Below are 56,713 nucleotides of genomic sequence, written 5' to 3'. Positions count from 1 at the left end.
CGATCATCCGGCAGGCCGCGGTGAAGGCGCAGTCTATGGCGATCTTCGAAAAGACATTTGTCGTGACATCCGCGCTGAACATCCTGACGCTTGGCGTGGCCGGCTTCGCCATTCTGACCAGCTTGCTTACGCTCTGGACCCAGCGGCTGCCTCAGATCGCTCCGGTCTGGGCAATGGGGCTGACGCTGTCGCATTTGTCCAAACTGGAACTGGCGCGGAGCATGGTTCTGGCTTTCCTTACCGCCTGCCTCGCCTTGCCGCTGGGTCTGGCACTGGCTTGGATTCTGCTGGCCGTCATCAATGTCGAGGCGTTTGGATGGCGGCTACCCATGCACCTTTTCCCGTCGTCATGGGTGCAGCTCATGCTGTGGACACTTGTGGCCGCCGCCCTTGCCGCGGCGCTGCCTGCCTGGCGGCTTCGGCGGATGCCGCCGGCCGATCTGCTGAGGGTCTTTGCCAATGAACGCTAAACTACTCGTGTGCGCGCTGTTCTGGCCCCTTGCGGCAATGGCGCAGGGGTTTGCCGGTTTGGGCGGTTCAGCCGACGGGTTTGACGTACCACAACCAGAGTACCAGTTCGAATTCCCCGCCGACCACGGCCCGCATCCATCCTATCGGATCGAATGGTGGTACCTGACGGCCAACCTGACCGGAGAGGACGGTCGGGACTACGGCATACAGTGGACTCTGTTTCGCTCTGCCTTGAAGCCATTTGAAACCGCCGGCTGGCAAAGCCCACAGATCTGGATGGGCCATGCCGCGCTGACAACTCCGGAACGCCACTTTTTTGCCGAGCGCCTGTCTCGTGGTGGAATTGGTCAGGCTGGTGTCACAGCCTACCCGTTCGAAGCATGGATCGACGAATGGCGCATGGCAGGACCAACGCTCCAGACCCTGACCCTGACTGCAAACGGAGCCGATTTCGGGTACGACCTGAACCTGTCTGCTTCGGGGCCGCTGGTTTTTCATGGTGAGAATGGGTTTTCCGTGAAATCCGCGGATGGGCAGGCCGGCTACTATTATTCGCAGCCGGGCTACGCCGTCCAGGGCACGCTGCATCTGCCCGACGGCGATGTAGCGGTCACCGGGAACGGATGGCAGGACCGAGAGTGGTCTTCGCAGCCTTTGGCCGCCGATCAGTCAGGGTGGGACTGGTTCTCACTCAATTTCGAGGACGGCGACAAGTTGATGGCGTTTCGCCTGCGCGGCGGACGTGGGGACTATACCTCGGCCACCTGGATCAACGCGGATGGTTCCAGCCGCAGCCTGCCGAACGGGTCAGTAACCTTCACACCACTGGAAACCAGCCGGGTGGCGGAGCGCGATGTTCCGACGGATTGGCGCGTGACCATCCCGGGCGAGGATGTGGACATTCGCGTCCAGGCCCAGAATACCCAAGCCTGGATGGGGACGCGCTTTCAGTATTGGGAGGGTCCGGTCACCGTGTCAGGCAGCCATAAGGGGCGCGGCTACCTTGAGATGACCGGGTATTAGCGGGACTTAGCGGACCACGTAGACCGAAACGTTCGAGTGGCGCACCACTCGCGCCGCGTTCGGCCCCAGCAGGTAGTCCTTGAAATCCGGCTTGTGTGCGCCAATCACGATCAGATCGCTGCCGGCGCTTTCGGCGGTCTTCAGGATCTCCTGATAGGCCGTGCCGGTTGCAACGACATGGCGGATCGTGGCGTTGCGCTCCGACCCGACCGCATCGACACACAGCTCAACCAGCTTGTCATGCGCTTCGTGCTGCGCCTTGTCGTGGAAGTCGGGCCGGAAAAAGCCGGACACCCAGCTTTCACCGAAATCCGGCAGTACGGTCACCACGTCCAGCTGCGCCCCGTCAAGATCGGCCAGTTTCGCGGCAATTTTCAGGACAGGAGCATCGATATTGCCGTTGCTGATATCAACGGCGCACAGGACGGATTTTGTCATGCGGGCACCTCTTGTCTGGCGGCACGGCCGCGTTGCAGGAAGGCGATCAACCCCAGCAGCAGCATGGCCGGGATATAGATCAACTGTTTGGGCGGCTGGCTGACCGGAAGATCGGCGGATGCGATACGCACCGGCTCGTCCGCGTAATAGTCGAAATTGGCCAGGTCATCGGCGATGGGCGAGCCGAACATAGGTTCGTCCATCTTCACCAGGCCATCTTCCTCGATCAGCAAAAAGCCCATGGCATCAACACGCGCCGCACCATCGGGTTCGGCCCCCACCGTGACGACGACCGTCGTCTCGGTCATGTTGCCGGTGTCGAAATCCGGACCACTGACCACCACCCGCACGTCGGTGCCGGGTTCAGCCTCACCAATGGCCTGCACGAATCCGGCCGGCTCGACCTCGAGGTGCGAGGGCGAGATGCGATCCATGAAATAGTCCGGCCGGAACAGCGCGAAGGCGATCGCAATCAGCGCAACGCTTTCGTAGATGCGGCTGTGGGTCAGGAAGTAGCCCATCGTTCCGGCCGTGAACACGAGGATCGCAATCGTGGCGAATATGGCCACTATGATCCCCTCAACCCAAGTGACATCGATCAGCAGCAGGTCGGTGTTGAAGATGAACACGAAAGGCAGCGCCACGGTACGCAGGCTGTAGAAGAACGCAGTAAAGCCGGTCTTGATCGCGTCACCGCCCGATACGGCGGCCGCAGCAAAGCTGGCCAGACCCACAGGAGGCGTCACGTCGGCCATGATGCCGAAGTAGAACACGAACAGGTGCACCGCGATCAGCGGCACGATCAGGCCGCTTTGCGCGCCCAGTTCGACCACAACGCCCGCCATCAGCGAGCTGACGACGATATAGTTTGCCGTGGTCGGCAGACCCATGCCCAGGATCAGGCTGAGCAGCCCGACCATCACCAGCATCAGGATCAGATTGCCGCCGGACAGGAACTCGACCAGATCGGCCATCACCTGCCCCACACCGGTCAGGGTCACGGTACCGACGATAACGCCGGCCGTGGCCGTGGCCAGCGCAATGCCGATCATGTTGCGCGCGCCGTCGATCAGGCCCTGCCACAGATCGGCAACCCCATCGACAAAGGAGTTTGCCAGATCGCTTTGACCCCGGAAAATCGCCTTGAGCGGTTTCTGCGTCAGCAGGATCACGAACAGCAGCGCGGTTGCCCAGAAGGCCGACAGACCCGGCGACTTCTGTTCGATCATCAGGAAGTAGACCAGAACGATGATCGGCAGCAGGTAATGCAGGCCGGCCTTGTAGATCTCGGAGATCACCGGCAGCTTCACTTCGGTCGCGTTCGGGTCATCGGGCTCAAGGTCGGGAACCTGAGCCGCCAGGTACAGCAGAGCAACATAGACGGCGCACACCGCCAGGCTCAGGATCAGACCAGCGCTGGACGGCGCCCAGCTTGTGACGGCATCCACTGGGAACTGCGAACCATAGCAGAGCCCCGCGAACACCAGGAAGAACATCAGCATCCCCACGACCGTACGCGCCAGATGCACGTCGCGGTCGCCCAGAGTGGGCATGTTCCGCTTCACGGCCTCGAGATGGACGATGTAGACCAGCGCAATGTAGGAAATCGCCGCCGGAAGGAAGGCGTGGGTGATGACCTCGACATACGAGATGCCCACGTACTCCACCATCAGGAAGGCGGCGGCGCCCATCACGGGCGGCATGATCTGGCCGTTGACCGAACTTGCAACCTCGACCGAGCCGGCCTGCTCGCTGGTAAAGCCTACGCGCTTCATCAGCGGGATGGTGAAGGTGCCGGTGGTGACGACGTTGGCGATGGACGAGCCCGAAATCAGGCCGGTTGCGGCCGAACCGACAACGGCGGCCTTGGCCGGACCGCCGCGCAGGTGACCCAGCGCGCCGAAGGCCATCTTAATGAAGTAATTCCCTGCCCCGGCCTTATCCAGCAAAGCGCCGAACAGAACGAAGAGGAACACGAATTTCGTCGAAACACCCAAGGCGATGCCGAACACACCCTCGGACGTGATCCACATGTGGCTCATCGCCTTTTTCAAGCTGGCGCCTTTCCAGCGGATCACCTCGGGCACCCACTCGGACGAGCCGAAGAACACATAGGCCAGGAAGATCGTCGCAATGATCGCCATGGCGGGGCCAAGCGCGCGCCGCGCGGCTTCGAACAGCAGGATCAAGCCACCGAGGGCGATCCACTTGTCGACATCATCCGCCAGACCGCCCGCATTGACGATCTTGTCATAGAAGAAATAGCCGTAAAGGGCGACACCGGCCCCCAGTACACCCATGATCCAATCCTGGATCGGAATGTAGTTTCGCGGACTGGATTTAAGCGCTGGATAAGCCGCGAAGGCCAGGAACATCGCGAAGGCCAAATGAAACTGACGCGCGTTGTTCACAACGCTGCCGGGCAGCACATAGTTGGCAATCGGTGACGCCAGAACGACTTGAAAGATCGACCAGATCGCGGCCACGATCGCCAGGAACAAGCCGACATTGCCAGCCGGGTCCCGCGCCCCCGCATCCGAGGATGCGACCAGTTCCTGTAGTTCTTCTTCGGATAACGGACGATTGCCCTGTTGATCAGCGCTCATCAAATGTCTCCCCGTCCAACGGCCGGTTTCCGGCGCAGTTTTGGTATTACCGGCCTCTCACCGGTGAAAACGAGGCGCGAACAGCGCCTCGTTTCTGGACTTGAAGGTGGATTACTGGATCCAGCCTTTTTCTTTGTAGTACTTCTCGGCGCCCGGATGCAGCGGAGCCGACAGACCGTCCTTGATCATTTCCTCAGGCTTGAGGTTGGCGAAGGCCGGGTGCAGCTTTTTGAAGTCGTCGAAGTTCTCGAAGACCGAGCTGACAACCGCGTACACCGCATCGTCAGACACGTTTGCCGAAGTCACGAAGGTCGCGCCCACACCGAAGGTCTGGGTGTCAGCGTCCGAACCGCGATACATGCCGCCGGGGATGGTGGCCGTACGGTAGAACGAGTTGTCGGCAACCAGCTTGTCAACGGCTTCGCCGCTGACGTTCACCAGAACCGAGTCGCACGCAGTGGTGGCTTCCTGGATCGAACCGGACGGGTGGCCGACGGTGTAGACCATCGCATCGATCTGGTTGTCACACAGCGCAGCCGACTGTTCGGCGGCCTTCAGCTCGGTTGCCAGTTCGAAGTCATCCGTGGTCCAACCCAGGGCTTCCATCAGAACTTCCATAGTGCCGCGCTGACCCGAACCGGGGTTGCCGATGTTGACGCGCTTGCCCTTCAGGTCTTCGAAGTTCTTGATGCCGGAATCGGCACGGGCCACCACCGTAAACGGCTCGGGGTGGACAGAGAATACGGCGCGCAGCTCTTCGAACGGGCCGTTTTCCTCGAATTTCGACGTGCCGTTGTAAGCATGGTACTGCCAGTCGGACTGGGCCACACCGAATTCCAGCTCGCCTTCGCGAATGGTGTTGATGTTGTAGACCGATCCACCCGTCGATTCGACCGAGCAACGCACGCCATGTTCTTTGCGGCCCTTGTTCACCAGACGGCAGATCGCGCCACCGGTGGGATAGTACACGCCGGTCACACCGCCGGTGCCGATGGTGATGAATTCTTCGGCATAAGCCGCCGGAGCCATGAGGGCAGCGGTCACGACCGCGCCGAGGCTGAGCTTGCTTTTCTTGATCATTTAGGAACTCCCAAGATTCTTATTGTGGACGGAAGACAGGCCAAAGGCCCCTTGTCCGGGGGACGAGCCATTATGACAATCCGCATGAGCAGGCAACGGATGAGCTCAAATTTTCCCGAATTCTCCCAACAGTCACGATGGTTTGTTGCCCGTACCGCTGTTGTCAAGCGTTATGCGCCCGACCCCGGCGCCGGGACGCACATATGACGTAGAACCCGAAAATTTCCCCGGCTTGACCCCGCAACTATGGGTGTCGCACCGTGTTGACCGGTCCGCGGCGCGTCAAGTATGATCTATCAGGTCGCTGAGTTCGAAGATTTTTTGTTTTCTGACAATCGGTTATTTGTTTTTTCCTGTTCGTGTGAGTTCACAGCGTGATTGGTTATTCTTCTTTGCAAAGCAAATCGTCATCAATCAGCGAGTTCCGCTGGCATTTGTTTCTGGCGCTGGTCTTTACGGTCGCCGCCGGAGAGATGTTTTTCGACACATATCGCGTCGTTTACTTCGGCGCGGTCTCTTTCGACGACTATTCCCACTACCTGCTGTATCTTCTGGATGAAGAGCGTGGCCGCGTTCCCCCTTCGCCGCATGTTTACCGCATAGGCTCGGTCATACTTGCGCTGCCGTTCTACAATCTGCCGTTCGTGTCACTGTCTACCGGGTCAGGAGAAGTCTTTCTTCCTGACAGCGTTGCCGACGCCAAGGCTCTGGCCGCGATGTGTGCCGCCAACGTCTTCTACCTGGTCCTGACGGCGCTTCTGGTTTACGCCTATTTGCTGCGGCGTGTTGGAACCACTGCGCAATGGGCATTCATCGGCGCCGCGTCAGTTCTGTTTCTGGGGCAGTTTCTGGCGCTGGAAGGCAATGACGGCATATCGGTCTTTCCATTGACGGTGGCCCTTTTGTTGGCTGCCGAGAAGAAATGGAAGTGGTTTGTTCTTACCGTGTTTCTTGGCGCGTTCATCAATGAAAAGATCATCATCGTGACGCTGCTGATCTTTGGTCTGCGCGCATTGGTAATGATGTCCTTGCGCAGCGACGAGGCCAGGGTCACGGCCGCCCTGTTCTGCCTGTTCGTTGGATTTCTGGTTGTCATTACCGCATTTCCGTTTCCCGGCGTGAACGACAATCAGAGACAGGTTGGGCAATTCATCACCAGCGCGCTGTCCACGCTGAAAGGCAGCACAAGTGTCAAAGGACTGTATCTGAATGTCTGGCCGTTGTTGGTTCTGACCGCCTGCTGGTGGATTGCCGTAACCGGTCAGGCTGCAAATCAGGTCCTGCGCCGGACGGACGTTTTGGCGCTGCTGGCGTTTTTCTCGCTCATCGCCATGTTGAACGTACAGTTCAATATCGGTCGTCTGGTCACGTATTTCATGCCGTTTTTTGTCGTGGGCTGCATTCAGGCCCTCGCAGCCAGCGACAGCCAGCGCGCGACTACGCCCAGAGACGGTAATGGGTGACCGGTTCACCCGGCAACGCGAGGTCAGATGCTGAGCTTCTTGAACACCGGCTCGGGGATGTTTCGGATGATCGCCATGATCAATTGCCAAATCGGCTTGACGTAGATTACGTTCCGACCGCGCTCGACCGCCCGGGCCGTTGCGGCTGCAACCTCGGACGGCTGCGCGGTCAGACGCTCGGGCAAGTCCATTCCTTCGGTCATCTGCGTGTCGACGAACCCCGGAAGAACCGTCACGACATGCACACCTTTCTTGGCGAGCCGGTTGCGCAACCCTGACAGAAATGCGGTCAGGCCGGCCTTGGCTGATCCGTATACATAGTTGGTCGCCCGGCCCCGATCACCAGCCACGGAACTGACACCCACGATCGTGCCCGATCCGCGCTCTTCGAACCGGTTGGCAAAGGCTCCGAGGATCTGAGCCGGCCCTTCGAAGTTGCTGCGCATCACCAGAGAAGCCGCGGCGGCGTCCCTTTCGTTCTCGGCCTGCTCGCCCATGTACCCGACAACGCAAACGACGATGCCCGGCAATTCAGGCAACGCATCGATGAACCCATCGAAGCTGTTGGCTTCCAGAACGTCGAACTCGTGCAAGGTTGCCCCTATACCATAGCGCAGTTCGATATCGGCCTTGTCGGCCTCGAGCGTCTCAGCATTCCGGGCGGCCAGCTGGACCGGGTGCCCCCGCTCGGCAAACTCATGAGCGATGGCCTTGCCGATATCCGACCGGGCACCAAGAACGAGAACGGGTTCCATTGTCATATTTCAAGCCTTTCTGACTGGGCCGAGCGGAACCGGTCCCGCCAACCATTGACGTTGCGCGCCTCGCGGAATCGGGTCACGCGATCGTCTGATCTGTTCAAAGTATTGGCCGACATCCTGCTGTCTTTGGCCAGGTAGAACCGTCCACCATGTTCCAGAGTTATCCGATCCAGCTTGTCCATGAGAATGAGAGTTTTGTCGGAAATCGGGAAATCTAGCGCCAGCGTGTATCCCTCCATGGGGAAGGAAAACGGACTGTCCTGCGGGCCGAACCGTTTCAGCACGGACAAAAACGAACCCATGCCCTTGCCAGCGATGGCTTGCAAAAGCTCGGTCAGGCCGGCGCGTGAACGATGTATAGGCAACGCGCATTGAAACTGGGCAAAGCCGCTGCGACCGTAGATACGGTTCCATCCCAATATGGCGTCCAGCGGATAAAAGAACGTATCCCAGTTCACCAGCTTGGTGTCGCCGTTTCGAACTCCCATCCAGTAGTAACCGGCGTTGAATGCCCGAACCGTATGGCGATTCAAGGCAAACGACGGCAGATCCATCGGAACGGATTTTTTGCGCTTGGTCGGGCAGATCAGGGGTTGCCGGGCATACCGCCCCGGCAGGTCCGAGACCGCAGCGTGTTCTCCCAGCATCACCAGAGACCGCCCCAGGTTTCGGCCTGTGGACAAGCAGTCGATCCACGCGACCGAGTATGTTGCATCCTGTGCGGCCTCGAATGCATTCATCGCATCCTGAAGGCTGGGTGCGGCTATGGTCTTTTGCTTGATCCAACCTGACTCGACCGGCTGCAATCGAACCGCCGCCCGCACGATGATCCCGGTAAGGCCCATGCCGCCCAAGGTGTGATCGAACAATGCGCTGTTCGACGCGCGGCTGCATCGGGTGATCTCCCCGTCATCGCCCATGACCTCAACCCATTCGACGCAATGGCGGAAACTACCGACACGGTGGTGGTTCTTGCCATGAACATCTGCGGCGATGGCACCGCCGATCGTGACGAATTTGGTGCCCGGTGTAACGATCGGAAACCAACCCCGAGGCAGAAACGCTGCGATCACGTCGCCCAGCAGAACCCCCGCCTCGGCAACCAGCACTCCGGTCTGGTTGTCGAAGGAGACCATCCTGTTCAGATGCCGGGTGTGTACGGTTGTCGTGAGGCCAATTGCGCTGTCCCCATAGGCGCGCCCATTGCCGCGCGCGATCACATCGGGTCCCTCCCGCACGACCGATCGAAGGCTTTCGACGCTGCGCGGCGCGATCACTCTGGTCTCAAGAACGGGGTACCTACCCCAGCCGGAAAGCCTCATGCCCGCGCCTCCGCCGCGCCGGTGTTGAATACGAAGCGCTTATCCAGATGGTACTTGATCACGTAACCCACCGTCAGCCCGATAACCGCGCCAACCTCGCGCATTAGATCGGTTTTCCAAACCACCCAAAAGGCCGTCTCGGTGCCCCAAAAAATTGCGGTGGTGACCACACCCATCGCCGTATACAGCGAAAATTTCTGACCGTGGGCCTTCAGTCCCGTCTGCCGGTCATAGAAAATCCAGTGCTTGTCGAGGGTATATTTGACCACAAGCCCGACAAGTGTACCCGCAAACACTGCAGCCGCGAAGTACCAGCCACCCTCGCCAAGCGACAGGACTGCGCGCTGCGCAGCGAGGTTCAAGGTCATCGCCACGATGGCAAAGGCGGAATAGCGCAGAATCAACCCCTGAACCGTCACAGCATTGACCCCGCGACAACGAACAGCAGAATTATGGCAAAGCAAAGCAGGCTGACAGGGTCCTTGGCCGCGTAGATCACGGGATCATCGTGCATGTTGCCACGATGCGTAATCATGACGGTCCGGGTGATCCAGAACAGCAGGACCGCACACACGCCCCATAGGGCTTGCGGGTAGGAGTAGAGCTGCACCACCGCCGGCGAGCTGACGTAAAGTGCCATCACCAAAACGGCGACATAACCCGCGCTGACGGCGATCATGGAGATAATCGGAAGGTCATCCACGTGATAGCCGCGCCCGGTTGCCGACAATTTACCGCGCGCCGCATAGTCCACCAACTCGGCCTGCCTTTTGACCGCCGCAAGCGACAGGAACAGAAACATCGAAAATGCAAGGAGCCAGACTGAAAGCTCCAACCCTGTTGCCGCTCCACCCGCCACGATCCGGGTCGTGTAAAGGCCGGCCAAGACACAGATGTCGATGACCAACTGGCGCTTTAGATACAATGAATACCCGGTCGTCAGCACATAATACGCCACCATCACCAGGAAAAAATCCAGCCCGACCATGGCTGCAATGACCGAGCCTGAAATCAGCAGACCGGCAGCCATCCACGTTCCGGACGAAATCGGAATGCTGCCCGAAGCAAACGGCCGCGCGCGTTTGCGCGGATGCGCCCGATCTGCTGCAAGGTCCAGCAAGTCATTCAGGACATAGACACTGGATGCGATCAGGCTGAACGATATGAAAGCCAGCAACGACAACCAAAACACCTGCCCCGTCAGTTGATGGGCCGCCAGCATCGGCAAAAAGACCAGAAGGTTCTTCATCCATTGATGCGGACGCAACGCCTTGAGATAGGCCTTGGCGGTCACTTCGTGTGTGTGCAGATGCTCGACCTTGGGTGCGACCGCTTCCGCTTGTTTCGCCAGTCCCGGCCCCGCGTTCACGGAAACCGCCAGATTGGCCCTTCGCCACACCGCAAGGTCGGCGTGGGAATCGCCCATATAGGCGTATCCGCCCGGACCAAAGCGTTCGTCCAGAAACTCGGCTTTGTTTTCACCTTTCAGGTTCAGCGACCCGTCGGAGCCATAAACCTCGTCGAAAATACCCAGATGGGCTCCGATGCTTTGGGCAATGCCCTCATCCGAGGCCGTCACAAGAGCGGTCTTGCCGCCATCAGCGCGCCATTTCTCGACGTATTCCACCACCTTGGGATCATAGGGCAACGAGGTGACGTCAATTTCGGCCTCTTCGGCCAGGTAACGTTTCAATGAAGCGCGTCCACCCAACAGAGCCGCGGCGGAGTGAAACGGGCTGCGCCAGTTCCGTCCGAAAGCCGACCAAAAGCTTTCGTACAGCATGTCACTCTTCAAAAGAGTGCCATCCAGATCTACCACAAGGATTTTGCACATAAATCAACCAACTATAATCATTACCCGGGACGGGGAACTATGAGGTCCGTTATTGCAAAGCTCAAAAGGCATGGCAACTGCACAGCCGTGCCAGCCAACCCTTCTCGTCATAGCCTGCTTCGATATCACGTCAGTGCCTGTCACGGCTCTTTGTTTCACCAATTTCTATGGCCAAATGATGGCGTCACGGCCTGTCCCGGTGACGCTGTACCATAATCGCGTTCTTTCAAGTGTTTGACGGCTCTGCACCCAAAGCGGCCGTATTCATATTGCGCGAGCTTGAAGGATCACGTCACTCTGGAATGCGCCCACTTCAGCGCCCAGACACGCGCGGATACGCTGCCAGAGACACCGTGCAGCGGAGACACAGACGACCCTTGGCGTAGCTATAGTTGACGATCTGGAAACTCTACCGCCGCGCCCGATATTGCATCGAAGACGGTCCGGATCCCACTGTTCCGTGTACAGTTTCGTCGCACCAATTCGAGGCCGGATGCCCGTGCCGCAGTCAGCCGCACACGCGACAATTGACAGAGCAAATGCCCTGAACACTATAGCAAAACGGTTGCGGTGGTGGTGCCCAAGGAGAGACTCGAACTCTCACGCCCGTGAAGGCGGGGGATTTTGAATCCCCTGCGTCTACCATTCCGCCACTTGGGCCACGCGCATTGAATTACCGCCCATCTCGCCGAAGGTCCAGAGGCAAAAATCGGTCAATCGACGATCAGCCCGGGACAGATCGGTTGACGCCCCGTCGGACGCGTGGTTTGCCTCGTCATGACAAAGCTTGGGAACACGCGCTGATGCTGCAATCGCTTTATGATCGGACGATCCGACTGGCCGACCACCCGCACGCCCTGTGGGTGTTGGCATTTGTGGCATTCATCGAAAGCTCGGTCTTTCCGATTCCACCCGACGTGCTGATGATCCCTATGATTCTGGCCCGCCCATCGCGGGCATGGCTGATTGCCACCGTCGCGCTGGTGTTCTCGGTCCTGGGCGGGCTTTTGGGATACGCAATCGGCGCGTTCTTCTACGACAGCATCGGACAACCCATCCTCGAAGCGATGGGCAAGGGTCACGCGATGCAGGAATTCAACCAACGGTTCAACGATTTCGGGTTCTGGGCCGTTCTGACCGCCGGTGTCACGCCTTTCCCGTACAAAGTCATCACGATCATGTCCGGTTGGACAGGAATGCCGCTGGGAACTTTCATCGCCACTTCGATTCTTGCCCGCGCTTTGCGGTTCTACATCGTCGCCGGGTTGCTTTGGGGCTTTGGCGAGCCTATCCGAGACTTCATCGAAAAGCGGCTCGGGCTGATGTTCACATTGTTCATCATTCTTCTGATCGGCGGATTTCTGGTGGTGAAATACATATGACGCGGAAACGGACACTCATTTTGCTGGCCGCGGGTGGGTCCGCCGCATTACTTCTTGCGGCTTGGGGGTTCCAGTATCTGGGCGGCATGGCCCCGTGTAAATTGTGCATCTGGCAACGCTACCCGCATGGTGCGGCTGTGCTGCTCGGCGTGCTGGCTTTTGCATTTCCGGGCGTTCGACTGCTGCCCCTCCTCGGCGCAGCCGCTGCCGCCGCCACGTCCGGCATCGGCGTCTATCACGCCGGGGTCGAGCGCGGCCTGTGGGAAGGTCCGTCCAGTTGCACATCGGGCAGTATCAGCGGCCTGTCCGCCGAGGAGCTGATGGAGCAGATCATGGCCGCCCCGTTGGTACGGTGCGATGATATCCCGTGGGAAATGTTCGGGCTGTCCATGGCTGGGTGGAACGCACTGCTGTCCGCAGGTCTGGTTCTGGTGTGGCTGGCCGCCTGGCGCGCGCGCTGACCCTACTGTGCGTCCAGTTCCGCGTCCCAGTACAGAAAGTCGATCCAGCTTTCGTGCAGGTGGTTCGGCGGAAATTTCCGTCCGATATTCTGCAGCATACTGGCGTCAGGCTGCCGAGGCGGCTTGCGCAGGCTCATCCCCGCCTGACGCAGCGATTTCGACCCCTTGCGCAGATTGCACGGGCTGCAGGCGGCCACCACGTTCTGCCAACTTGTGACACCCCCTGCTGCACGCGGCACGACATGGTCGAAAGTCAGTTCGCCCCGGCTGCCGCAGTACTGGCAGCGGAATTCATCCCTCAGAAATAAATTAAAGCGCGTGAAGGCCACGCGCTTTCTGGGTTTCACATAGTCTTTCAGGACAACCACCGACGGTATTCGGATCACCGTACTCGGGCTGCGGACCACTTCGTCATACTCGGCGACGATATCGACCCGGTCCAGCCAGGCGGCCTTTATCGCCTCCTGCCAGGGCCACAGCGACAGCGGATAGTAGGAAAGCGGGCGATAATCGGCGTTCAAAACCAATGCCGGATGGTGCTTGAGGGCACCTGGCTCCCTGACAAATTCGGTCCTGAAATCTCCGTCCATGGCTGAATCGCTCCTCGCTCTCGGCTGCCTGTATGGGACACCAGAGCGGGGAGCACCCGCCCCGGTCTTAACTTAACTATATATCGTGTTAAAACTCTGACAAGTCCTGTTTTTCCACAACATCTCGGTAACGGACTATTCTGAATCCGTAACAATCACGTGACAGTTATCCACAGCTTGCGCAGGTCCGGAACTGAGAGTATGGCGGAGCTCATGTCATGGTTCATCCGCTTCAACAAACCCTTTGACGTGCTGCCGCAGTTCACCGACCGGCAAAATGCCGACTCGCCCCGCAGCACCCTGTCGGATTTCATCGACCTGCCGGGGGTCTATCCGGCCGGGCGGCTGGACCGTGACAGCGAGGGGCTGATGCTGTTGACCGACAATGGGCGGCTGCAATCCCAGATCTCGGATCCCAAGCACAAAATGCCCAAAACCTATTGGGTCCAGGTCGAGGGCATCCCGGATGCGGCTGCCATTCGGGCCCTGCGCGACGGGGTCGAGTTGAATGACGGCATGACCCGCCCAGCCAAGGCGCGGCTGATCGACGAACCCGAGGGTCTGTGGCCACGCACGCCCCCAATCCGCGAACGCAAGACGGTGTCGGATTGCTGGCTGGAACTGACCCTGCGCGAGGGGCGCAACCGGCAGGTGCGCCGCATGACGGCCGCCGTGGGCCACCCCACCCTGCGCCTGATCCGCGCCCAGATCGGAGACTGGACACTGGACGATCTCGCACCCGGCAGTTGGGACAGCTTGCCGATGCCCGTTCTGGAAACCGCCCCCCAACGCAAGCGGGACCGGCGACCGCGGCGGTGACTTTTTCGGCGATTTCCGCTATCATATCTTCATGAAAGTAGCAGCCGGAATCCCGTCGCCTTCGGGCATTCTCGAGGCCGCGCTGTATGTCGATGATCTGGACGCCGCCGAACGGTTCTATGGCGAGGTTCTGGGCTTGGAACGCATTCAGCGCGTCAAAGGTCGGCATGTGTTCTTTCGGGTCGGCGCCTCGGTGTTGCTGTTGTTCAACCCGGACCAGACGGAACAGCCCACGACCAACCCTAACCTGCCGGTGCCGCCGCATGGCGCACGCGGTCCGGGGCATGTGTGCCTGATCCTGACGCGCGACCAGATCGCGTCGATGCGCAAGCATCTGCTGAACTGGAACGTCCCGGTCGAGGCCGAGTTTGACTGGCCCAACGGGGCACGATCGCTCTATGTGCGCGACCCGGCCGGAAATTCGGTGGAGTTTGCCGAGGGTCACCTGTGGGGGTGACCCTGCCGCGTCACAGGCTCAGCTTGTCGCGCATGAAGGCCAAGGCGACGCCCAGCCCGTCGGGCGCGATACCGTGGCCGGTGCCCTTCATGACATGAGCAAAGACCTCCTTGAAGCCTGCGCGCTGCAGGGCCTCGGCGGCCTCGGGCAGCGATTGCGGCGGCACTACGTCATCGGCATCTCCATGAACCAGCAGTACAGGCATCCGGCTGACCACCTCGTCGGCCAGCAGGTCCGGCTCCAGCAGGCGGCCGGAAAACGCGATCACGCCGGCCACCGGATCTTCGCGGCGCGGAGCCACGTGCAGGCTCATCATGCTGCCCTGGGAAAAGCCGAACAGCACCACCTGCTCGGGCAGCACGTCCTCGTCCACCATCAGGGCATCGAGAAAGGCGTTGAAATCCTCGACCGCCATTTCCATGCCGCGCCGAGCCTCTTCCTCGGACGAGCCGTCGATCCACGGGATCGGAAACCACTGATACCCGTTGGGCATGCCGGGGATCTGCTCGGGCGCGTCGGGGGCCACGAACAGCGTGTCGGGCAGGTGTTCGCCCAGAACGTCCGCAAGCCCCAGCAGATCGGCCCCGTTGGCGCCATAGCCGTGCACGAACACCACGACCGAGCGCGTGTCGCCCGAAACCGGCTCTTTGCGGAGCGCGTTCAAAACCCGTGTCATCTGATCCCTTCCCTATCCTTGGCCACGCGGTAATAGGCCCACAGAACCCGGGCTGCAACCGACCGCCACGGCGACCACGCCTTGGCCATTTGCCGCAGCGCCTTGTCGGTCGGCCGATCCGGCAGGCCGTACAGCATCCGTGCGGCCTCCTGCAGGGCCAGATCGCCGGGCGCGATCACATCCGCCCGCCCCAGCGAGAACATGGCATAGATCTCGGCCGTCCAGACCCCGATGCCCGGCACTTGCGTCAGGGTCGCAATGACCACGTCATCGGGTGCCTGGCGCAGGGCCTTGTAGTCGATCCGCGCATCGGCCAGCGCACGGGCATAGCGGATCTTCTGGCGGCTCAGCCCCACGGCGCGCAGCTCATCATCGGTGGCCCATTTGATCTTGCGCGGCCAGGTCAGGCCGGCCTGCTGCATCCGCCCCCAGATCGCGTTGGCCGAGGCTACGCTGACCTGCTGGCTGACGATGGCGCTGAGCAGTTGCGCGAAGCCGTCGGGCCGGCGGCGCAGGGGCAGCGGGCGGGTCAGTTCGATCGCGTGCGCCATGCGCGGACAGGCGTCAGACAGCCACTCGGCCCCTTCCGCAACGCATTCTGGTGTCTCGATAATTCGACCAACGGTCATGGCTGCTCCGGGTGGCGGTTCGGGGCGCAGGTTAGGCTGCTTTGTCGCATATGCAACCCGCTTGTATGTCCGCCGGTTCGCCGATACCCATTTGCGCATGACGATGACCAGCACTGCCCCCGACGATACCCGCGCCAAGCGCAACGTTGCCGTTCTGGTGGCGGCGCAGGCGATTCTGGGCGCACAGATGCCGATGATCTTCATCGTCGGCGGATTGGCGGGCCAGTCGCTGGCCAGCAACGCCTGCCTCGCCACGCTGCCGATTTCGCTGATCGTTCTGGGGTCGATGCTGGCGGCCACGCCGGTCTCGGCCATCATGCAGCGCTGGGGCCGCCGCGCCGGGTTCCTCGTCGGCGCAACCGCCGGAGCGGTGGGCGGCGCCGTAGGAGCCTATGGCCTGTACCTAGGGTCGTTCCCCGTCTTTCTTGTCGGCAGCCTGCTGACCGGCATCTACATGAGCGCACATGGCTTCTATCGCTTTGCCGCCGCCGATACCGCGTCGGACGCATTCCGGCCCAAGGCGATCTCTTACGTCATGGCTGGCGGTTTGGCTGCGGCCATCATCGGGCCGCAGATCGTCAAACTGACCTCGCAGGCCTATGTCATTCCGTTTCTGGGCACCTATTTCGCGGTGATCGCGGTGAACGTCATCGGTTCGGTCCTGTTCCTGTTTCTGGACATACCGACACCCGACCGCCCATCGCAGGATGCACCCAAAGGCCGGTCGCGGCTCGAACTGCTTAAAACCCCGCGCATCGCCGTGGCCATCATCTGTGCCATGGTCTCATACGCGCTGATGAACCTTGTGATGACTTCGACGCCGCTGGCCGTTGTCGGCTGTGGCTTCTCCGAAGGTGATGCGGCGGATGTGGTCACCAGCCACGTTTTGGCGATGTACGTTCCCAGTTTCTTCACCGGCCATCTGATCGCCCGGTTCGGGGCCGAGAAGATGGTTGCCATCGGGTTGGCGATTTTGGGCGGCGCGGGTGTCGTCGCGCTGCAGGGCGTTGAGATCGGGAACTTCTTTCTGGCCCTCGTGCTGCTTGGCATCGGCTGGAACTTCGGCTTCATCGGTGCCACCAGCATGCTGGCGGCCGAGCACGATGTGCATGAACGCGGCCGCGTGCAGGGCCTGAACGACCTGCTGGTGTTCGGAGGCGTGACGATTGCGTCGCTGGCCTCGGGCGGATTGATGAACTGTTCTGGCGGGTCCCCGGTCGAGGGATGGACCGCCGTCAACCTGGCGATGGTGCCGTTGCTGACTTTGGCGGGCGGCGCGCTGCTGTGGCTGGTGCTCAGACCCCGCGAGGCCAAACTCTCCTGATCACCACCGACCGGTGGTCGCGGTCCAGATCAGTGACACGCGCCGTCGGATCTCGCCCACGTTCAGCGCACCAGCAGCGACCCGACCGGGCTCAGCCAGCACATGACGCAGGACGCGGTCTGCCTGCCAGCCGCCATAAAGCGCAGGGCGCGCCTGATCCGAAACATCGGCGCGACGCGCCCGGGCCGCGGCCATCCGGTCCAGCGCGCGCTCGGCCAATTGGCGCACCCCGTCCGGTGTCCCATCCAACAGGGGGACGCGCCCGCGGGCTTCAAGCTCGGGGATGGCGCGAAACCAGTTCGCCACACCGACCGCATAGCCAAAGTCGCGCAGGACCGTTTCGTCGGCGGCACCCAGGGCTTGCGCCGAGGCGACCATCAGCGAGCCCGCGCTGTGGGTCAGGTATGCCTCGAAGTGTTCCTTATCCTCGAACGGATCCCGGTAGATATCCCAACGCCTTACGGCCACATATTCATCCAGAATCGCCGCCAGATGCGGGGACAGGACGCGCGACAGGGGCGTGACCACCTCGTGCCGCCGCACCGTGGGTCCTTCAGCGATCTCCTGCAGCGCGTCGCGCCACCATTGCAGGCGCATTTCCGCGATCATCGGCTCTTGGGTGACCCACGGCGCGCGGGCGACCTCGATATTCATCGCATAGATGGGAAATAGCACAGCCCGCGCCTGAACCGGCGCCGCCATCGCGGCCATGAACCGATCAGGGTCGGCCCGGTGGACCAGCGCCGCGCAGGCCTTGACGTCGTCGTCGAAGGGCACGCTCACTCGGCCACCACCGATTGCGGGCTGCAATCGCGCACCAGCTTCCACTGGATCGCTTCCAGCAGCGCCTCGAACGAGGCATCGACGATGTTCGCGCTGACCCCAACCGTGGACCAACGCCGCCCCTGCCCGTCTTCGCTGTCAATGATGACGCGGGTCACCGCCTCGGTCCCGCCTTGGGTGATGCGCACCTTGAAGTCCACCAGGTGCATATCGTCCAGGATGGGCGAGTACTGCCCCAGATCCTTGGCCAGCGCCTTGGCCAGCGCGTTCACCGGGCCACGGTCGCCGCCGCTCTCGTCCATCGACTCACTGACCGACAACTTCTTCTCACCGTCCACCTTCACCACGACGACCGCCTCGGACAGGCTGACCATCTGGTTGTACTTGTTCTTGCGCCGCTCGACCGTGACCTTGTAGCGCTTGACCTCGAAGAATTGCGGCAGCTGGCCCAGTTCATCGCGGGCCAACAGCTCGAAACTGGCCTGCGCTGTGTCATAGGAATACCCCTCGGCCTCGCGCGCCTTGATCCGTTCCAGGATGCGCCCCAACGCCGGGTCGCCCGGCTCCACCTGCAACCCGGCCTCGGTCAGGCGTTTGCGCAGGTTCGACTGGCCGGCCTGGTTCGACATCGGAATGATCCGCGCATTGCCCACGGTGGCCGGATCGACATGTTCATAGGTCGAAGGGTCCTTGAGGATCGCACTGGCATGCAGCCCCGCCTTGTGCGCAAAGGCCGACGCCCCGACATAGGCCGCCTGTTTGCTGGGCACCCGGTTCAGGATGTCGTCCAGCATGCGGCTGATGCGGGTCAGACCGGTCAGCGCATCGCGGCTGACCCCGATCTCGAAGGCCGAGGCATAGGGTTCCTTCAACAGAAGCGTCGGGATCAGGGCGGTCAGGTTGGCGTTGCCGCACCGCTCACCCAGCCCGTTCAATGTGCCTTGGATCTGGCGTGCGCCGGCATCCACGGCCGCCAGAGAACAGGCCACGGCATTTTCGGTGTCGTTGTGGGTGTGGATGCCCAGCCGGTCGCCGGGAAAACCCGCCGCGATCAGCTCGGACACGATCCGCCCCACTTCGGCCGGCAGCGCGCCGCCATTGGTGTCGCACAACACCACCCAACGGGCACCGGCCTCCAGCGCAGCCTGGCAGACCCGCATGGCATAGGCGGGGTTGTCCTTGTAGCCGTCAAAGAAATGCTCGGCGTCGAACAACGCCTCGCGCCCCTGCGCCACGATATGCGCGACCGAGGCGCGGACGTTCTCGACATTTTCCTCCAGCGAGATCCCCAGCGCGTCGGTCACGTGATAGTCATGCGACTTTCCGACCAGACAAACCGCCCGCGTGCCGGCGTTCATGACGGCGGCCAGCACGTCGTCATTCTCGGCCGAGCGCCCGGCCCGCTTGGTCATGCCAAAGGCGGTCAGGCAGGCGCGCGTCTTGGGCGCGGCGTCAAAAAACGCGCTGTCGGTGGGGTTCGCGCCGGGCCAGCCGCCTTCGATATAGTCCACCCCCAAAGCATCCAGCGCCTGCGCGATCTGGACCTTTTCGGCGGTCGAGAACTGAACGCCCTGCGTCTGCTGCCCGTCGCGCAGCGTGGTGTCATAGAGGTACAGGCGCTCTTTGGTCATTCCACGCCCTCCAGCCTGCTGGCATCAAAGCCAGCGCCGGGCACCAGTTCGACCCCGTCCTTGCTCATCCGCACTTCCAGACCAGCCGCCAGATAAGCGGCCTTCAACCGATCCACTTCCGAGAAATCCTTGGTCTGCATCGCCTCGGCCCGAACACGGGCCAGCCGGTCGGCATGGGCCGACAGATCCACGTCGTCGGTTTCGGCCCAGGCCCCCATGTCAGGCTCCAACAGGCCCAGGACCCGCGCACTGGCCAGCAAGGTCGCGGCGTCGCCGTCCGAGGCCAGACGATGCAGCTCGGCCAGGGCGCCCGCGGTGTTGAGGTCATCGGCAAGCGCCTCGATCACCTCGGGCGCCGCGCTGGGTGCGGGCTCGATGCCCGCAGTCAGCGCCCGCCACTTGCGCAACGTGGCCTCGGCCTCGCGCGCCTTCTTCTCGGTCCAGTCCATCGGCTTGCGATAGTGGGTCTGCAGGAAGACGAACCGGATCACCTCGCCCGGCACGCCCTGATCCAGCAGGTCATGCACGGTGAAGAAATTGCCCAGTGATTTGGACATCTTCTTGCCTTCGACCTGCAGCATCTCGTTATGCAGCCAATAGCGCGCAAATTCGCCGTGCGGATGGGCGCATTTGCTCTGGGCAATCTCGTTTTCGTGGTGCGGGAACATCAGGTCATTGCCGCCGCCATGGATGTCGAAACTCTCGCCCAGCAACTCATAGCTCATGGCCGAGCATTCGATGTGCCAGCCCGGACGCCCCCGGCCCCAGGGCGACTCCCAACCGGGCAGTTCATCGTCCGAAGGCTTCCACAGCACGAAATCCATCGGGTTCTTCTTATAGGGCGCCACCTCGACCCGCGCGCCTGCGATCATGTCGTCGACCGAACGGCCTGACAGCTTGCCATACTCGTCGCGCCAGCTGTCCACCGCGAACAGAACATGCCCCTCGGCCTCATAGGCGTGCCCCTTGGCGATCAGGTCCTCGATCATGGCGATCATCTGGTCGATATACCGCGTGGCCCGCGGCATCTGGTCGGGCTCCAGCGCCCCCAGCGCGCCCATGTCATGCAGGTACCAGCCGATCGTCTCGTCCGACCGCTTCTGCACCAGTTGCTCGAGCGTACCTTCAGCTCCGGCCTGCTTGCGCGCCAGGGCCGTCGCGTTGATCTTGTCATCGACGTCGGTGAAGTTGCGCACATAGGTCACATGCTCGGGCCCGTAGACGTGACGCAGCAGACGGTACAGCACGTCAAACACCACCACGGGCCGTGCATTGCCCAGATGCGCCCGGTCATACACGGTGGGACCACAGACATACATCCGCACGTTGTCGGGATCGATCGGAACGAAATCTTCCTTCGTCCGGGTCCGCGTGTTGTGCAGTTTGATCGTCGTCATGCGTCTGGCTCCTGGATACAGCAATAGCGTGCGCGTTGACGCGGGCTTAGCAACTTGTCTCAGGGAAGAAAACGAAAGAAACCGGCCCGCGTGAAAGTTCAGCAGGGAATGCAGCAGATAATGATGCAGGTCTTCCGGTTCATGGCCCATCGCATAACACGCCCGGTCCCGCGCGCCAAGACTTCTATTGCCGGCGGGGGAAGCTGATTGACAAATCATCGCGGCTCTGACCCATTCGGCGGACTTGCTGCAACGGAGGCGCGCCATGAAACTTTCGCACCGCATCACGCATCTGACCGGAGGCGGTTCGGACGGGTGGGACGTGTTCTATCGCGCGCGCCGCATGATTGCCGAAGGCCAAGCCGTGACCGAACTGACCATCGGCGAGCATGACATCCGCACCCACCCCTCGATCCTGGCCGAGATGGACCGGTCGGCCCGCGCGGGCCATACCGGATACGCCATGGTGCCGGGCACGGATCTGCTGCGCGATACCGTAGCCGCGCGGGTGCAGACCCGCACGGGCGTTCCCACCACGCGCCACAACGTGCTGATCACCCCGGGCGGACAAGCCGCACTGTTCGCCGCGCATATGACAGCGTGCGACCCGGGCGATGTGGGTCTCTATCTCGATCCATTCTACGCGACCTATCCCGGCACGATCCGAGGGGCGGGCGCGATCGCGCGCGCGGTTCAGACCCGGGCCGAGGACGCCTTTCAACCCGACGCGGCCCGGATCGCGGAACGGGCCGAGGGTGCCGCATCATTGCTGATCAACACGCCGAACAACCCGACCGGGGTCGTTTATTCCCGCGAGACCCTGACCGAGATCGCCGATCTGTGCCGCGAACGCGACATCTGGCTGATTTCGGACGAGGTCTATGACACGCAGGTCTGGGACGGCGCACACCTGTCGCCCCGCGCCCTGCCCGGTATGGCCGACCGCACCCTGGTCGTGGGCTCGATGTCGAAATCCCACGCCATGACCGGGTCGCGCTGTGGCTGGATCGTTGGCCCCGAAGAGGCCATCGAACATCTGATCAACCTTGCCACGCACACCACCTACGGGGTTCCGGGATTCATTCAGGACGCTGCCAGCTTTGCGCTGACCGCCGGGGACGAACTGGAGGAAGAGGTCGCGGCCCCCTTCCGCCGCCGCCGCGCCCTGGCGATGCAGGTTCTGGCCCGACAGAACACGGTGGGCCTGATCCCGGCTCAAGGCGCGATGTATCTGATGCTGGACATCCGCGCGACGGGGCAAAGCGGCGAAGACTTCGCCAATGCGCTGCTGGACACCCACGCCATCGCGGTCATGCCCGGAGAAAGCTTCGGCCAAGCCGCCGCTGGACATGTGCGCGTGGCCATGACCATTGACGATGACCGGTTCGCCGCCGCCCTTCAGACCCTATGCGATTTCGCCGCCCGGTTGGCGAGCCAGACGGCGGCCGAGTGACCGAGACGGGTTTTGTTCAGAACCGGAAGGTCGTGCGCAGATTGAAGGTGTTGGTATCCAGATCGCCGCGCGACCGCGTGACATCGTTGAAATTCTGCCGCAAGGCTTCGCCACTGATGATCAGGCGGTCGCCCAGAGGGTAGGCTACGCCGATCCCGTAGACGGCCGCCGTGTCGCTGTCGCCCGAAGTATTCGCCCGCGCGGCACCCACCACGACGTAGCCCAAAGCGCGCCCGAACTCATACCCGCCGCGCAGTTTCACGCGGGATACGCTGTCCAAACTGCCCTCCGAAGCGCCCAGGTCGAGGTTCAGCCGGTCATATTCCAACTCACCCCCGACGACGAAGCTGCCCAGATCCAGATCGTATCCGATATTCGCGCCGATGCTGCCCGAGTTGCCCCCACTGCCGCCGGGGCCGTCCGCGTCGGTATATCCGAAGGTGAACCCGGCATAAGGCCCGGTCCAATCCTCGGCCAACGCCACCTGCGCCGCTGGAATCAGCAGGACCGACAGCAAGGCGCGGATCAGTTTCATGCAGACCTCCGGTTTTCGTTCAGCACCCTTTGCGATTGCAACAGATGCGGTAATGTGCACCTCAATTAAACATGTGCTTTGGTGCCGTCAGATCAATTCAAGTCACGCAAATCTTAACAATAAGTAATGGAAGCATAACATATTTCGCCCTTTGCATGAGGATTTCCTGCGGCGTTCATCGAAGTTCCAAATTTTCGGGGCCAAAAGCGACATCGGTCGCAAACAGGACAGATTGCTTGCGCGGACCCTGACACCATTCGTCACAGGAGTTGAGGACCACATGCCAAACGATATCTGGAAGATCTGCCTGATCAGCCGCACCATCGGTGCCGATCGGGGGCGTGCGGCACGAGGACGGCCGTGACGGGTTGAAGCTTCCCCCTTTTGACCTGACTTTCAATTTGGAATCCTCACCATGAACGACCACTCCCGCTCAACGTCCCGCAGTGGCGGCCGCGCCGCCCGACGGGCCGCCCGTGCCGCGGCCCTGCCCGAACATCTACGCCCCGTCCGCCCGGGGCTTGAGGGCGGCACCTACAAACCGCTCAGCCAACAGGACATGGAGCGTATTCACTCCGCCGCTCTCGATGCGCTCGAAACCATCGGTCTGGCCGACGCGCCACCCAGCGGGATCGATTACCTGGTCAATGCCGGCTGTACGCTGGGCGATGACGGACGCATCCGTTTTCCCCGGGCGCTGGTCGAGGACACGATCGCCCGCGCCAACCGGTCGGTAACGCTGTACAGCCGCGACGGCAAAACCGATCTCGAACTGTCCGGCGGACGCGTTCATTATGGAACCGCCGGTGCAGCCGTCAGCATGGTCGACGCCCAAGGCCGCAACTACCGCGACTCAACCGTGCAGGACTTGCACGATGCCGCGCGGATTTGCGAACAACTGGACAATATCCATTTCGTGCAGCGCCCCATGGTCTGCCGTGACATCACCGACAACCGCGAGATGGACCTGAACACGATTTATGCTTGTTGTTCTGGGACTTACAAGCATGTCGGAACATCCTTCACAGACCCCAGCTATGTAGCTCCGGCCATGGAAATGCTGCATATGATCGCTGGCGGCGAGGATAAATGGCGTGAACGGCCCTTCGTCTCGAACTCGAACTGCTTTGTCGTGCCTCCGATGAAATTCGCGACCGAGAGCTGCCAGGTGATGGAAGAATGCATCAAGGCGGGGATGCCGGTCCTGTTGCTATCCGCTGGGATGGCGGGTGCCACGGCCCCGTCAACGGTGGCCGGTGCGATTGTCCAGGCTACGGCGGAATGCCTGGCAGGTCTGGTTTATGTAAACGCCGTAAGCCCAGGCGCCCCGGCGGTTTTTGGCACTTGGCCTTTTGGCCTTGATCTCAGGACCGGTGCAATGAGCGTCGGATCTGGCGAGCAGGCCCTGTTGACGGCAGGTTGCGCCCAGATGCACAAATTCTACGACCTGCCCGGCGGCGCTGCAGCCGGTGCTTCGGACTCCAAACTGCCCGACATGCAAGCCGGATGGGAGCAGATGTGTTCCAACGTCATGGCCGGGCTGTCCGGCCTGAACATGGTCTACGAAGCAGCCGGCATGCACGCTTCGCTGCTGGGTTTCTGCTTTGAAAGCCTGATCCTTGGTGACGATCTGATCGGTCAGGCCCTGCGATGCGTTCGTGGGATCGAGGTCACGGACGAAACGCTGGCGCTGGACCAGATCGCGTCGGTCTGTCTCGGTGGTCCGGGTCACTACCTGGGAACCGACGCAACACTCAGCCGGATGCAGGCCGACTATGTCTATCCGGCGCTTGGCGACCGGACCTCGCCCAAGGAATGGGCCGAGCTGGGCAAGCCGGACCTGGTCGAAAAGGCAACCGCGCGCAAAGAGGAGATCCTTGGCGCTCCGTCCCCGGCGCGTTTCGATCCGGCGCTGGATGCGGAACTCAGAAGCAGGTTCAACATTCACTTACCCGCATAACCAATTGAAAAGCAGCCCAGATCACTCTGGGCTGCCTCGTACTTCAAGCTGTTAACCGTTGCTGGGCGGCAGCAGACCGGCTTCTTGCGCGGCTGCGATTTCGGCCTCATCCAGAGCGCCGTCACCATTCGCGTCCAAAAGCGAGAACGCATCGGCATCCATGTCGGGCACAACGGCCTGAACCTCTTCGATGGTCAGAACGCCGTCGCCATTTGCGTCAGCCGAGCTCTGCGCGAATGCAAGCGCAGGGAACCCGAGGGCAACTGCGGCCAGAACGGCCAGTTTCTGAGAGTTCATTGTCAGTCTCCTGATAGGGGGTTTGTGGTAGTCTGTCCGGACAGGCACACAAAACACCTGCTCAGCCGCACTGTCATCGGCCGCAAAGATTTTCCAGCAATTCGCGCCAATCCCTGCCCGTTTGGGCCATTTGGAGTCGCAAGCTTTCGCTGTGCCAAGCCGCCCGCTGGCGCATCGGCACAACTTCCCTCATCCGTACCCCCGTTCCCGGCAATCTGCCGCTCAGCCCGACCGAGTCGAAAAAAGAAAGGGGGCCGAAGCCCCCCTGTCAGTTTTGCTGTCCAGGCTCAATTCGTTGACCGCCCGGTATTTTTTTGCCTGCGGCCTGGACTGCACATGGGACGAGCGCACCCGCCCCGTGAGAGAGTGGGAAGGACCGATATTCCGCCCCACCCTGTTCCCGGCCAGCACGGGCATGCCGGCCGAGTGGACCAGGGCGACCTAGGGTAAGTCTCAACGCCCTGATCCGTATTCGTCGGGACCGGAAGTCCGGGGGGAAATCCAGGTCCCTACACCCCGCCTGGCGGGGCGTTTGCCTTAGCTACACCCGCTGGTTGCCCCGCAGGTGTTGCATTTCATGCAGGTGCCGTTGCGCACCAGCGTGTAGTTTCCGCATTCGCCACAAGGATCACCCTCGTATCCCTGCATTTTGGCTTTGGTCCGGGCATCCATCCCGGTAGCCGTTTCGGTGACGACGGTGGTTTCGCTCTTGGTTTCAAAGGTCACGGCCGCCTCGGACAGTCCGGTCGCTTCGCCGGCGGCGCCGTTGAACATCATCAGGTCCTGCGGCAAACGCTTGCGCAAATAACCGGTCGAGCTGATCTGTTTCAGAACCTCCAAGGATTTCGAAGCCGCGCTGTCGCTGATCTCCGAGACGTTCGATACACCCTCTTCTTCGCCACGACCCAAGTCGTCGAATGTTGCGCCCTCGGGTTTCACATGCGCCAGGTCGGTGCGATCGAGGTACGACACGGCCAGTTCGCGGAAGATGTAGTCGAGGATCGACGTCGCGTTTTTGATCGAGTCGTTGCCCTGAACCATCCCGGCCGGTTCGAACTTGGTGAAGGTGAAGGCATCGACAAACTCTTCCAGCGGCACGCCATATTGCAGACCGACCGAGACGGCGATGGCGAAGTTGTTCATCATCGCACGGAAGCCAGCGCCTTCCTTGTGCATGTCGATGAAGATCTCTCCCAACTGCCCGTCTTCGAATTCGCCGGTGCGCAGATAGACCTTGTGCCCGCCCACGATCGCCTTTTGGGTATACCCCTTGCGACGATGCGGCAGCTTTTCGCGGTGACTGCGGATGATCTCTTTGACCACCACCTTTTCGACGACCTTCTCGGCCAGGGTCACGGCCTTTTCCTGGATCGAGCCGCTTTCGAGGATTTCAGCCGCTTCGTCGTCATCCTCGACCAGCGCCGCTGCCAGCGGCTGGCTGAGCTTGGACCCGTCGCGATACAGCGCGTTGGCCTTGACACCCAGGCTCCAGGACAGCTCGTAGGCCTTCTGGCAATCTTCGATCGTGGCGTCATTGGGCATGTTGATCGTCTTGCTGATCGCGCCCGAGATGAAGCTTTGCGCCGCAGCCATCATGGTGATGTGGCTGTCAACACCCAGGAACCGCTTGCCCTTCTTTCCACACGGGTTGGCGCAGTCGAAGATTGCATAGTGCTCGGGCTTCAGATGCGGGGCCCCTTCCAGGGTCATGGTGCCGCAGACATGGTCGTTGGCCGCGTCGATATCCGACTTGCTGAAACCCAGATGGCGCAGCATGTCAAAGGTCGGATCGTTCAGCTTGCTGGCCGGGATGCCCAGGACGCCGGTGCAGAAATCCTCGCCCAGCGTCCACTGGTTGAAGACAAACCGGATGTCGAACGCGCTTTCCAGCGCTGCGTCGATCTTGGCCAGCTCGTTCGGGCCGAACCCGTGACCGGTCAGCGAGGTGTGGTTGATCCCCGGCGCGTTGCCGATGGTGCCATGCCCGACTGCATAAGACACGATCTCCTCGATCTGGGCCGAGGAATAGCCAAGCTTTTCCAGCGCCGACGGCACCGAGCGGTTGATGATCTTGAAGTAGCCGCCCCCGGCCAGTTTCTTGAACTTGACCAGCGCAAAGTCGGGCTCGATCCCGGTGGTGTCGCAGTCCATCACCAGTCCGATCGTGCCGGTCGGCGCGATCACGGTGGCCTGCGCGTTGCGGTAGCCGTTCTTCTCACCCAGGCTCAACGCTTCGTCCCAGGCGCTCATGGCCAGATCGACAAGGCGTTTGTCCGGACAGTTGGCGTGATCCAGCGGCACCGGCTTGACCGACAGCTTCTCATAGCCCTCGGTCACACCCTGGGCAGCGCGACGGTGGTTGCGGATAACCCGCAGCATATGCTCGGCATTGCGCTTGTAGCCAGCGAACGGCCCCAGCTCTCCGGCGATCTCGGCCGAGGTGGCGTAGGCAACGCCGGTCATGATTGCGGTCAGTGCGCCACAGATCGCCCGACCCTCGTCCGAGTCGTAGCCATAACCCATGTTCATCAGCAGCCCGCCGATGTTGGCATATCCCAGACCCAGCGTACGGAAGTCATAAGACAACTGCGCGATCTCTTTCGACGGGAACTGCGCCATCGTCACCGAGATTTCCAGCGTCAGCGTCCAAAGACGGGCCGCGTGCATGTAGTCGGCCGCCTGGAACTCGCCATCCTTCAGGAAGGTCAGCAGGTTCATCGACGCCAGGTTGCAGGCCGTGTCATCCAGGAACATGTATTCCGAGCACGGGTTCGAGCCGCGAATCTCGCCGTCTTCGGGGCAAGTGTGCCATTCGTTGACCGTGTCGTGGAATTGAATGCCCGGATCGGCGCAGGCCCAGGCCGCGTGGCCGACTTTTTCCCACAGATCGCGTGCTTTGACCGTGCGGGCAACCTTGCCGTCGGTACGATTGATCAGCTCCCAATCGGCATCTTTCTCGACCGCCTTCAGGAAGGCATTGGTCACACGGATCGAGTTGTTCGAGTTCTGCCCCGAGACCGAGCTGTAGGCCTCAGAGTCCCAATCGGTATCATAGGTCGGGAACTCGATGCTGTCGTGGCCCTGCTTGGCGTAGTCAAGCACGCGCTTGATGTAAGTCTCGGGGATCGCGACCTTTTTCGCCTCGCGGATCGCCGTTTTCAGCGCGTCATTCTTCTTGGGATCATAGGCATCCGCTTGCGCGCCGTCCCAGGCGCGGATGGCCTCGAAAATGCCGTTCAGCATCTTCTCGTGCATCTTCGATCCGGCAACGATCGAGGCCACCTTCTGCTCTTCGATCACCTTCCATTCGATGAATTGCTCGATGTCAGGGTGATCTGCATCGACGATCACCATCTTTGCTGCCCGACGGGTTGTCCCGCCTGATTTGATCGCGCCAGCGGCGCGGTCGCCGATCTTGAGAAAGCCCATGAGGCCCGAGGACTTGCCGCCACCCGACAGCGCTTCGCCTTCCGCGCGCAGATGGCTGAAGTTGGTCCCGGTACCCGAGCCGTATTTGAACAGGCGCGCCTCGCGCACCCACAGATCCATGATGCCGCCTTCGTTCACCAAGTCATCGTCGACCGACTGGATGAAGCACGCATGCGGCTGCGGATGTTCATAGGCCGATTTCGACTTGGTCAGTTTGCCGGTCTTGTAGTCCACATAGTGGTGACCTTGGGCCGGGCCGTCGATCCCATAGGCCCAGTGTAGACCGGTGTTGAACCATTGCGGGCTGTTCGGCGCGGCACGCTGTGTCGCCAGCATATAACGCATCTCGTCGAAATAGGCGCGCGCGTCCTCCTCGGTCGAGAAGTAACCGCCCTTCCAGCCCCAATAAGCCCAGGCACCCGCGAGGCGGTCAAACACCTGCTTCGAAGACGTTTCGCCACCAAATTCGGCATCGTCGGCCGGAACCGAGCGCCACAGAAACTCGGGCACGTCCTTCTCACGGACTTTTTTCAGTTTGCTGGGAACGCCGGCCTTGCGGAAATACTTCTGAGCGATCACGTCGCTGGCGACCTGGCTCCACCGAGAGGGGACCTCGATGTTATCAAGGCGAAACACGATCGTTCCATCCGGATTGCGGATCTCGGACGTGACGGACACGAAGTCCAATTCTGCGTATGCGTCCTGCCCTGCCTTGGTAAATGTTCTTTCAATCTTCATGTCCGCCGCCCTAGATCAATCAGCCCAAATTCGGTTGTCCGGCACCAATTCCGTTTTCTGGCGGGGTGCCGCCCGCCTTGACCGCCGATCAGGGACGCAAAGGACCGGGCGCTGCCTTTGGCAGCGCGAACCCGTTTGCACGGTTGCACGTCAGTTTGGAGTGCTTTCCGACCCTCGCCCTATGCCAACTCTGGCTATTCCTACCAGATTTAGTGGCAACTCACTCGGCCCATACAATCTGGCGTATCTACCCATAGTTGGTCAACGGCATTTTTTGTCTCCGAACCAAAACTTTTCTGTTGACCGCAAAACCGCAAGATGGGCCAAGACAGAACGCGCCGATTCCTCCACAACGCTGTCCACAAAACCGTGCAGATCGGTCAAATCGGATTTTCTTTTTTCCCGGCCCGGTTACGAGAAAATGGTCACCTGCCCGCCCGTGCCCCATACTGTGAGGAGAATCACCAATCTTCGTGGCAGCGCAACGCGACGCATCACGACACACAAATGACGGAGTGCGCCGTGAGAACCTCGATTATCCGTTTGTTTCCGGTCCTTACCTTGCTGGCCGCTTGTGCGACGCCCGAGCCGGAACAGTCTTCACGCAGCGCTCAGTTCGCCGAATACCCCGATCAGTTATTCAGCACGTTCGAGATCAGCTGCGAAGGTCCGGAGGAACGGTTCACACGGCCCGAGCGCAGCAGTTTCGAGTGCCGTTCCTCTCTGCCTCCGGAAACCACCGCGTTCTTGATCCTCAACTATGACGGTTACCCGCAGGACTTGCCCAAAGGGGTGCGCCGCATGTCTTCGACCCGCAATCAGGCCGGTTACCGGGTCGATGCCGAGTTGTTTTTCCTGGTCCCCCAGAAGGACGGAGCGACGATCAAGGTTCCCGTCGAAAGCTCGGTTCTGGATGATGAATTGACACGGCTCTACCGGTATTTCGGTGGAACTCCGTTGTAAGGAAAGTGGTCGGGGCGGCGAGATTCGAACTCACGACCCCCTGTACCCAAAACAGGTGCGCTACCAGACTGCGCCACGCCCCGGACCGTGCGCCTTCCTAACGGCGTCATTCGGATTTGAAAAGCCCTAACAGGGCCAGAATGCAGGGCCTTGCGAAAAAATTTCGTGCCGCATGACCGTACCCGGTGCGATCGAGTAACGGGCGGCAAGCCCCGCATTCACCTCAAGAACCGCAAAGACCGAATCGCCGCCCTCGATTGGGGTCAGATCCCCCGGTACGGCATCGGAATGAACACGGGTCACCAAACCTGTGCGATCCAGAAAGATCATGTCCAGCGGGATCAAGGTGTTCTTCATCCAGAATGCGACCGGCTGGGGCGGATCGAACACGAACAGCATCCCTTCGCCCTGAGGCATGCTTTCGCGGAACATCAAACCCTTTGCCCGCTCCTGCGGGGAAACTGCCAATTCGACCAGAAACCGGACCTGTGCCTTGTCATTGCGAAGGTCCACCCGGTCAGACCGGCATTCAGCAAAGGCGCCTTGTGACAGAAAAATACTCAGAAGAAGACCGCCCAGAATCCGCATCACGCGCAGCGCTCAGTCATTGAGCGCGGATTCCCACGCAAGCACTTGTGCGGCCATGCGGCCCCGCTTGCCGTCGATGACCCGCATCGCCAGCGCCTCGCCCGGTTGGAGATCCGCCAACCCGGACCGGCGCAGAACTTCGATATGCAGAAACACGTCCTCGCTGCGACCAAAGACATTGGCAAAGCCGAAACCCTTGCTCTTGTCGAACCACTTGACCCGCGCGGCCTCGAGCGGCGCATGCGCGATCTCATTGGGATCCATTTCGGCGAAATCCGCCAGCATCACCGAGTCGGCCCGCTCGGGCGGATCAATGCTCACGACCTCAACCGCTTGAACGCCACGATCGGTGCGGTGAGTCATGATCTCAATGCCCGCGCCATCCGCGACCGAGCTTTGCCCGAAGTTCCTCAGAACGTTCACGTGCAGCAGGATATCAGGACCGCCATCGTCGGACACGACAAAGCCATACCCCTTTGCAGGGTCAAACCATTTTACGTGTCCACGAACGCGGTACATGCTGTTCAGGTCTTCTGGCACGGTGTTCCCATCACGAGATTCAAAGGGTCGTTAGGGGTCTGATGTGTATGGAAACGTCGGGCAAATTCAAGCTGAAAAAATTCAGACATTTCCGGGTGTTGCATTTCACGATACGCGAACGTCATGGATTCAACCTCTGTACGTTCCACTTTTGCTCGGACGGGTCGCGCCGCCAGCGGAACCTGTCGTGCAGCCGAAAGGCACCATCCGCCCAAAACTCGATTTCAACCGGCGTCAGCCTGTAGCCACCCCAGAATTCGGGCCTCGGCGGGTTGGATCCCAGCTTTGCCGTCACCTTTGCAACTTCGGCCATCAAAGCAGCCCGGCTGCTCAGAGGTTCCGACTGTCGCGATGCCCAGGCACCCAGCCGGCTTTTCAGCGAGCGTGACGCATAATATTCGTCGGCCAAGGGACCGTCTTCTTTGGTGATTGTACCACGAACCCGGATCTGACGCCGCAGTGATTTCCAGTGCATCACAAAGGCGGCTTTGCCGGCCGCATCCAGCTCTTGGGCCTTGGCACTGTGATAGTTGGTATAGAAAACGAAGGAGTCCGCCTCGATATCCTTCAGCAACACCATCCGTGCGTTCGGCATACCATCGGGGTCCACGGTCGCCAGGGCAATCGCGTTCGGATCGTTCGGTTCCGTCTTTTCGGCCTCGGCCAACCAACGGGCCGCGATCACGAACGGATCGTCACCGGCAAAGATGCCGTTTCGCTCACTCATGTCCATCCCCTGGAACGAATTGAACATGACCCTACGGCGAGAACCCGCCCCGGGCAAGAGTGCATGGCCTTGATGCAGCGCAATCAATGGCATAAACCAACGCAACACATCGCGACGACAGGCGGAGAACCGAACATGTCAAATCAGTTGATGGCCGGCAAGCGCGGCCTCATCATGGGACTGGCCAATGACAAATCAATCGCATGGGGAATCGCCCGCGCCTTGTCCGAAGCCGGAGCCGAACTGGCTTTCTCTTATCAGGGGGATGCACTGAAAAAACGGGTCGACCCGTTGGCGGCCCAACTGGGGAGCGAAATCGTCCTGCCGTGTGACGTCAGCAACGAAGAGTCGATCGATGAACTGTTCGCAGCGCTGAAAGAGAAATGGGGCAAGCTGGATTTCGTCGTCCACGCCATTGGTTTCTCCGACAAGAACGAACTTCGCGGCCGTTATGTCGACACGTCGCGCGCGAATTTCAAGCTGACGATGGACGTGTCGGTCTACTCTTTCACCGCGGTGATGCAACGCGCCGAGAAGCTGATGACCGACGGCGGCAGCGCCATTACCCTGACCTATTATGGTGCTGAGCAGGTCATGCCGCATTACAATGTCATGGGTGTGGCCAAGGCCGCGCTCGAGGCGTCGGTGAAATACCTGGCCGAGGACTTGGGCAAGGACAACATCCGCATCAACGCGATCTCCGCCGGGCCGATCAAGACTCTGGCCGCCAGCGGCATCGGCGACTTCCGCTACATCATGAAGTGGAACGAGTACAACTCTCCCTTGCGCCGCAACGTGACCATCGATGACGTGGGCAAATCGGCCCTTTATCTTCTGTCCGACCTCAGCAGCGGCGTGACCGGTGAAAACCTGCACGTTGACTCGGGTTATCACATCGTCGGCATGAAAGCCGTCGACGCGCCGGATGTGGAAAAGGGATAAGACCATGAGCGCAAAGGACCGCCTGCCACACGAAAAAGGCTTTCATATCAGCTGGGACCAGATTCACCGCGACTCGCGCGCGCTGGCCTGGCGGCTGGACGGTCAGGGACCGGATGAGGGCGCATGGCGCGCCGTCGTCGCGATCACGCGTGGCGGCATGGCACCTGCGATGATCGTCAGCCGAGAGCTGGACATCCGCACCGTAGATACGATCAGCGTCAAATCCTATCACCATCAGGAACGTGGCGAGGCAGAGGTGCTCAAGGCCCCCGATGCCGATCTGATGGGGGATGGTGAGGGCGTGCTGATCATCGATGATCTGGTCGACAGCGGCAAGACGCTGGAACTGGTGCGCAAGATGTACCCCAAGGCCCATTTCGCCACGGTCTATGCCAAGCCCAAGGGCCGCCCGATGGTCGATACCTTCATCACCGAGGTCAGCCAAGACACCTGGATCTTCTTCCCTTGGGATATGGCCCTGCAATATGTCGAGCCCTATCGCGGCACCGACTGATCCCACTTTTCCACCACAAATCAGCAAGACCGGACACCTGATGACATTGACCCGCACCGCCGCCACCTTCGCCCCTCCGGTGATGGAGGCGCGGCGTTGGCTCGAAGGGGTCACGTTCTCGGAAGACCGCCCGCTGATCAACGTCAGCCAGGCGGCGCCGGTCGATCCGCCGCCGCTGGCGCTGCGGCAGGCGATGGCCGATTTTGCGATCAATCAGGACGCCGCACATCTCTACGGCCCGGTATTGGGCAACCCCGATCTTCGCGCAGAGCTCGCGCGTGAGATCGGCGATCACTACGCTGCCGAGGTTCGGCCGGAGCAGACAGCCATCACCTCGGGCTGCAATCAGGCCTTTGCCTCGGTCATCTCGGCGATCACGGATCAAGAGGATGAGGTCATCCTGCCAACGCCTTGGTATTTCAACCATAAAATGTGGTTGGACATGGCCGGTGTCAAAACGGTTGATCTGCCGACCGGGTCGGACCTGCTGCCCGATCCGGAACAGGCGCGCGCGCTGATCACCAAGCGCACGCGCGCGATCGCGTTGGTCACACCCAACAACCCGGGTGGCGTCGAATACCCGGCGGATCTGGTCCGTGCCTTCTATGACTTGGCGCAACAGCATGGCCTGCGCCTGCTGGTCGATGAAACCTATCGTGATTTCGACAGCCGCAGCGGCCCGCCACACGCGCTGTTCCAGCAGCCCGACTGGGATCGGACGCTGGTGCATCTCTATTCCTTCTCGAAGGCCTATCGCCTGACCGGTCACCGGGTGGGCGCGATTGCCACCGGTGCGCCGCTGCTGGCAGAGGTCGAGAAATTCCTCGACACCGTCGCCATCTGCCCCGGCCAGATGGGCCAGTTCGCGGCGCTGTGGGGGATGCAGAACCTGTCACAGTGGCTGGCCGGGGAACGCGCCGAGATTCTGGATCGCCGCGCCGCAATCACCGAGAACATGCCCCGCCTGACGGACAAGGGCTGGCGGCTGTTGGGTCTGGGGGCCTATTTCGCCTATCTCGAACACCCGTTCGACATGCCGTCGGACGAACTGGCGCGCAGATTGGTCGGTGACGCCGGTATTCTGCTGCTGCCGGGCACGATGTTCATGCCCGATCACGACCCCGCCGGGAAACGCCAGGTGCGCATTGCTTTCGCCAATCTGGACCGCGCCGGAATCGGGCTATTGTTCGACCGCTTGCAGGCTCTGTCCTTCTGAGCTTGCCCCCCGGCATCCCGCGTCGTATTCAGGGCCGCAACAGTCACGGCAGAACCCTGCCGCAAGATCCAAGAGGGCACTATGGCCGCAGGCATTAACAAACTCTCCAAAACCTTCGTCTGGATTCTCATGGGCATGCTGATGCTGGGTCTTGCCGGTTTTGGCGCCGTCAACCTCAGCGGAACGGTTCGCACAGTCGCCCAGGTCGGGGATGAGGACGTTTCGGTCGATGCCTATGTCCGCGAGCTGCAGCGCGAAATCCGCGCAGTCGAGGCGCAGACCGGTCAACCGATGCAGATGTCACAGGCCCGGGAACTGGGGTTGGATCAGCGGGCCTTGGCGCGCCTGGTTTCGCTGGCAGCCCTGAACAATGAGGTCGCACAGCTGGGTGTTTCGATCGGTGATGCCAACCTGCAGAAGGAAATCGTCGGCATTCAGGCCTTTCAGGGCCCTGACGGATCTTTTGACCGCGAAGCCTACCGCTTCCAGCTGGAACAGATCGGCATGACCGAAACCGAGTTCGAGGAAGACCTGCGAAAGGAAACAGCGCGGACAATCGTCCAAGGCGCGATGATGGACGGTGTTGAAATGCCCGCGATCATGACCAAAGCCCTGGCCGACTATGTTCTCGCTCGCCGCAGCTTTACCGTCGCAACTCTGTCGCAGGACGCTCTGACGACCCCGATCCCCGAGCCGACGGACGCCGAGATCCAAGCGTATTACGACGCGAATACCGATCGGTTCACCCTGCCGCGCACCAAAAAGATCACCTACGCCGTTCTGTCGCCGGAGATGCTGCAGGATACGGTCGAAATCGACGAAGACGCGCTCAAGCGTCTGTATGAGCAGCGCAAGGACCAGTATCAGCAACCCGAACGTCGTCTGGTTGAGCGGCTGGTCTACCCCTCGGAGGAAGAGGCGACTGCGGCGATGGCGCAGCTGGAAGTCGGCGGAGCGGATTTTGAGCAGCTGGTACGCGAGCGCGAACTTGAACTGAGCAGCGTCGATCTGGGTGATGTGACCCGCGAAGATCTGGGCGAGGCCGCGGATGCCGTTTTTGCCGCAGAGATTGATCAGGTCGTGGGCCCCCTGCCCTCGGTCTTTGGTCCGGCCCTGTTCCGGGTCAACGGATCGCTGGCCGAACAGAACGTGAGCTTTGAGGACGCCGAACCGGAACTGCGTGCAGAGCTGGCCGGCGAACGCGCCCGGCGCCTGATTGAGAGCCAGGCCGAAGACATCAACGACATGCTGGCCGGCGGCGCCACGCTGGAAGAATTGGCCAACGAAACCGAAATGGAGCTTGGCAAGATTGACTGGACCCGTCAAAGCGATGACGGCATCGCCGCGTATGACGGCTTCCGCCAGGCTGCGCAGGCCGTCCGCGAAGATGATTTCCCTGAAATCGGATTCCTCGAGGATGGTTCGATCTTTGCCCTGCGACTGGACGAGGTTCTGCCGCCGCGCCCCGAGCCGCTGGAGTCCGCACGCGACCGCGTCGCCGCCGCATGGGTACAGGAACAGACAGCCAAGGCGCTTGAGGAACAGGCCAACGGCATCGTGACTCAATTGGCCGTCGACGGTGATTTCACGGCGACCGGGCTGCCATTCCGCGTCGAAAACGCGCTTACCCGGACTGCGTTTCTGGATAACGTCCCGGCCGACTTCATGACCCAGATCTTTGAGATGGAGCCCAATGAACTGCGCGTGATCGCGGGACCGGATGCGGCATTCATCGTGCGGCTGGACGAGGTTCTTCCGCCTGCGGAAACCGACGAACAGCGCCTGATGCAAGAGGCCGCTGCCGCTCAGCTGAACCAGGCACTGGCCCAAAACATTTTCGACATCTATGTGCGCGACGCTCAGACACGCGCGCAGCCGACCCTGGACCAGCGCGCGCTGAACGCGGTTCAGGCCAACTTCTGACCAGAACGAAAATGGCTCTGACACCCGATTTCGACAGCTTTGCCCGCGCCTATGAGGCCGGACAGAACCAGGTCGTTTATACCCGTCTGGCCGCGGATCTGGACACACCGGTTTCGCTGATGCTCAAGCTGACGGGCGCCCAGAAGGACGCCTTCGTCCTTGAATCGGTGACCGGAGGCGAAGTTCGCGGGCGGTATTCGATCATCGGGATGAAGCCGGATCTGATCTGGCGCTGTCGGGGCGAAACCTCGGAATTGAACCGTTCGGCGCGGTTTGATGCGGATGCGTTCGACGCGCAAGATGGCAACCCGATGGACAACCTGCGCGCGCTGCTCGCCGAAAGCCGCATCGACCTGCCCGATGACCTGCCCCAGGCTGCGGCCGGCCTGTTTGGTTATCTGGGATACGACATGGTGCGCCTTGTCGAACACCTGCCGGATGTGAACCCCGATCCTTTGGGCCTGCCGGATGCGATACTGCTGCGCCCGTCGGTGGTTGCGGTCTTGGACGGCGTGAAAGGCGAAGTCACTATTGTGTCTCCGGCCTGGGCCAGCGACGGGCAGTCAGCCAAGGCCGCTTACGCTCAAGCGGCCGAGCGTGTGATGGACGCGGTGCGCGACCTGGAACGCGCAATGCCCTCGGAGTCTCGAGATCTGGGCGAAGCACACGAGATCGCGCCGCCGGTATCCAACTTCACCAAGTCGGGCTACATGGAAGCCGTGGAAAAGGCCAAGGAGTACATCCGGGCTGGTGACATCTTCCAGGTGGTTCCGGCACAACGCTGGACACAAGATTTTCCGCTGCCGCCCTTTGCGCTGTATCGATCCTTGCGCCGCACGAATCCGTCGCCGTTCATGTTCTATTTCAACTTCGGTGGCTTCCAGGTGATCGGCGCCAGCCCCGAAATACTTGTGCGCGTGTTCGGCAACGAAGTGACCATCCGGCCGATCGCCGGAACACGTCCTCGCGGTGCCACCCCCGAAGAGGACAAGGCGAACGAGATGGATTTGCTGGCCGACAAAAAGGAACTGGCCGAGCACCTCATGCTGCTGGACCTGGGCCGCAACGACACAGGACGCGTGTCCAAAATCGGCACCGTCCGCCCGACCGAGGAATTCATCATCGAGCGCTACAGCCACGTGATGCACATCGTGTCGAACGTTGTGGGCGAGTTGGCCGACGACAAGGATGCCCTGGACGCCTTCTTTGCCGGGATGCCTGCGGGCACGGTGTCAGGCGCACCGAAGGTCCGGGCGATGCAGATCATCGACGAGTTGGAACCCGAAAAGCGCGGTGTCTACGGCGGCGGTGTCGGCTATTTCAGCGCCGGTGGCGACATGGACATGTGCATTGCGCTGCGTACGGCCATCGTGAAGGACCAGAAACTGTATATCCAGGCCGGCGGTGGTGTCGTCTATGACAGCGACCCCGAGGCCGAATACATGGAAACCGTGCACAAATCGAATGCCATCAGGCGAGCCGCGGCGGATGCGGCGCGGTTCACCGGATCCGGGAATTCATAAAAAAGGCGGCCAATCTGGCCGCCTTTTCTTCTTTTTCTGCATTGATTACTGGATCTGGCTTTTCATCACCGCCGAGATCGGGGCCAGGGCAACTCGGTTGCCGCGATCCTCAAGCCCCCAGAGCAACAACGCCGAAATTGTCTCGGGCCGCAATCGGCCCAGCATCACAACTGCGCCTTCCTGCCCGGCACGAAAAGCGGCCTGGTCCAGGAACCGGCGCATGACCGTTGGATCCTGACGCGCGCCGTCGATGTCGCGGAACACCACACTGGATGGAATGCCATTCCGCGCGGCCAGCTTTTGGACGGTGTTCAACCCGTTGTCCTGCACGACCAGCCCACGGCCCGTTCCTGCCGCGATGGCAGCCACCTGATCGGCCAACTTGCGGTTGCCCTGTATCCCGGTGTTCACGCCCTCGAGCAGGCCAACGGTTTCAGGCAAGGTTTCAAGCCAGACCGCCAGCGAAACTTCGGCATCCTGCGCGCTGGCCGCCTTTGGCAGGTCGGTCAAGGCAAGAACTTCGAACCCAGCCTCGCGATAGCGCTTCATCTTCTCCGCCGCTTGCGGATCCGAAGGGCTGACCGCAAAGCTCAGCGGATACGGAAAATCCTTCAGCGCCTCAGCCCCGAACGCACCTTCGTCATCGATCAGGATGATCGACATCAGCGGTTTGGCATCCGGGTTGTCAAAGGCGGCGGCATAAGCATCGATCGGCTTACCGGGCATGCCCTCACCCTCTGCCGGCTGATCGGCCGGGGAATCATCGCGTTCGGTCAGCGGGATCACGCGTTTGCCGGCAATCGAAGATGAGGCCGTTGCCTGTTCGCCGCCGATCTGGGGCAAGGTCGCGATCCGGGCCCGTTTGCGGGGCTGCGTGTCTTCGTCCCCCTCGACCGCGATCGGGCTGTCGCCGGTTCCGGTCGGTTGATCCGGCTCAGGTGTCGACGGCAGCGCGGCTGTTTCCGGCGCCGGGGTCGCCTCGAGTTCCGCATTTGCCGCGGTCTCTGGTTCGGCGGTCTCTGGCTCGACGGTCGTGACCTCTTGCGCCGGGGGCTGTGGTGCGGCCGGCGGTGTCGCGTCCACGGTAACGGGCTGGACCTCCTCGTCCGGACTGGAGGGAACCGGTCCGGGCGCCGGGGGCGCGGCTGGCGCGTCGGTCGTCACATCGACCGACGCGGCGTCTCCCGCACCCGGGTCGTTCAGGCCTGCCACGGTGTCACCGACCTGCGGACGATCATCCGGCTCGGCCTGAATGCCATCCAGTCCAGTGGCCCCATCCGCCGTATCGTCCAGCGCCTCCAACGCTCGTGGTGCGATTTCGACAAGATCGGAATCCGGACCAGCGCCCTGCACTTCCGTATCCGCCTTGGGCAGATCGGCTTCCACCGCGGCTGGCGCCGCTGTCTGAATATCCGGTTTGCTGCCAAGTGGCGTGTTCAGGGAAAGCACTGCGCCCAGAACCAACACAACGACCGCGCCGGCGATCATTCCACCGATAAATCCGCCCATCTGTTCTTGCCTCTCGTCTTTCATCCTGCCTCGGCAGCCCGTGCACCGTCTCTGCGGCACTCACCCGTCCGGTCGCCTTGTTGGGGTTGTCCCCTTGACGCTGCCGCACAAGCCTGAGCATGTATGTCCCGACACTATACCGTGGCGCGGGGCTGTATCGCCAGTCCGAATTGCCCAAACACAAGACAAGTGCCAAATGCTGCTGCTGATCGACAACTACGACTCGTTTACCTACAACCTTGTCCACTATTTGGGCGAATTGGGCGCGGAAATGGTCGTGCGCCGCAATGATGCGCTGGATGTGCAGGAAGCGATGGCCATGAACCCTGCCGGCATCTTGCTGAGTCCCGGCCCTTGTGATCCTGACCAGGCAGGGATCTGCCTCGCCCTGACCGAGGCAGCTGCGGAAACGCGCACGCCTTTGATGGGTGTTTGTCTGGGTCACCAGACCATCGGTCAGGCCTTTGGCGGCAAGGTCGTGCGGTGCCACGAAATCGTGCACGGCAAAATGGGAACCATGCATCACACTGGCAAAGGCCTGTTCGCCGGCCTGCCGTCACCGTTTGAGGCGACCCGCTACCACTCACTGGTCGTCGATCGGGATACCCTGCCCGATTGCCTCGAAATCACGGCAGAGTTGGAAGACGGCACCATCATGGGCCTGCAACACAAAGAGCTGCCGATCCACGGTGTTCAATTCCACCCGGAGTCGATCGCCTCGGAACACGGCCACGCTCTGCTGAAGAATTTCCTGAACGAAATGAAAGTCCCCGCATGAGTGACGCGCTGAAACCGCTGATCGGAGCTGCGGCCGATCGCGCCCTGACCCGTGCCGAAGCCGAACAGGCCTTTGAGATCCTGTTTGAGGGCCGCGCCACGCCCAGCCAGATCGGCGGTCTGTTGATGGCCATGCGGACGCGCGGCGAAACGGTCGAGGAATATGCCGCCGCTGCCGCCGTGATGCGCGCGAAATGCAACGCGGTCAAAGCGCCATCTGGCGCGATCGACATCGTTGGAACCGGCGGTGACGGGAAAGGCACGCTCAATATCTCGACCGCAACGGCTTTTGTCGTGGCTGGCGCGGGCGTGACCGTGGCCAAGCACGGCAACCGGAATCTCAGCTCGAAATCCGGGGCCGCCGACGCATTGGGACAGATGGGAATCAACGTGATGGTCGGGCCGCAAGTCGTTGAAAAGGCTTTGCAGACCGTCGGCATCGGGTTCATGATGGCGCCCATGCATCACCCGGCCATCGCCCTTGTCATGCCCACCCGGCAAGAGCTTGGTACCCGAACCATCTTCAACATCCTTGGCCCCCTGACCAACCCCGCCGGTGTCAAGCGGCAGCTGACCGGAGCCTTCAGCCGCGACCTGATCCGACCGATGGCGGAAACCCTTGGTCTGCTCGGGGCCGAGCACGCCTGGCTGGTACATGGCTCGGACGGGACCGACGAGTTGACGATTACTGGCATCAGCTGGGTCGCGTCGCTTGAGGACGGACGGGTGAAAGAGGTCGAACTGCATCCCGAAGATGCGGGCCTGCCGGTTCATCCGTTTGAAGATATTCTGGGCGGAACACCCGAGGAAAACGCCGTCGCGTTCCGCGCATTGCTGGATGGCGCGCCGTCGGCCTACCGGGATGCGGTCCTGCTGAACGCGGCTGCGGCCCTTGTGGTCGCCGAAGCTGCACCGGACCTGAAACAAGGCGTCGAAATGGCCGCCGAAAGCATCGACAGCGGCAAGGCGAAAGACAAGATTGCTGCTCTGGCACAACTCACACAGGAAGCCGCATGACCGAAACCGTTCTGGATAAGATCAAGGCCTACAAGCTGGAAGAAGTCGCCGCCGACAAAGCCCAAGTTCCCCTTGACGAGGTCGAGCAACAAGCCCGCGAAGCGTCTGAAACGCGCGGCTTTGTGGATGCTCTGCGCACGGCCAGTCGCCGTGGTTATGGCCTGATCGCCGAAGTCAAGAAGGCAAGCCCGTCCAAGGGTTTGATCCGTGAGGATTTCGATCCGCCCGCGCTGGCAAAAGCCTATGAAGAAGGTGGCGCCGCCTGCCTTTCGGTTTTGACCGACACACCCAGCTTTCAGGGCGCCAAGGAGTTTCTGACCGCCGCCCGGGCTTCATGCTCGCTTCCGGCACTGCGCAAGGACTTCATGTATGATCCCTATCAAGTGGTCGAAGCGCGGGCACTGGGTGCCGACTGTATCCTGATCATCATGGCATCGGTCGACGATCAGCAAGCCGCCGAACTGGAACAGACCGCGTTTGATTGGGACATGGATGTCCTGATCGAGGTACATGACGAGGCCGAGCTTGAACGCGCGGCCGATCTCAAAAGCCCTCTCATCGGGATAAACAACCGCAATCTCAAGACATTCGAGACCTCACTTGATACCACTCGCCGCTTGTCCAAGCTGGTTCCCGCTGACCGCATGATCGTGTGCGAAAGCGGGCTGAACACCCCGGAAGACCTTGCGGATATCGCCCGCTATGGTGCCCGGTGTTTCCTGATCGGAGAAAGCCTCATGCGGCAGCAGGACGTCGCCGCCGCGACCCGTCACATTCTGTCGAACCCGCTGGTGCCGGGGGTCATGTGATGCCCTTGACGCATTTTGACAGCGACGGCCAGGCCCATATGGTCGATGTATCGGACAAGGACACGACAAACCGCGTCGCCGTTGCCGCGGGTTACGTGAAAATGGCGCAACAAACCTTTGAAATTATTTCCGAAGGCCGCGCGAAGAAGGGCGATGTTCTGGGGGTTGCCCGGTTGGCCGGGATCATGGGGGCAAAGAAGACACCGGACCTGATTCCGCTGTGCCATCCCTTGCCTGTCACCAAGGTGTCGGTTGACCTGACATTGGACCCGGACCTGCCGGGCGTGCAGATCGAAGCGACGGTCAAGACCACTGGACAGACTGGCGTCGAGATGGAGGCCCTGACAGCCGTGTCTACCGCAGCACTGACCGTCTATGACATGGCCAAAGCCGTTGACAAGGCAATGGAAATCGGCGGCATCCGCGTTCTGCTGAAAGATGGCGGCAAATCAGGTCGTTACGAGGCGAAATGATAACGGTTGAAGAAGCCCGACAGCTGCTGTTCGGCCTGGTAGCCACCATGCCCGAAGAGCAGATTGCGCTTGCTGACGCGGCCGGTCGAGTGCTGATGCGGGATGTAAAAGCCGAGCGGGACCAACCCCCGTTTGCCGCCTCTTCAATGGATGGATATGCGCTGAAGTCAGCCGAAGTGGAACGTCACGCGATGTTCAAGGTCATCGGTGAGGCCGCCGCTGGCCAGCGTTTCACCGGCAAGGTTGGCCCGGGCCAGGCGGTTCGAATCTTCACCGGGGCTCCGGTCCCCGACGGGGCAGATTTCGTCGTCATCCAGGAAGATACCGACCTGCGCGGCGATCTGTTGACGATCACGGAAGAACCCGGCCAAAAAACCAACATCCGACCGGCAGGCGTGGACTTCACCATCGGCGATGTAGTTAGTGCGCCGCGAGTCCTCTCGCCCGAAGATCTTGCATTTCTGGCGGCGATGAATGTTCCAACCGTCTCCGTGGCCACCAAACCTCAGATCGCGCTGATCGCCACGGGAAACGAGCTGGTCATGCCGGGCGAAACTCCGGGACCTGACCAGATCATTGCCTCGAACTCGTTTGGCATCAAAGCGTTGCTCGAGAAAGCCGGCGCACATGTTCGCATGTTGCCAGTGGCACAGGACACCCTGTCATCGCTGGAAACCGCGTTTGGCTTGGCCGAAGGCTCCGATCTGGTCGTGACAATTGGCGGAGCGTCGGTGGGTGACTACGACCTTGTGGCCGAAGCATCGCATCGGCTGGGGCTCGAGCAATCCTTCTACAAGGTCCTGATGCGCCCCGGCAAGCCGCTGATGGCCGGGCGGCTGGGTGATGCGGCGATGATCGGGTTGCCCGGCAACCCGGTCAGCGCGATGGTTTGCGGATATCTCTTCCTGGTCCCCTTGGTCAAAAAGATGCTGGGCATCCAGACTGTTGACCCGATACCCCATCAGGCCATCCTGTCAGAGGCCCTTCCACCAAACGGCCCGCGCGAGCACTATATGCGCGCTCGATTGGAAAGCGATGGGATACGCGCATTCCAGGATCAGGACAGTTCGCTGCTCAGCGTTCTGGCGCGGTCGAACGCCTTGCTGATGCGCCCTCCAAACGATCCCGCACGGGCTGCGGGGGAAACGGTGTCCTACCTGCCGATTTAGGTTCAGCCGGCAAATCCATTGACACAAAACGTGAACATGCGTAGAACAAAAGAAAACGCATGGGCAACGAGGTGTGAGCGATGCTGACCAAGAAGCAATTGGATTTGCTGGAATTCATCCACAAACGCGTTCAGGCGGACGGTGTTCCACCCAGCTTTGACGAAATGAAAACGGCGTTGGACCTGAGATCCAAATCCGGCATCCATCGGTTGATTACTGCACTGGAAGAGCGTGGGTTCATCCGGCGTCTCGCCCACAGGGCGCGCGCGATCGAGATCGTGAAACTGCCCGAGAGTCTTGGAGGCGAGCCGACCGCCGGCTTCACGCCCCGCGTGATCGAAGGTGACAAGCCCAGCATGCCCCGCCCCGCCAATGTCGATCCTGTGTCGGTGGACGCTCTCGAACTTCCGGTGATGGGCAGAATTGCCGCCGGTGTTCCTATCGAGGCGATCAGCCACATTTCCCATCATGTTGCGGTACCGGGCACGATGGTATCGGGCCGTGGCGAACACTATGCCCTTGAGGTGCGGGGAGACTCCATGATCGACGCCGGTATCAATGACGGGGACGTGGTCGTGATCCGCGAAACGTCTTCGGCAGACAATGGCGACATTGTCGTGGCTTTGGTCGAAGATCAGGAGGCAACCCTGAAAAGGTTTTTCCGGCGCGGCCAGGCGATCGCGCTCGAGGCCGCCAACCCCGCTTACGAAACGCGGGTATTGCCCGAGGATAAGGTCAAGGTTCAAGGGCGTCTCGTCGGACTTATTCGGACTTACTGAAGCCGTCGGGCCGAGCCGGTGACCAAAGGCGCGGCCCCGTCGCATCAGCGCTGCTGAACATCTTTCCTTGGCGGATCGCAAGGCTGCCGGTCTTTCGCAGTCGGTCAGGATCAAAAACGGCGCAGTCACCGGTCAGTTTGATCGGCACGGCAGAGACCACGAGTTCGCCCGGTCGGCAAACGGTGACCTGCTGCGCCGCGCGCTTGCCCGTGATGTGGACCAGCTGGAAATCCTCTAAAGGATATCGCTGAACAAGATCTGGGGCCGATGGCCACCGGCCCGCAGCCTCCGGCTGGGTTGCTCCGTCTCCATCGTTTTCAAGCCAGACCGAAGCGACGAACCCAGCGCCTTTTTCCTTGCTCAACGCGCGGCCCTTCTCGGTCATCACCCCGACCAAACCACCTGAATCGGCGATCAGCACCTCGGGCCGCTGGCCTTGTCCCCAGAATACTGCGGCGAATGCCATCAGAAAAACTCCGACCCAGCGGCTGCGTCCCTGCCACAAAATGACCCACAGCGCACCCAAGGAAAACAGCGGCAGGACAAAACCGGGCGAGCTGGCAACGAAGCCCCGTGCACCATCGAGGCCGGACACCCAGTCCGAGACGGCCAGGATCCACGCCAGTCCGATACCCATCACATGGATCGCAACGGCCTCGAGCCCGAAAGGCGCGAGGATCGCTGCCAGAACTGCCGAGGGAACCACGACGGATCCCATAACCGGCACGGACAGGGTGTTGGCCAGCAAGCCGTAGTGCGACACCATGTTGAAATGTGCCGCACCAATTGGGGCCGTCGCCAAACCAGCGACCGCCGAGGAGCACAGAAGCCCACCCACCGGGCGCAACCACTTGGGTACTCTTGGAACCTCGACGTCGCGAAGGGCACCGAAAACCGCGACCAGTGCTGTCGTGGCGGCAAAGGACATCTGAAAACCGGGGCTGAGCAATGATTCGGGGCGAAGAAACAGCACCAACAGCGCGGCAACCGCGACGGCCCGCAAAGATATGGCACGCCGATCGATCAAAACCGCCCCAAACAGAACCGATACCATCACGAAGGCGCGCTCGGTCGCGACATTGCCCCCAGAAAGCAACAGATAGAGCGTTGCAGCGATCAGCGCGCAGACCGCGGCAACCTTGCGAACCGGCCACCGCAACGCCAACGCGGGCAAGGCCGCAAGCAGTACCCGGCAAGTCACAAAGACGAACCCTGTCAACAACCCCATATGCAGGCCTGAGATTGCAAGCAGATGAGCAAGGTTCGACGCACGCAAATTGTCCAAAGCGGCGGCGCTGATGCCGCTGCGATCCCCGGTCGAAACAGACGCGGCAAAGCCGCCGACATCACCTGGCAGCACTTCTCTCACTCTGTCGGAAATGGCCATGCGCACGGCAGCGACACGCACCCCGGCCTCAAAGCGGGACGGAGCGGCAGTGACCACTGGCGTGCGCGCGTATCCGACCGCGCCCAAGCGCTTAAACCAGGCATGTCTGCGAAAATCAAAGCCGCCGGGTTCGACGGGACCTTGCGGCGGTGACAGATGGGCCGTCGTCATAACGCGTTGCCCTGGCACAATCGGTACATGGTCGCCATGCAACGAAAGTCGGATGCGCCGCGGGGCTTGGTCCGACGGCACGTCCCCGATCCGTACCTGGTCCAGCGTAACCCGCAGCGCATCCGAAGCAGAGCGATCCAACGCCACGACCCTCCCCTCAACCGGGCCGTAATAGCGCCATTTCAAAACCGGCTCTGCAACCATGTGAGCGCGAGCACCCGCCAGGATGAACCCAACGGCGACCAGCGCCCCCCCTATTGCCAACGGAGCCCAGGCAGACGACATCCGGCGGCTGGCCCAAATGGCAAGCAGGGCCAACCCGGACAGGCCCGAATAAATCCGCGCATCCGGCTCGAACCGGATTGCGAAATACAGGCCTATGCCGATGGCCAGACAAACCGGAGACCAAGGCAAAAGGTGCCCTCGCTGGTTTAGCAACGCACCTTCGACCCACGCCACAACACGCATGGTTGCCCCCGTCCTTGAGGCTCGTTAGACAGGCTCGACTCTACGCTCAACGCGGTTACCAAAAGGTTAATCACTATAATGTCCGATCAGGTCGTCACCCGATTTGCACCCTCGCCCACCGGCTATCTGCACATTGGCGGAGCCCGTACTGCGCTGTTCAATTGGCTTTACGCCCGTGGTCGAGGCGGAAAGTTCCTGCTGCGGATCGAAGACACGGACCGCGAACGGTCAACGCCCGAAGCGACCGAGGCTATCCTCAAGGGCATGAGCTGGCTCGGGCTCGACCACGACGGAGATGTCATCAGCCAGTTCGAGGGCGCAGTTCGTCACGCCGAAGTCGCGCATCAGCTGCTGGCAGAAGGCAAAGCATACAAGTGCTTTGCGACCCAGGAAGAAATCGCGGCCTTTCGTGAACAGGCCCGGGCCGAGGGCAAGTCGACCCTGTTCCGCAGCCCGTGGCGCGACGCCGACCCTAGCACACACCCCGACCGCCCCTTCGTTGTGCGGATCAAGGCTCCGCAGGATGGCACAACCGTCATCCGCGACAAGGTCCAAGGTGACGTAACCATCCGAAACGATCAGCTGGACGACATGGTCCTCCTGCGTTCGGACGGCACACCGGTCTATATGCTGGCGGTGGTCGTTGATGACCACGACATGGGTGTGACGCATGTCATTCGTGGCGACGACCACCTGAACAACGCGGCGCGGCAGATGATGATCTATGAAGCCATGGGCTGGAAAGTTCCGGTCTGGGCGCACATCCCGCTGATCCACGGCCCTGACGGAAAGAAACTCAGCAAGCGGCACGGCGCATTGGGCGCGCAGGAGTATCAGGCCATGGGCTATCCTGCCGCCGGTATGCGAAACTATCTGGCGCGCCTGGGCTGGAGCCACGGGGACGACGAGTTCTTTACCGATGAACAGGCCAAGGAATGGTTCGACCTGGACGGAATCGGGAAAAGCCCGGCGCGGTTCGATCTGAAAAAGCTCGAGAACTTGTGCGGACAGCACATCGCCATATCCGATGATGCTGCATTGCGGCAAGAAATCGAAGAATATCTGGACGCCGCTGGCCTGCCTGCGCTGACAGAAACACAATCGGGTGATTTGGAACGTGCGATGTATTGCCTCAAGGATCGGGCGCGTACATTTCCGGAACTCCTTGAAAAGGCGCATTTTGCACTGACTTCGCGACCGATCGAGCGCGATGAGAAGGCAGAAAAGGCGCTGAGTTCTGTATCCGACGGTATACTGGATCAATTGACGCCGCAGCTGCAAAATGCTAGCTGGACCCGGAACGAACTGGAGGAGACCCTCAATTCGTTTGCCGAGGCAAACGGGTTGAAGTTCGGCAAGCTGGCTGGCCCCCTCAGGGCTGCGTTGGCGGGTCGGGCCGTCACACCTTCGGTTTTTGACATGATGCTCGTGCTAGGTCGGGATGAGACCATTGCACGGATTTCTGATGCAGCGGCACAGTCCTGACTTCACATTCGGGTAACGCTGCTCCGCTACGACCTGACTCGCGCAGACTTGCGCGATCACCGCCCGTTTTGTCGGTCAGCGAGCCGGCATTCGTATGATTGAGGAAGGGAAAACATGACCGAGAGCAACAAGACAGCGACTCTGACCGTCCACGGAAAAACCTATGAGTTGCCGGTTCATTCGCCAACGGCCGGACCCGACGTAGTCGACATCCGCAAGCTCTACGGTCAGGCCGGCGTGTTCACCTACGACCCAGGCTTCACTTCGACCGCAAGCTGCGACAGCACCATCACCTATATCGACGGTGAAAAGGGCGAATTGCTGCACCGTGGCTATCCGATCGACCAACTGGCCGAGAAATCGCACTTCCTCGAAGTGTGCTTCCTGCTGCTGTACGGATACCTGCCCAAGGCCGACGAACTGGAAGAGTTCGAAACGACCATCACCCGCCACACCATGATCCACGAGCAGATGCACTATTTCTTCCGTGGCTTCCGCCGCGACGCGCATCCGATGGCTACGATGGTGGGCGTGGTCGGAGCCATGTCGGCTTTCTATCACGACTCGACTGACGTGGGCGACGAGCGCCAGCGCGAAATCGCGACGCACCGCCTGATCGCCAAAATGCCGACAATTGCGGCGATGGCATACAAATACTCGATCGGTCAGCCGTTCATCTACCCGCGCAATGACTTGGACTACGCGTCGAACTTCCTGTACATGTGCTTCGCCGTTCCGGCCGAGGACTACGTCGTCAACCCGATCCTCAGCCGCGCCATGGACCGGATTTTCACCCTGCACGCCGATCACGAGCAGAACGCCTCGACCTCGACCGTGCGTCTGGCTTCGTCGTCGGGCGCGAACCCGTTCGCCTGCATCGCGGCCGGTATCGCCTGCCTCTGGGGCCCGGCGCACGGCGGCGCCAACCAGGCCTGCCTCGAGATGCTGGAAGAGATCGGCAGCGTCGACCGCATCCCCGAGTTCATCGAACGCGCCAAGGACAAGAACGATCCGTTCCGCCTGATGGGCTTTGGTCACCGCGTGTACAAGAACTTTGACCCGCGCGCCAAAGTGATGAAGCAGTCGGCCGATGAGGTTCTGGACTTGCTGGGCATCGAGAACAACCCGAAACTGCAGGTCGCCAAGGCGCTTGAGAAACAAGCACTGGAAGATCCGTATTTCGTCGACAAGAAGCTGTTCCCGAACGTCGATTTCTACTCGGGCATCATTCTCGAGGCGATGGGTTTCCCGACCTCGATGTTCACCCCGATCTTCGCGCTGTCGCGCACCGTTGGCTGGGTCAGCCAGTGGAAAGAAATGATCGCCGATCCTCAGAACAAGATTGGCCGCCCGCGCCAGCTGTACCTGGGCGAAACTCTGCGCGACTACGTCGACATCGAAAACCGCTGAGACAGACAAAAGGCCCCGCCATCGAGCGGGGTCTTTTCTTATTGGAACAGTGACAATTGATCCCCGGCCCGCGCAGGCCGTGCAAAGAGGTCGCAACGCAGTTTGGGAGTTGTGGTCGCCAATCCAAGTCGCGCAATCGCAGACTTGAACCGCTTGGCGACCATTTCGGCGTAGACCCCCTCGCCGCGCATCCGATGCCCCCACCGCGGGTCGTAGTCCCTGCCCCCGTGCATTTCGCGCAACCGCGCCATGACCTTTTCGGAGCGACCAGGCTCGTGTTCGGACAACCACTCCTGCCACAGTTGCGAGACTTCGCGGGGCAACCGTAGCATGATCCAACTGGCCGCATCCGCGCCTGCGTCGCGGCCCGCCTCCAACAGCGCTTCAAGCTCGTGATCGGTCAGTCCCGGAATGATCGGGGACGTCATGACGCGCACGGGAATCCCGGCCTCGGTCAACTTTCGGATCGTGCGCAGCCGACGTTTTGGCGCAGGGGCACGCGGTTCCATCCGCCGCGACAGGCCAGAATCCAACGTGGTCAGCGAGATGCCGACCCGGACCAGCCCGAGGGCGGCCATCGGCGCGAGAATGTCGATATCCCGTTCGATCAAAGCACCCTTTGTCACGATCGCAACCGGGTGGTTGAAATCTCTCAGAACCTCCAGGCAGGCCCTTGTGATCGAAAGTATTTTTTCGATCGGCTGATACGGGTCCGTATTTGTACCCAGCGCAATCGGCGCCACCTTGTACCGCGCGGACGAAAGCTCGCGCGCAAGCACATCAGGCGCGTTCGGACGTGCGATCAGTCGCGTTTCGAAATCCAACCCGGCAGATAGTCCGAGATATGCATGTGTGGGTCGGGCAAAGCAGTAGACGCAACCGTGTTCGCACCCGCGATACGGGTTGATCGACCGGTCAAATGGCAGATCCGGTGACTTGTTGTAGGTGATCAGAGACTTCGCGACCTCGTCCCGAACCGAGGTTCGCAAGGGAGGCAGAGGCTCGGGATCCTCCCAGCCGTCATCGACCGCTTCGTGCGCATACGCCTCGTACCGACCAGCATCGTTCGATACGGCACCTCGCCCGGAAATAGTGTGGCGCAACGGCATATTTGTTCCCTCTTTGTTCACGTAATTCCTAGCATCTGCGGGTTTCCGCGGCAAGTCTGCCATCACAGTTGCCGGCCTTGTCTCAAGCACAGAACCCATGAATACCGCTCAGAAAGATCATGTGAAATTTGGCGTCGAGCGCGGCAAGATTTTCACCTATAGGTCGGTCTCGGAACCGCCGAGGTCGCAATCGTCACAGTCTAACTGCGGCGAAATGGCCAAAACGGGAAAAACAGCCACCAAGGGCGCAAGGCCCGCCAGCTCAGGGAAATGACCCATGTCCGATGAAGAAGACATCGTCCTGTCGGAACTCAACGACGACGAACTCGTCGAACAGATGTTTGATGACCTCTACGATGGTCTGAAGGAAGAGATCGAAGAAGGCGTGAACATCCTGCTGGAACGTGGATGGGCACCTTATGACATTCTGACCAAGGCGCTTGTCGGCGGCATGACTATCGTCGGCCAGGATTTCCGCGACGGCATCCTGTTCGTGCCCGAAGTTCTGCTGGCCGCCAACGCGATGAAGGGCGGCATGGCCATCCTCAAGCCTCTGCTGGCGGAAACCGGCGCTCCGCGCGTTGGCAAGATGGTGATCGGCACCGTCAAGGGCGACATCCACGACATCGGCAAGAACCTCGTCTCGATGATGATGGAAGGCGCCGGTTTCGAGGTTGTCGATATCGGCATCAACAATCCGGTCGAAAACTACCTGGAAGCGCTTGAAACCGAGCAGCCTGATATTCTGGGCATGTCGGCCCTGCTGACGACGACCATGCCGTACATGAAAGTGGTCATCGACACGTTGGTCGAACAGGGCAAGCGTGACGATTACATCGTGCTGGTAGGCGGCGCCCCGCTGAACGAAGAGTTCGGCAAGGCGATCGGCGCTGACGCCTATTGCCGGGACGCGGCGGTTGCGGTCGAAACCGCCAAGGAGTTCGTCTCGCGCAAGCACAACCAACTGGCGGGTTGATCCTGCACGCCTTGTTTTGTCAAAGCCGCCTGTCCGGGCGGCTTTTTCATTTCCGGGCCGTGGCATCACAACGAGATCGAAACTCAGGTGCCGAGTGTGTGATCCCAAAGGCCGCGAACTTGCATCCGGGGCTTTTTCGCAGTCATTTGACATTGGAACCTTGCGGAGGCGAAACATGCCGCAGCACGACATGCCTGACGACAAACGCCTGACGGAAAAGGGCTTTGACGAGATGGATGCACAGCAAAGCATCCTGTTGATCGCCTGCGGCGCGTTGGCGCGCGAGATTCTGGACCTGAAAACACGCAACGGCTGGGACCACCTTGCTCTGACGTGCTTGCCTGCCATCCTGCATGTCTATCCCGAACGGATCACTCAGGCCGTCGAGGATGCCGTCGCCAAGCATCGCGACCAGTATGACCGGATTTTTGTCGTCTATGCCGATTGCGGGACCGGCGGACTGTTGGAGCAGGCCTGTAAACGACTGGGTGTCGAAATGGTGCGGGGACCGCACTGTTATTCCTTCTTCGAAGGTAACGACAAATTCGCCGAACGCGGCGACGATGAGACTACGGCCTTTTACCTGACCGACTTTCTGGCCAGACAATTTGATGCGTTCGTCTGGAAACCGCTGGGGCTGGATCGGCACCCGGAACTGCGCGACATGTATTTCGGAAATTACACCAAGCTGATCTACCAAGCGCAGACAGATGACCCCGAACTGACCCGTCGGGCACAGGAATGCGCCGATCGGATGGGGCTGGAGTTCGAACGCCGTTTTACCGGATATGGCGATCTCGAGACCACGCTGAAAGACTGGGCCGACGCACGCCCCAATTCTTCCTGATTGGCCCCCGAATGGCGAAACCGGCTCAGGCGTTTTCGCGCGCTACGTCTCGGATTCGGTCGATCATCGCACGCACACCGTTCGACCGCTGGGCCGACAGATGTTCATTCAACCCCAATCGGGCAAGCTCGGCCGCGGCGTCGACCTTCTCCACTTCGGCAACGGGCAAACCGTTGTAAAGCGAACGCAATACAGCGATCAGACCGCGCACGATCAGCGCGTCGCTGTCGCCGTCAAACCGAAAAACACCATCTTCGATCACCGGATGAAGCCAGACCTGACTGGCGCAGCCATGGACTTTGGTTGCCGGCACCTTCAAGGCGTCATCCAGCGGCTCCATCGCCTTGCCCTGCTCGATCACGTGGCGGTACCGGTCTTCCCAGTCCTCAAGGAACTCGAAATCCTCGACAATCTCCTCAAAGGCAGGCGTGGCCATGAACGTGGGTCCTCTGGTTGCGGTTCTGGTTCTGACCTAAGTCGCTCGATGTCCGGTGTCCACCCCCATGGGCGGCTTTTCAAACGACCGAAAGTAGGCTAACCCAGTGCGGGTAATACCTTGCAAAGCTTTGGGTCCATGCAAAAAACTGTTTCCGTCCTTCTTGTCGCCCTGTTGACCCTGTCCGCCTGCAGCAGCTGGCGCGATTCCCGGGCAAACCCGTCGAACTGGTTCGGGAACAGCACCCCTGCCCCGGTCGAGACATCGGCCAGCGACGCAGATGCGCTGGTGCCGAAGCAAAGCTCGGGCCGGGGACTGTTCGCGCGCCCTGAACCCGAAGATACCAGCGTACCGATCACCACCATCACCGAGCTGCGGATCGAACCGAACGCCTCGGGGGCAATCGTTGTCGCGCAAGGCACCGCCTTCCGCCAGGGCGCCTATGACGCAAAGCTCACCTTCGTGGAATCCGAGGAAAACCGGAAGAACGGCGTAATGGAGTTCGTTTTCCGCGTGAACTACCCGACCTATGCCACTGCGCAGGGGCCCGAACGTACGCGTGAAGTGACCGATGCGGTCAATGTCAGCCGTCAGGACCTTGAAGGCATTCGTCTGATCCGCGTGGTCGGTCAGCAGAACGCCCTGGAATCGCGTCGGCGCTGAAATCGGTCTTACAGGGGGACGACCTGAACAGTTTGTCCCTTCGCTGCCAAGGCGATCTCGCCTCTGCAGAGTTTGAGCGCGTCCTCGCCAAAAACCTCGAACCGCCAGCCGGACATCGCAGCAACGTCACGGTCCCCAGCCGCGATCTGATCCAGCTCCGAGCTGGTCGCGATGAGCTTGGCCGCGACCCCTGCGGTTTCCGTCTTTGACTTCAGCAATACCCGCAGCAGGTCAGCCAGCGCGGGGTTCACCTTGATCTTGTCCCGGCTGTTGTCCACCCGCGGAAGATCCTCAGGCGGGCAACTCACACCGGCCTGAACGGCGGCCAGAATACCGTCGGCGATGGCACCTTTGCGCGCTTCGCGCAGCAGCAAACGCGAGCTGCCCAGATCAGCATGCGTGCGTGGTTTGGTCGACGCCAGCTCGACCAGCGCATCATCCTTGAATACACGGCTGCGTGGCACGTTGTTCTGCTGGGCATATTCCTCACGGAACCGGGCAAGCTCCCGCACCACCGCAAGGAACTTGGCCGAGTTGGTTCGGGTCTTGACCCGCCGCCATGCCTCTTCGGGGCGGATGTCATAGGTTGCCGGATCGGTCAGAACGCGCAACTCCTCCGCTACCCAATGGCTGCGCTTGGATTTTTCCAGCTCTGCGGCCAGATGTTCATAGATTTTGCGCAAATGCGTTACGTCCGCCAGCGCATAGGTCTGCTGGGCCTCGCTCAGCGGGCGCCGCGACCAATCAGTAAACCGCGAGGTCTTGTCCAGACCCTGTTTGCAGATTTTGCGAACCAGCGTTTCATAGCCAACCTGTTCCCCGAAACCACAAACCATTGCAGCGACCTGCGTGTCGAATAGCGGCTTGGGGAAAATACCGGCTTCCACCCAGAAAATCTCAAGGTCCTGGCGGGCGGCATGGAAAACTTTGACGACGTTTTCGTTCTGGAACAATTCGTAAAGCGGCTCAAGCGACAGTCCTTCTGCCAGCGGATCGACCAATACCGCGCTGTCCTCTTCTTCAGAGGGCACGGCCAACTGGACCAGACATAACTTGGAGTAGTAGGTCCGCTCGCGCAGGAATTCGGTATCGACGGTCACATAGGGGTGTTGGGCGGCAGCCTTGCAGAAGTCAGCCAACTCTCGCGTGGTTTTGAGGGTCTTCATGCGCTTGCTAATCTTGCTCTTGCTCTGGTCATTGCCCGTTGGTTTCTTCTGCCCCGAGCGCTTGGCCAGACCATAGGCCGAATTGGCCGCTCATGTAAATCTCTGGCGCAAGATCAGGGGAGTAACACCGGTGCGCGATCGCCACGGGCAAAGCGCTCCAGAACCGCCGGATACAGCTTGTGTTCCCAGGCCAGCACCTTCCGAGCAAGCGAATCCGGGGTGTCGCCGGGTTCGACCGGAACCCGCGCCTGACCCAGGATCGGACCGTCATCCAGCGCCGCGGTAACCTCGTGCACGGTGCAGCCATGTTCGGCATCTCCCGCCGCTATGGCGCGGGCGTGGGTGTTGAGCCCTTTGTACTTGGGCAGCAGCGAGGGGTGGATATTCAGCATCCGCCCCTGAAAGCGGGACACGAAATCGCCCGTCAGAACGCGCATGAACCCGGCCAGGCAGATGATGTCTGGCTGCGCCTCGAGCAGCGGCTTGCACAGCTCGGCCTCAAACGCGGCGCGGTCACCGCCGAACGGCCGGTGATCGACCACGGCTGTGGCAATCCCGCGATCCGCCGCCTTGGCCAAGCCGCCAGCATCTGCATTGTTCGACAGAACCAGACAGGGGCGCGCCGGGTGGTCGCCTGTCATGCTGTCGACCAGCGACACCATGTTCGACCCGCCCCCGGAAATCAGGATGGCGACGCGCTTGTGGCTCACAGCAGCGTGCCTGCGTAGCTGACGCCCGCCCCTTCGGTGACCGATCCGATGCGCGCGACGCTCTCGCCGGCATCCGTCAGCAGGGCGGCCAGGTCATCGGCGCGGTCGGCGGCACAGACGACGATCATGCCGATCCCGCAGTTGAAGGTCTTGAGCATTTCCGCCTCGGCGATGCCCCCGGTTTCCGCCAGCCAACGGAACACCGGCGGCAGATCCCAGGCGTTCAGGTCGATTTGCGCACCCAGGTCGTCGGGCAGCACGCGCGGCAGGTTCTCGGTCAGCCCGCCGCCAGTGATGTGCGCCAGCGCATTGACGCCACCCGCCCGGATCCCGGCGAGGGCAGGTTTGACGTAGAGCCGCGTGGGCGTCAGCAGCGCCTCTCCCAAAGGCCCGTCGCAGAACGGCGAGTCCGCGTCCCATCCCAGGCCCGAGATCTGAACCAGCTTACGCACCAGCGAGTAGCCGTTGGAATGCACCCCGTCCGAGGCCAGCCCCAGCAGAACATCCCCGGCCTGCACACCGGCGGGCAGATCGCTGCCGCGCTCCATCGCGCCGACAGCAAAGCCTGCCAGGTCGAAGTCGCCATCGGGGTACATCCCCGGCATCTCGGCGGTTTCACCCCCGATCAAGGCACAGCCCGATCGGACGCAGCCCTCGGCGATGCCCTCGATGATCCGCGCGGCGGTCTCGGTGTCCAGCTTGCCCGTGGCGAAGTAATCCAGGAAGAACAACGGCTCGGCCCCCTGGCAGATCAGGTCGTTCACGCACATGGCCACCAGGTCGATCCCCACACCATCGACCACGCCCGTGTCGATCGCAATCCGCAGCTTGGTGCCCACGCCATCGGTTGCCCCCAC

General features: G+C 61.1%; 53 protein-coding genes and 2 tRNA genes (2 of these 55 only partly in view). 27 read left to right on the top strand and 28 right to left on the bottom strand.

From position 1 onward, the window contains the following. Together ACR0LD_RS04455 and ACR0LD_RS04450 are read left to right on the top strand one after the other, a co-directional pair. Positions 1 to 470, top strand: partial view of an ABC transporter permease gene (locus ACR0LD_RS04455; RefSeq protein ID WP_480635702.1) — the end only. 1,945 nt of this gene lie to the left of the window's left edge; 470 of the gene's 2,415 nt are visible here — the last part of the coding sequence; its start codon lies off the left edge, out of view; it ends in the stop codon at positions 468 to 470. Beyond that, the gene (locus ACR0LD_RS04450; RefSeq protein ID WP_480635701.1) at positions 460 to 1,494 is read left to right on the top strand and encodes a lipocalin-like domain-containing protein; all 1,035 of its coding nucleotides are present in this window, start codon (positions 460 to 462) and stop codon (positions 1,492 to 1,494) included. The genes ACR0LD_RS04455 and ACR0LD_RS04450 overlap by 11 nt, the downstream gene beginning before the upstream one ends. 6 nt (positions 1,495 to 1,500) lie before the next feature. Here the strand turns inward: ACR0LD_RS04450 and ACR0LD_RS04445 are convergent, their stop codons facing one another. The 3 genes from ACR0LD_RS04445 to ACR0LD_RS04435 all read right to left on the bottom strand — a co-directional run bounded on the left by ACR0LD_RS04445 (position 1,501) and on the right by ACR0LD_RS04435 (position 5,618). Beyond that, positions 1,501 to 1,932, bottom strand: coding sequence for a universal stress protein (locus ACR0LD_RS04445; RefSeq protein ID WP_170338483.1), 432 nt, complete (start codon positions 1,930 to 1,932; stop codon positions 1,501 to 1,503). After that, positions 1,929 to 4,538: a TRAP transporter permease gene (locus ACR0LD_RS04440; RefSeq protein WP_480635700.1), complete on the bottom strand. Its 2,610-nt coding sequence runs from the start codon at positions 4,536 to 4,538 to the stop codon at positions 1,929 to 1,931. The genes ACR0LD_RS04445 and ACR0LD_RS04440 overlap by 4 nt, the downstream gene beginning before the upstream one ends. A gap of 111 nt (positions 4,539 to 4,649) precedes the next feature. Further along, complete coding sequence (locus ACR0LD_RS04435) at positions 4,650 to 5,618, bottom strand: TAXI family TRAP transporter solute-binding subunit (RefSeq protein WP_170338481.1); 969 nt, start codon at positions 5,616 to 5,618, stop codon at positions 4,650 to 4,652. Between the two features lie 374 nt (positions 5,619 to 5,992). Here ACR0LD_RS04435 and ACR0LD_RS04430 point away from each other — a divergent pair, with 374 nt between their 5' ends. Then, a complete protein-coding gene (locus tag ACR0LD_RS04430) occupies positions 5,993 to 7,081 on the top strand; it encodes a hypothetical protein (protein ID WP_480635699.1) in 1,089 nt (362 codons plus the stop codon). Between the two features lie 23 nt (positions 7,082 to 7,104). Here the strand turns inward: ACR0LD_RS04430 and ACR0LD_RS04425 are convergent, their stop codons facing one another. The 5 genes from ACR0LD_RS04425 to ACR0LD_RS04405 all read right to left on the bottom strand — a co-directional run bounded on the left by ACR0LD_RS04425 (position 7,105) and on the right by ACR0LD_RS04405 (position 11,658). Beyond that, positions 7,105 to 7,842, bottom strand: coding sequence for an SDR family oxidoreductase (locus ACR0LD_RS04425; protein WP_170339020.1), 738 nt, complete (start codon positions 7,840 to 7,842; stop codon positions 7,105 to 7,107). Then, positions 7,839 to 9,164, bottom strand: coding sequence for an FAD-binding oxidoreductase (locus ACR0LD_RS04420; protein WP_170442794.1), 1,326 nt, complete (start codon positions 9,162 to 9,164; stop codon positions 7,839 to 7,841). Before ACR0LD_RS04420 ends, ACR0LD_RS04425 begins: the two co-directional genes overlap by 4 nt. After that, on the bottom strand, positions 9,161 to 9,568 hold the full coding sequence (locus tag ACR0LD_RS04415) for a GtrA family protein (protein WP_480635698.1): 408 nt from the start codon (positions 9,566 to 9,568) through the stop codon (positions 9,161 to 9,163). Before ACR0LD_RS04415 ends, ACR0LD_RS04420 begins: the two co-directional genes overlap by 4 nt. An 11-nt stretch (positions 9,569 to 9,579) precedes the next feature. After that, on the bottom strand, positions 9,580 to 10,998 hold the full coding sequence (locus ACR0LD_RS04410) for a UbiA family prenyltransferase (protein ID WP_170359123.1): 1,419 nt from the start codon (positions 10,996 to 10,998) through the stop codon (positions 9,580 to 9,582). A 574-nt stretch (positions 10,999 to 11,572) separates the two neighbouring features. Continuing rightward, positions 11,573 to 11,658 (bottom strand) — tRNA-Leu (locus ACR0LD_RS04405). Positions 11,659 to 11,801: 143 nt separating this feature from the next. Here ACR0LD_RS04405 and ACR0LD_RS04400 point away from each other — a divergent pair. Both ACR0LD_RS04400 and ACR0LD_RS04395 read left to right on the top strand, forming a co-directional pair. After that, the gene (locus tag ACR0LD_RS04400) at positions 11,802 to 12,380 is read left to right on the top strand and encodes a YqaA family protein (protein ID WP_093962156.1); all 579 of its coding nucleotides are present in this window, start codon (positions 11,802 to 11,804) and stop codon (positions 12,378 to 12,380) included. Further along, positions 12,377 to 12,841 carry a disulfide bond formation protein B gene (locus ACR0LD_RS04395; RefSeq protein WP_170359121.1) on the top strand — a complete coding sequence of 155 codons (465 nt, stop codon included), beginning with the start codon at positions 12,377 to 12,379 and terminating at the stop codon, positions 12,839 to 12,841. Before ACR0LD_RS04400 ends, ACR0LD_RS04395 begins: the two co-directional genes overlap by 4 nt. A 2-nt stretch (positions 12,842 to 12,843) precedes the next feature. Here the strand turns inward: ACR0LD_RS04395 and ACR0LD_RS04390 are convergent, their stop codons facing one another. After that, positions 12,844 to 13,431 carry an HNH endonuclease gene (locus tag ACR0LD_RS04390; protein ID WP_093962158.1) on the bottom strand — a complete coding sequence of 196 codons (588 nt, stop codon included), beginning with the start codon at positions 13,429 to 13,431 and terminating at the stop codon, positions 12,844 to 12,846. 213 nt (positions 13,432 to 13,644) lie between these two features. Between ACR0LD_RS04390 and ACR0LD_RS04385 the strand changes: the two genes are divergently transcribed. After that, entirely contained in the window at positions 13,645 to 14,250 is a 606-nt protein-coding gene (locus ACR0LD_RS04385; protein ID WP_170359275.1) for a pseudouridine synthase, read from the top strand. Between the two features lie 31 nt (positions 14,251 to 14,281). After that, complete coding sequence (locus ACR0LD_RS04380) at positions 14,282 to 14,707, top strand: VOC family protein (protein ID WP_170359117.1); 426 nt, start codon at positions 14,282 to 14,284, stop codon at positions 14,705 to 14,707. Between the two features lie 10 nt (positions 14,708 to 14,717). Here ACR0LD_RS04380 and ACR0LD_RS04375 read toward each other — a convergent pair whose 3' ends face one another. Continuing rightward, the gene (locus ACR0LD_RS04375) at positions 14,718 to 15,383 is read right to left on the bottom strand and encodes an alpha/beta hydrolase (protein ID WP_170338468.1); all 666 of its coding nucleotides are present in this window, start codon (positions 15,381 to 15,383) and stop codon (positions 14,718 to 14,720) included. After that, positions 15,380 to 16,012, bottom strand: coding sequence for a DNA-3-methyladenine glycosylase family protein (locus tag ACR0LD_RS04370; RefSeq protein WP_480635697.1), 633 nt, complete (start codon positions 16,010 to 16,012; stop codon positions 15,380 to 15,382). The genes ACR0LD_RS04375 and ACR0LD_RS04370 overlap by 4 nt, the downstream gene beginning before the upstream one ends. Positions 16,013 to 16,109: 97 nt before the next feature. Between ACR0LD_RS04370 and ACR0LD_RS04365 the strand changes: the two genes are divergently transcribed. Continuing rightward, complete coding sequence (locus tag ACR0LD_RS04365) at positions 16,110 to 17,336, top strand: MFS transporter (RefSeq protein WP_170390708.1); 1,227 nt, start codon at positions 16,110 to 16,112, stop codon at positions 17,334 to 17,336. Here the strand turns inward: ACR0LD_RS04365 and ACR0LD_RS04360 are convergent, their stop codons facing one another. The 3 genes from ACR0LD_RS04360 to cysS are packed head-to-tail and all read right to left on the bottom strand — an operon-like array spanning position 17,337 to position 21,147. Beyond that, the gene (locus ACR0LD_RS04360; protein WP_170367208.1) at positions 17,337 to 18,113 is read right to left on the bottom strand and encodes a squalene/phytoene synthase family protein; all 777 of its coding nucleotides are present in this window, start codon (positions 18,111 to 18,113) and stop codon (positions 17,337 to 17,339) included. Between the two features lie 2 nt (positions 18,114 to 18,115). Beyond that, on the bottom strand, positions 18,116 to 19,750 hold the full coding sequence (gene cimA, locus ACR0LD_RS04355; protein WP_480635696.1) for a citramalate synthase: 1,635 nt from the start codon (positions 19,748 to 19,750) through the stop codon (positions 18,116 to 18,118). Then, complete coding sequence (gene cysS, locus ACR0LD_RS04350) at positions 19,747 to 21,147, bottom strand: cysteine--tRNA ligase (protein ID WP_480635695.1); 1,401 nt, start codon at positions 21,145 to 21,147, stop codon at positions 19,747 to 19,749. The genes cimA and cysS overlap by 4 nt, the downstream gene beginning before the upstream one ends. A 265-nt stretch (positions 21,148 to 21,412) precedes the next feature. Here cysS and ACR0LD_RS04345 point away from each other — a divergent pair, with 265 nt between their 5' ends. After that, entirely contained in the window at positions 21,413 to 22,600 is a 1,188-nt protein-coding gene (locus ACR0LD_RS04345) for a pyridoxal phosphate-dependent aminotransferase (RefSeq protein WP_480635694.1), read from the top strand. A 16-nt stretch (positions 22,601 to 22,616) separates the two neighbouring features. On the opposite strand, the gene ACR0LD_RS04340 is transcribed toward ACR0LD_RS04345, so the two are convergent. Next, entirely contained in the window at positions 22,617 to 23,135 is a 519-nt protein-coding gene (locus tag ACR0LD_RS04340) for an outer membrane protein (protein WP_170367167.1), read from the bottom strand. Positions 23,136 to 23,550: 415 nt separating this feature from the next. On the opposite strand from ACR0LD_RS04340, the gene ACR0LD_RS04335 reads away from it, so the two are divergent. Further along, positions 23,551 to 25,095 (top strand): trimethylamine methyltransferase family protein, encoded by a 1,545-nt coding sequence (locus ACR0LD_RS04335; protein WP_480635693.1) that lies wholly within the window; start codon positions 23,551 to 23,553, stop codon positions 25,093 to 25,095. Positions 25,096 to 25,146: 51 nt separating this feature from the next. Here ACR0LD_RS04335 and ACR0LD_RS04330 read toward each other — a convergent pair whose 3' ends face one another. Beyond that, positions 25,147 to 25,392 carry an EF-hand domain-containing protein gene (locus ACR0LD_RS04330; protein ID WP_093962168.1) on the bottom strand — a complete coding sequence of 82 codons (246 nt, stop codon included), beginning with the start codon at positions 25,390 to 25,392 and terminating at the stop codon, positions 25,147 to 25,149. Between the two features lie 537 nt (positions 25,393 to 25,929). After that, positions 25,930 to 29,559: a vitamin B12-dependent ribonucleotide reductase gene (locus tag ACR0LD_RS04325; protein ID WP_480635692.1), complete on the bottom strand. Its 3,630-nt coding sequence runs from the start codon at positions 29,557 to 29,559 to the stop codon at positions 25,930 to 25,932. A gap of 522 nt (positions 29,560 to 30,081) precedes the next feature. Here ACR0LD_RS04325 and ACR0LD_RS04320 point away from each other — a divergent pair. Continuing rightward, positions 30,082 to 30,522 (top strand): hypothetical protein, encoded by a 441-nt coding sequence (locus tag ACR0LD_RS04320; protein WP_367647303.1) that lies wholly within the window; start codon positions 30,082 to 30,084, stop codon positions 30,520 to 30,522. 6 nt (positions 30,523 to 30,528) lie between these two features. Here the strand turns inward: ACR0LD_RS04320 and ACR0LD_RS04315 are convergent. The 4 genes from ACR0LD_RS04315 to pdxH form a co-directional block, all read right to left on the bottom strand. Further along, a tRNA-Pro gene (locus ACR0LD_RS04315) sits at positions 30,529 to 30,605 on the bottom strand. Positions 30,606 to 30,648: 43 nt separating this feature from the next. Beyond that, positions 30,649 to 31,110, bottom strand: a complete 462-nt coding sequence (locus tag ACR0LD_RS04310) for a DUF192 domain-containing protein (RefSeq protein WP_480636279.1) — start codon at positions 31,108 to 31,110, stop codon at positions 30,649 to 30,651. A 12-nt stretch (positions 31,111 to 31,122) separates the two neighbouring features. Beyond that, entirely contained in the window at positions 31,123 to 31,650 is a 528-nt protein-coding gene (locus tag ACR0LD_RS04305; RefSeq protein WP_093962172.1) for a cold-shock protein, read from the bottom strand. 121 nt (positions 31,651 to 31,771) lie between these two features. Continuing rightward, positions 31,772 to 32,377, bottom strand: a complete 606-nt coding sequence (pdxH, locus tag ACR0LD_RS04300; protein WP_170338455.1) for a pyridoxamine 5'-phosphate oxidase — start codon at positions 32,375 to 32,377, stop codon at positions 31,772 to 31,774. Between the two features lie 135 nt (positions 32,378 to 32,512). Between pdxH and fabI the strand changes: the two genes are divergently transcribed. From fabI to trpE, 5 genes are all read left to right on the top strand, one after another. Then, positions 32,513 to 33,319 (top strand): enoyl-ACP reductase FabI, encoded by an 807-nt coding sequence (gene fabI / locus ACR0LD_RS04295; RefSeq protein ID WP_170338454.1) that lies wholly within the window; start codon positions 32,513 to 32,515, stop codon positions 33,317 to 33,319. Between the two features lie 4 nt (positions 33,320 to 33,323). Continuing rightward, entirely contained in the window at positions 33,324 to 33,833 is a 510-nt protein-coding gene (gene gpt / locus ACR0LD_RS04290) for a xanthine phosphoribosyltransferase (RefSeq protein ID WP_149774418.1), read from the top strand. Between the two features lie 40 nt (positions 33,834 to 33,873). Beyond that, complete coding sequence (locus ACR0LD_RS04285) at positions 33,874 to 35,049, top strand: aminotransferase (RefSeq protein ID WP_480635691.1); 1,176 nt, start codon at positions 33,874 to 33,876, stop codon at positions 35,047 to 35,049. Positions 35,050 to 35,130: 81 nt separating this feature from the next. After that, positions 35,131 to 36,972: a peptidyl-prolyl cis-trans isomerase gene (locus tag ACR0LD_RS04280; protein ID WP_480635690.1), complete on the top strand. Its 1,842-nt coding sequence runs from the start codon at positions 35,131 to 35,133 to the stop codon at positions 36,970 to 36,972. A gap of 11 nt (positions 36,973 to 36,983) precedes the next feature. Then, entirely contained in the window at positions 36,984 to 38,495 is a 1,512-nt protein-coding gene (gene trpE / locus ACR0LD_RS04275; RefSeq protein ID WP_480635689.1) for an anthranilate synthase component I, read from the top strand. Positions 38,496 to 38,540: 45 nt separating this feature from the next. Here trpE and ACR0LD_RS04270 read toward each other — a convergent pair whose 3' ends face one another. Further along, on the bottom strand, positions 38,541 to 40,004 hold the full coding sequence (locus ACR0LD_RS04270) for a divergent polysaccharide deacetylase family protein (RefSeq protein WP_480635688.1): 1,464 nt from the start codon (positions 40,002 to 40,004) through the stop codon (positions 38,541 to 38,543). Positions 40,005 to 40,200: 196 nt separating this feature from the next. Here ACR0LD_RS04270 and ACR0LD_RS04265 point away from each other — a divergent pair, with 196 nt between their 5' ends. The 6 genes from ACR0LD_RS04265 (at position 40,201) to lexA (ending at position 45,028) form a co-directional block, all read left to right on the top strand. Further along, positions 40,201 to 40,782 carry an anthranilate synthase component II gene (locus ACR0LD_RS04265; RefSeq protein WP_170338975.1) on the top strand — a complete coding sequence of 194 codons (582 nt, stop codon included), beginning with the start codon at positions 40,201 to 40,203 and terminating at the stop codon, positions 40,780 to 40,782. Beyond that, positions 40,779 to 41,798, top strand: a complete 1,020-nt coding sequence (gene trpD, locus ACR0LD_RS04260) for an anthranilate phosphoribosyltransferase (RefSeq protein WP_480635687.1) — start codon at positions 40,779 to 40,781, stop codon at positions 41,796 to 41,798. The genes ACR0LD_RS04265 and trpD overlap by 4 nt, the downstream gene beginning before the upstream one ends. Next, complete coding sequence (gene trpC, locus ACR0LD_RS04255) at positions 41,795 to 42,607, top strand: indole-3-glycerol phosphate synthase TrpC (RefSeq protein ID WP_480635686.1); 813 nt, start codon at positions 41,795 to 41,797, stop codon at positions 42,605 to 42,607. Before trpD ends, trpC begins: the two co-directional genes overlap by 4 nt. After that, complete coding sequence (moaC, locus tag ACR0LD_RS04250) at positions 42,607 to 43,080, top strand: cyclic pyranopterin monophosphate synthase MoaC (RefSeq protein WP_170338969.1); 474 nt, start codon at positions 42,607 to 42,609, stop codon at positions 43,078 to 43,080. The genes trpC and moaC overlap by 1 nt, the downstream gene beginning before the upstream one ends. Continuing rightward, positions 43,077 to 44,249: a molybdopterin molybdotransferase MoeA gene (locus ACR0LD_RS04245; protein WP_480635685.1), complete on the top strand. Its 1,173-nt coding sequence runs from the start codon at positions 43,077 to 43,079 to the stop codon at positions 44,247 to 44,249. The genes moaC and ACR0LD_RS04245 overlap by 4 nt, the downstream gene beginning before the upstream one ends. Before the next feature lie 80 nt (positions 44,250 to 44,329). After that, on the top strand, positions 44,330 to 45,028 hold the full coding sequence (gene lexA / locus ACR0LD_RS04240; RefSeq protein WP_170390251.1) for a transcriptional repressor LexA: 699 nt from the start codon (positions 44,330 to 44,332) through the stop codon (positions 45,026 to 45,028). Here lexA and ACR0LD_RS04235 read toward each other — a convergent pair. Beyond that, positions 45,012 to 47,054, bottom strand: coding sequence for a ComEC/Rec2 family competence protein (locus ACR0LD_RS04235; protein ID WP_480635684.1), 2,043 nt, complete (start codon positions 47,052 to 47,054; stop codon positions 45,012 to 45,014). The two genes, lexA and ACR0LD_RS04235, sit on opposite strands and share 17 nt — an antisense overlap. Before the next feature lie 78 nt (positions 47,055 to 47,132). On the opposite strand from ACR0LD_RS04235, the gene gltX reads away from it, so the two are divergent. Together gltX and gltA are read left to right on the top strand one after the other, a co-directional pair. Continuing rightward, positions 47,133 to 48,539: a glutamate--tRNA ligase gene (gene gltX, locus ACR0LD_RS04230; protein WP_480635683.1), complete on the top strand. Its 1,407-nt coding sequence runs from the start codon at positions 47,133 to 47,135 to the stop codon at positions 48,537 to 48,539. A gap of 114 nt (positions 48,540 to 48,653) precedes the next feature. After that, the gene (gltA, locus tag ACR0LD_RS04225; RefSeq protein ID WP_170338439.1) at positions 48,654 to 49,949 is read left to right on the top strand and encodes a citrate synthase; all 1,296 of its coding nucleotides are present in this window, start codon (positions 48,654 to 48,656) and stop codon (positions 49,947 to 49,949) included. A 38-nt stretch (positions 49,950 to 49,987) separates the two neighbouring features. On the opposite strand, the gene ACR0LD_RS04220 is transcribed toward gltA, so the two are convergent. After that, positions 49,988 to 51,058, bottom strand: a complete 1,071-nt coding sequence (locus tag ACR0LD_RS04220; protein ID WP_170367183.1) for a PA0069 family radical SAM protein — start codon at positions 51,056 to 51,058, stop codon at positions 49,988 to 49,990. A 277-nt stretch (positions 51,059 to 51,335) separates the two neighbouring features. On the opposite strand from ACR0LD_RS04220, the gene ACR0LD_RS04215 reads away from it, so the two are divergent. After that, complete coding sequence (locus tag ACR0LD_RS04215) at positions 51,336 to 52,034, top strand: corrinoid protein (RefSeq protein WP_093962188.1); 699 nt, start codon at positions 51,336 to 51,338, stop codon at positions 52,032 to 52,034. Positions 52,035 to 52,209: 175 nt separating this feature from the next. After that, positions 52,210 to 52,881, top strand: coding sequence for a DUF1638 domain-containing protein (locus tag ACR0LD_RS04210; RefSeq protein WP_170359069.1), 672 nt, complete (start codon positions 52,210 to 52,212; stop codon positions 52,879 to 52,881). A gap of 25 nt (positions 52,882 to 52,906) precedes the next feature. Here ACR0LD_RS04210 and ACR0LD_RS04205 read toward each other — a convergent pair whose 3' ends face one another. Next, positions 52,907 to 53,317: a SufE family protein gene (locus ACR0LD_RS04205; protein ID WP_170373320.1), complete on the bottom strand. Its 411-nt coding sequence runs from the start codon at positions 53,315 to 53,317 to the stop codon at positions 52,907 to 52,909. Between the two features lie 138 nt (positions 53,318 to 53,455). Between ACR0LD_RS04205 and ACR0LD_RS04200 the strand changes: the two genes are divergently transcribed. Beyond that, positions 53,456 to 53,980, top strand: coding sequence for a hypothetical protein (locus ACR0LD_RS04200; protein ID WP_170338953.1), 525 nt, complete (start codon positions 53,456 to 53,458; stop codon positions 53,978 to 53,980). Positions 53,981 to 53,988: 8 nt separating this feature from the next. Here the strand turns inward: ACR0LD_RS04200 and rnd are convergent, their stop codons facing one another. From rnd to purM, 3 genes are all read right to left on the bottom strand, one after another. Next, positions 53,989 to 55,146 carry a ribonuclease D gene (rnd, locus tag ACR0LD_RS04195; protein ID WP_480635682.1) on the bottom strand — a complete coding sequence of 386 codons (1,158 nt, stop codon included), beginning with the start codon at positions 55,144 to 55,146 and terminating at the stop codon, positions 53,989 to 53,991. Positions 55,147 to 55,259: 113 nt separating this feature from the next. Beyond that, positions 55,260 to 55,856, bottom strand: coding sequence for a phosphoribosylglycinamide formyltransferase (gene purN, locus ACR0LD_RS04190; protein ID WP_170367187.1), 597 nt, complete (start codon positions 55,854 to 55,856; stop codon positions 55,260 to 55,262). Next, on the bottom strand, positions 55,853 to 56,713 hold the 3' portion of the coding sequence (purM, locus tag ACR0LD_RS04185) for a phosphoribosylformylglycinamidine cyclo-ligase (protein ID WP_480635681.1). 186 nt of this gene lie beyond the right edge of the window; the window shows 861 of its 1,047 coding nt (coding positions 187-1,047); its start codon lies beyond the right edge, outside the window — the gene reads right to left on this strand; its stop codon occupies positions 55,853 to 55,855. The genes purN and purM overlap by 4 nt, the downstream gene beginning before the upstream one ends.

The sequence above is a fragment of the Ruegeria sp. BF8 genome (assembly GCF_056538625.1).
Note: the sequence above shows the minus strand (reverse complement) of the source record. Positions and strands in the feature narration are given on the sequence as shown.

Bases quoted from the DNA above. Each gene is read 5' to 3' on its own strand.
- ACR0LD_RS04450 (WP_480635701.1), top strand. From the start codon at position 460: ATGAACGCTAAACTACTCGTGTGCGCGCTGTTCTGGCCCCTTGCGGCA.
- ACR0LD_RS04445 (WP_170338483.1), bottom strand. From the start codon at position 1,932: ATGACAAAATCCGTCCTGTGCGCCGTTGATATCAGCAACGGCAATATC.
- ACR0LD_RS04440 (WP_480635700.1), bottom strand. From the start codon at position 4,538: ATGAGCGCTGATCAACAGGGCAATCGTCCGTTATCCGAAGAAGAACTA.
- ACR0LD_RS04435 (WP_170338481.1), bottom strand. From the start codon at position 5,618: ATGATCAAGAAAAGCAAGCTCAGCCTCGGCGCGGTCGTGACCGCTGCC.
- ACR0LD_RS04425 (WP_170339020.1), bottom strand. From the start codon at position 7,842: ATGACAATGGAACCCGTTCTCGTTCTTGGTGCCCGGTCGGATATCGGC.
- ACR0LD_RS04420 (WP_170442794.1), bottom strand. From the start codon at position 9,164: ATGAGGCTTTCCGGCTGGGGTAGGTACCCCGTTCTTGAGACCAGAGTG.
- ACR0LD_RS04410 (WP_170359123.1), bottom strand. From the start codon at position 10,998: ATGTGCAAAATCCTTGTGGTAGATCTGGATGGCACTCTTTTGAAGAGT.
- ACR0LD_RS04400 (WP_093962156.1), top strand. From the start codon at position 11,802: ATGCTGCAATCGCTTTATGATCGGACGATCCGACTGGCCGACCACCCG.
- ACR0LD_RS04395 (WP_170359121.1), top strand. From the start codon at position 12,377: ATGACGCGGAAACGGACACTCATTTTGCTGGCCGCGGGTGGGTCCGCC.
- ACR0LD_RS04390 (WP_093962158.1), bottom strand. From the start codon at position 13,431: ATGGACGGAGATTTCAGGACCGAATTTGTCAGGGAGCCAGGTGCCCTC.
- ACR0LD_RS04385 (WP_170359275.1), top strand. From the start codon at position 13,645: ATGTCATGGTTCATCCGCTTCAACAAACCCTTTGACGTGCTGCCGCAG.
- ACR0LD_RS04380 (WP_170359117.1), top strand. From the start codon at position 14,282: ATGAAAGTAGCAGCCGGAATCCCGTCGCCTTCGGGCATTCTCGAGGCC.
- ACR0LD_RS04375 (WP_170338468.1), bottom strand. From the start codon at position 15,383: ATGACACGGGTTTTGAACGCGCTCCGCAAAGAGCCGGTTTCGGGCGAC.
- ACR0LD_RS04370 (WP_480635697.1), bottom strand. From the start codon at position 16,012: ATGACCGTTGGTCGAATTATCGAGACACCAGAATGCGTTGCGGAAGGG.
- ACR0LD_RS04365 (WP_170390708.1), top strand. From the start codon at position 16,110: ATGACGATGACCAGCACTGCCCCCGACGATACCCGCGCCAAGCGCAAC.
- cimA (WP_480635696.1), bottom strand. From the start codon at position 19,750: ATGACCAAAGAGCGCCTGTACCTCTATGACACCACGCTGCGCGACGGG.
- cysS (WP_480635695.1), bottom strand. From the start codon at position 21,147: ATGACGACGATCAAACTGCACAACACGCGGACCCGGACGAAGGAAGAT.
- ACR0LD_RS04345 (WP_480635694.1), top strand. From the start codon at position 21,413: ATGAAACTTTCGCACCGCATCACGCATCTGACCGGAGGCGGTTCGGAC.
- ACR0LD_RS04340 (WP_170367167.1), bottom strand. From the start codon at position 23,135: ATGAAACTGATCCGCGCCTTGCTGTCGGTCCTGCTGATTCCAGCGGCG.
- ACR0LD_RS04335 (WP_480635693.1), top strand. From the start codon at position 23,551: ATGAACGACCACTCCCGCTCAACGTCCCGCAGTGGCGGCCGCGCCGCC.
- ACR0LD_RS04330 (WP_093962168.1), bottom strand. From the start codon at position 25,392: ATGAACTCTCAGAAACTGGCCGTTCTGGCCGCAGTTGCCCTCGGGTTC.
- ACR0LD_RS04325 (WP_480635692.1), bottom strand. From the start codon at position 29,559: ATGAAGATTGAAAGAACATTTACCAAGGCAGGGCAGGACGCATACGCA.
- ACR0LD_RS04310 (WP_480636279.1), bottom strand. From the start codon at position 31,110: ATGCGGATTCTGGGCGGTCTTCTTCTGAGTATTTTTCTGTCACAAGGC.
- pdxH (WP_170338455.1), bottom strand. From the start codon at position 32,377: ATGAGTGAGCGAAACGGCATCTTTGCCGGTGACGATCCGTTCGTGATC.
- fabI (WP_170338454.1), top strand. From the start codon at position 32,513: ATGTCAAATCAGTTGATGGCCGGCAAGCGCGGCCTCATCATGGGACTG.
- gpt (WP_149774418.1), top strand. From the start codon at position 33,324: ATGAGCGCAAAGGACCGCCTGCCACACGAAAAAGGCTTTCATATCAGC.
- ACR0LD_RS04285 (WP_480635691.1), top strand. From the start codon at position 33,874: ATGACATTGACCCGCACCGCCGCCACCTTCGCCCCTCCGGTGATGGAG.
- ACR0LD_RS04280 (WP_480635690.1), top strand. From the start codon at position 35,131: ATGGCCGCAGGCATTAACAAACTCTCCAAAACCTTCGTCTGGATTCTC.
- trpE (WP_480635689.1), top strand. From the start codon at position 36,984: ATGGCTCTGACACCCGATTTCGACAGCTTTGCCCGCGCCTATGAGGCC.
- ACR0LD_RS04270 (WP_480635688.1), bottom strand. From the start codon at position 40,004: ATGGGCGGATTTATCGGTGGAATGATCGCCGGCGCGGTCGTTGTGTTG.
- ACR0LD_RS04265 (WP_170338975.1), top strand. From the start codon at position 40,201: ATGCTGCTGCTGATCGACAACTACGACTCGTTTACCTACAACCTTGTC.
- trpD (WP_480635687.1), top strand. From the start codon at position 40,779: ATGAGTGACGCGCTGAAACCGCTGATCGGAGCTGCGGCCGATCGCGCC.
- trpC (WP_480635686.1), top strand. From the start codon at position 41,795: ATGACCGAAACCGTTCTGGATAAGATCAAGGCCTACAAGCTGGAAGAA.
- moaC (WP_170338969.1), top strand. From the start codon at position 42,607: ATGCCCTTGACGCATTTTGACAGCGACGGCCAGGCCCATATGGTCGAT.
- ACR0LD_RS04245 (WP_480635685.1), top strand. From the start codon at position 43,077: ATGATAACGGTTGAAGAAGCCCGACAGCTGCTGTTCGGCCTGGTAGCC.
- lexA (WP_170390251.1), top strand. From the start codon at position 44,330: ATGCTGACCAAGAAGCAATTGGATTTGCTGGAATTCATCCACAAACGC.
- ACR0LD_RS04235 (WP_480635684.1), bottom strand. From the start codon at position 47,054: ATGCGTGTTGTGGCGTGGGTCGAAGGTGCGTTGCTAAACCAGCGAGGG.
- gltX (WP_480635683.1), top strand. From the start codon at position 47,133: ATGTCCGATCAGGTCGTCACCCGATTTGCACCCTCGCCCACCGGCTAT.
- gltA (WP_170338439.1), top strand. From the start codon at position 48,654: ATGACCGAGAGCAACAAGACAGCGACTCTGACCGTCCACGGAAAAACC.
- ACR0LD_RS04220 (WP_170367183.1), bottom strand. From the start codon at position 51,058: ATGCCGTTGCGCCACACTATTTCCGGGCGAGGTGCCGTATCGAACGAT.
- ACR0LD_RS04215 (WP_093962188.1), top strand. From the start codon at position 51,336: ATGTCCGATGAAGAAGACATCGTCCTGTCGGAACTCAACGACGACGAA.
- ACR0LD_RS04210 (WP_170359069.1), top strand. From the start codon at position 52,210: ATGCCGCAGCACGACATGCCTGACGACAAACGCCTGACGGAAAAGGGC.
- ACR0LD_RS04205 (WP_170373320.1), bottom strand. From the start codon at position 53,317: ATGGCCACGCCTGCCTTTGAGGAGATTGTCGAGGATTTCGAGTTCCTT.
- ACR0LD_RS04200 (WP_170338953.1), top strand. From the start codon at position 53,456: ATGCAAAAAACTGTTTCCGTCCTTCTTGTCGCCCTGTTGACCCTGTCC.
- rnd (WP_480635682.1), bottom strand. From the start codon at position 55,146: ATGAAGACCCTCAAAACCACGCGAGAGTTGGCTGACTTCTGCAAGGCT.